The sequence below is a fragment of the Pedobacter gandavensis genome (genome assembly GCF_032677645.1).
Classification (GTDB): Bacteria; Bacteroidota; Bacteroidia; order Sphingobacteriales; family Sphingobacteriaceae; genus Pedobacter; species Pedobacter gandavensis_A.
This window is the reverse complement of sequence record NZ_JAVTSB010000013.1, coordinates 115,344-173,014: the sequence shown is the minus strand read 5'-3', so window position 1 is coordinate 173,014 and position 57,671 is coordinate 115,344. Positions and strand designations below refer to the sequence as shown.

Genomic DNA, 57,671 nt, shown 5'->3' with positions numbered 1-57,671 from the left:
GGTCTAATGGTTTTCCGTTGATCATCACCTCAGTTGGCTTATCGTCTACGATTTTCATCCTTAAACCAGCAACTGGTTGTCCACCGGTTTTGGCAATGTACTCCAACAAATTTTGCACATCTGCCGGACTCAGCACGTAAACCATCATTTCATTCTCAAAAGGCATCACTTCAAAAACATTAGACAGCTTAATATCGCCTTTAGGAAGGGCAACGCGAATCCCACCATTGGTAGAAGGCATGGCAAAATCTATTGTCGGGTCGTATTTTAGCGCTTCATGGAACAAAGCATCAGAGAAGAAATTTCTCAGCAGGTTTTCAGCAACAGGCTTATCGTCTTTTTTGTCCAGCTTTTCCATCAGTACGTCGGCATGGCCGATTACCGTGTTCATCTCCTGATCCATTTTAACTTTATAAGGCAGATAAGTTTTGATCAGCGTACTATCTACCGGCTGAGTGCTGTTCATATTATATTCCGTCCGGTTACTTTTCACCAGCGTATAATGTGAGCTACAGGAAAGCATCAGGGGTATGGCACCTAAAATCAGGTATTTTTTGATTGAATGAATGTCTTTCATATGGATTTGAAAGCACAAAGGTAAAATAAAAAAAACACTTACAATTGTTCCTGATTTTTTGCTTATTTGTAAAATATGAAACGCTTCAACTCTCTTTTAGGCGCTGCCAGCCTATTTCTGGCCCTCTGTACATTAACGCCTGTTTCCGCTTTTAGTCAGGAAAACCAATTGAACAGAATAAAATTAACCTGGGATTCTTATGCGGAGGTGAAGGACTCAAAACGACCCTATATTGCCTATACGGCCCATCAAACCACCCATAAATACCGGGCTACGCAGAAAGGAACTCAACTCTCCCTGAAATTCATGGTGGGCGTTGCCTTAGACAGGAAGCAATCAGTGGTAGACTTCAGCAGGTTATCGGCCCTTGATGAGGAAGCTAAAAAGAACTTGTTAAATCATGAGCAAGGCCATTCAGACCTTGCAGTGCTCTATGGTCGCATACTGTATAAGAATTTATCGAAACGCCTGTATAGCATCAAAAACTATCAACAGGAAGTCAAAAAGGTTTATGACGACACGATGAAAGAGCTCGGAGAAATCCATTTCCGATATGATATGGAAACCGCTCATGGAGAAGAAAAGGAATTGCAGGACAAATGGGATTTGTATTTTAAAAAGGAGTTAAAAGGGTAACATTTTTAGGAAACAACTGGCTTTTAGCTTGGCGATAACGGTCAAAACTTGTTAGAATCGTAATAATTTGGTATTCTTGAGGCTACACAACACCACAAAAGAAACCCAATCATTTCATTCAACCGAAACCTTTTAAATGAACGCTAAAACGTTAAGTCCAGAATTATTAAAAACCAAAGAACACTTTCACATCCTTGATGGTCTACGGGGAGTAGCCGCAGTAGCCATTGTCATTTTCCATTTCATGGAAGTAGTCTTTCTTCCTGCAAAGAATTTCATCGGTCATGGCTTCCTGGCCGTCGACTTTTTCTTTTGCTTATCAGGATTTGTCATTGGCTATGCTTATGACGACCGGATCGGCAAAATGGGCATTTTAGCCTTTTTAAAAGCAAGACTGATCAGACTCCACCCTCTGGTGGTTTTAGGATCGGTTTTAGGCCTGCTCGCTTTTCTATTTGACCCCTTCGGTATGCATCCTGAAATCTATAGTGCCGGTAGAATTGCAGTCATCTTTTTAAGCTCTGTTTTATTGATTCCTTTTCCGGTAGTCTCAGAAAGGTATTTCAATTTATTCGCCTTTAATGCGCCTGCCTGGTCTTTATTCTGGGAATATGTAGCCAACATTGTTTATGCATTAGCCCTGTACAGAGCGACACGTAACGTGTTATTGATCTTAACCCTTGTGGCAGCTGCTGCTATTTGTTACATCGGCTATACCAGCGGAAACCTGCTTGGCGGCTGGAGTGGCGAAACCTTCTGGCATGGTTCTGCGCGTATCTCCTACTCGTTTTTAGCCGGATTACTGATCTTCCGTTCTAAATGGATCATCAAATCAAACCTGGGTTTTGTAGGCTTAAGCGTATTACTTTTACTGGCTTTCCTGATGCCGGACAGCAAATGGAACTGGATCACTGAACCAATGATTGTATTGCTATATTTCCCATTATTGATCTCTTTGGGTGCCGGAGCTAAACTACAGGAAGGCGTTAAAAAACTATGTATTTTCTCAGGAAACATCTCCTATCCATTATACATGACGCATTATATGGTGCTTTGGCTTTTTGCCGACTATTACTTTAGTCATAAGCCAGATACCACTCAATTGTTTTTTATCATTACTGCAGGCACCGCTTTACTAGTTGGTTTCGCCTATGTAGTGATGAAGGTTTACGATATTCCGGTTAGAAGGTATTTCCTTGCCAAATTGAAAAAAGCATAGGACCCTGTCGTTATCCACCTGGCTGATCGTAGGAAAGCCATAAAGCAAGTCCTACAGGAAAACGTCCTTAATCGCTTATTTAGCGGAAGGACGTTTTTTTGTGGCCGTTAAATCCTCCATATTTATAACTTAGCCGAAAATTTAGTTATGCCTGAACCTATTGAACCACAATACTGGCAATCATTTAAAGCCGGAAATGCTGATGCTTTCGAGTACCTATACCGCACTTATTCTGCGGGTTTATACAACTATGGTTCAAAATTCAGTAAAGACAAAGACTTGATTAAAGAGTGTATTCAGGATCTTTTTGTAGGCATCTGGACCAGAAGGTCTACGCTTGGAAACCCTGATCACCTCAAAAACTATCTTTATAAATCATTTCGTCATTTACTTTTCAAAAAGGCTTTTCAGTTGCAGAATTTTGAGGTTTATGATGAAGAAACTGATAATTACTCATTCCAGGTCAGCTTAAATGTAGAAGAAGCTATTATTGATGGCGAGCATCGCAGCAAAGTAACCGAACAGCTCAATCTGGCCATGTCTAAACTTACTGCCCGACAAAGGGAAGCGGTATTTCTAAGATTTTATGAACAGTTGAGTTACGAAGAAATTGCAGAGGTGATGGACATTTCAGTGAAAGCGAGCTATAAAATCATGGCCAGAGCATTAGGCTTCCTGAAAGACAACCTGTCGAAAGACGATTTAATGCTATTGTCTTTACTACTTCATTTGAGATTATTAAACTAACCGGTTAAACCTATTCATCTGATCTATTGAAATTATTCATCTGAATGAATAAAATTATCGAACTGATTATCAGATTAATAACTAATATTTTGAATTTTTATTTATTCTGGTGGGGTAATCTGCTTCATTCTCAGCTAATAGGATCAAAAGCAGTAATATGAAGAAACAAATTAGCGCGTACGAGACCTATACCTTAGCAGAGCTGATCAATGATCAGGACTTCCTGTTATGGGTCCTGCATCCCGATGAAAAGTCAGACCTCCATTGGCAAAGCATTGAAAACACCTACCCCAAGCTCCAGCGCTCTATTTCTGAGGCAAGAGCAATCGTTCAATCCATGCGTTTCGAAAAGGACGTTTTAGCAAAAAAAGAACAGGATGAACTCTGGAATACCATCCAGTCGAAAACGACTTTACTTAAAACACCAGTCCGCAAACTTTGGTATCGTTATGCTGTTGCGGCAGTCTTAGCCGGAGCTTTACTAGGTATCGGCATCCTTTACCAGGTGAACCAACCTATCGCCATCAATACGCCTTATGGTCAATTGAAAACGATCACTTTGCCTGACGGCTCTTTGGTGACCTTAAACGCCAATTCTACGATAAAGTATGATAAAGACTGGAGTAAAAATGAGATCAGAGAAGTCTGGATCGAAGGTGAAGCCTTTTTAAAGGTAAAGCATTTACATACTTCAGGGAAAATAGCAGAACGCGAACGTTTTGTGGTACATACCGGCGATGTCAATGTTGAAGTACTAGGCACTTCCTTTAACGTGAACGACAGACGCGGACGTACGGAAGTGGCTTTGTTGGAAGGTAAAATCAGCCTGGGCTTAAATGGCGCTACTGCTAAACCGCTCATCCTTGCTCCCGGTGATATCGCAGAATTTGAACATGGTAAACTGATTAAAAAACCGATCAATGTAGCGGAATATGCTTCCTGGAAGGATGGAAGGTTGTATTTCAAAGATGTTCCTTTAGCTAAAATCTTCAATGATATAGAAGATATTTATGGGTATAAAGTAGTGGTCGACAATCCGGAGATTCTGAAGAAAACAATTTCAGGATCATTGAGCACTCAAAATGAGCAGGTTTTATTTAAGGCCCTCGGGATGACTTTAAACCTCAACATTACCCCAAATCAAGATACTAAGGAACTAATGATTACGACTAAATAACGCAAAACAATGAGCAACCTAAAAACCGGCCTGATCAGCTTAACCTGCGTCATGATGTTACATCAGTTCGCAATAGCAAGAGAATCCCAAACCACAGGGAAAGAAATATTGACCAAAACCACAGCAAAACAAGAAATTACTAAAACAGCAAAACAAGCACCCTTAGAAAAACAACTACTAACCAAAGTTCTAACCGAATTAACCGCTCAATATAAAATCAACTTCTTATATGAGGAAGTCAACCTGAAACAAAAAACAGTCAATTATAATGCGGCTGAGTATAAGGGAAAATCAATTTCTGAGATTCTCAACAGCTTATTATTGCCCTTAAACTTATCCTGGTATAAAGTAGATGCCCGAAACTATTCCATATTTATCACACCAAAAAAGACAGAGGCCTCCGGTAAAGGCAAGGGAATGGGCGCTAATCTTCCGGATTCCCTGAAACTGGAAAAGGTTACAGGTTCCGTATTGGATGAAAACGGCAAACCTTTGGAATATACCACCGTTACTTTATTGGTAGCACTGGATTCTGCTTTCGTGATCAATTCCCTGACCGATTTAGCCGGTGTTTTTACTTTTCCGACCGTTAAAACGGGAACGTATAAAATCAAAGTTTCTTCGATGGGTCACCAGGCCTATATCAGTAACGCTTTTAAAGTGGGCGGCGGTGCGCCAGCGGTTGCTATAGCGCCTATAGCGATGAAGGTTTCCGATAAAACCTTAAAAGAAGTACAGGTTACCGCGAGTAAACCAATTGTAGAAACTAAAAGTGACCGCTTTATTTTCAATGTAGAAAACAGTGCGATGGCAGTAGGTAACTCCCTTCAAGTATTAAAATCCGCTCCTTTTGTACGTGTTTCTGCCGATAATGTATTGAGCCTTCAAGGTAAGAAAACCATGGTTTTGATCGATAATAAGCCAGTTCCTGATGCAGCACTAGAGAATATCTTATTGACCATGCCCGCCGGAAACATCCTTAAAGTGGAACTGATCACACAACCTTCCGCAAGGTACGACGCTTCTTATGGGGCAGTAATCAATATCATTACCAAAAAAACTCAGGTGGAAGGCATCACCGGAAACTTGCGCCTGGATGGTTCTTCCGGGAATTATGCCACCGGTAGCGTCAATGCAGGGGCGACTTACAAAAATAAAAACCTCACCATTTATGCCAACGGTGGTGTAAATAAAGGCGACAATTATTTCAGTATTGAATCAGAAAGGTTTCAGGATCCAACTGATCCCTCCTATTTTTTAACCAATAACTGGACCCGTTTATCTCACAATCTGATGTACACGTTTCAGACCAATATGGAGTTAGAGCTGGATAAAAACCAAACTGTAGGGCTGTTTGTAGACATAAGTGATGTGCAATTTAAAGGTCCATGGACCACCAACAACAGTTTTGGCCGCAAAAACGGGAAGCTTGATTCCGTGCTGTTCACCGATGGCGCTTTCAATCAGAAAGGGCAATCACAGACTTATAACCTGAATTACCACTTACTTTCCGATTCCGGGAAAAATGAACTGACCGTTCTTGGTACTTATACCCCATGGCAGCGGAATCTTTTACAGTCCTTCCCTTCCACCTTGTATAATGGGGAGGGAGAGATTATTAAAAACCTTCCGCTTTACCAGACCCGTAATCAAGGTAATATTGATGTTTACATTGCACAGCTCGACTATACCCATCTGTTTAAAAAGGATTGGTCGCTGGAAACCGGACTGAAACATCAGCAAACCAACTCTAAAACATTGGTAGTCTATGAAGATTATAAAACAGGCGAATTACAGATAGACCCAAACTTTTCAAATGACAATAACTTGAAGGAATCAATCTCCGGGATGTATGGGATTTTAACGAAGGACTGGGAAAATGATAAGCTTCAGGTAGGATTACGCGCTGAAATATCCAGTGTAAATTTTGTGGACAATTTCAAACAGGATAAGGTTAATTTTTTCCCAACCTTGTTGTATCAACATACCATCAATAAGGACCTGAATTTTTCAGGGTCCTATAAGAAAATCATCAACAGACCGCGCTATACGGAAATGGTTCCTTACTCGGTGTTTCTCAATAGATATAATATTGAACAGGGAAATCCGGAATTGAAACCACAATTCGACAATGTCTATACCTTCACCGCAAACATTAAGAAGTTAAATCTATCGCTTAGTTATACGGACACGAAAGGCATGATTGGCTTGTTCCCTTCTAAGCAGGATTACAGTACAAAGGTCACCTATTTCAAACGCCAGAATCTTAAAAAAGCTACCAGTATCGCGCTTAATGTGTTTTTCCCTTACCGGATCAACGAATGGTGGGAAACCATGAATAGCGGCACACCTATCGGACGTAACAGCGCAGAAGGTATTGTACTGGAGAAAAATCACAAGCTTGCCGCTTTCTATTCTGATTTTAGAACGGCTCATATTTTCAAAATCACCAAGGATTTGAAGCTACAGATAGATGGTTATTACTGGACAAAATACACCCAGGATTTAGGCAGCTATCAAGGGAATAAAAATATCGATGCCTCCCTGTTGGTAAACCTGTGGAAAGGAAGCGGACAATTTAGACTGGGCGGCAGCGAACTGGTCTTTAAAAGAAATGACTATTTGCTGGAACGTGATTACGGAACTTTTAAATCGGCAGAACGGATTCACACCGATAGCAGGCGACTGCTGGTTGGCTTTACTTACAAGTTTGGAAAATCACGTATCGCGAAACCTAATTCAAAACTAGGTAACGCAGATGCGATGAAAAGACTGTAGCAGAAGTAATGAAAAGACTACAAAAGCTTTAAAAACGCGATAAGAATCACCGAAATAATAGCGCCTCTCCCTAAAGCCATCAGCATCGTTCTGATGGCTTTTTTGCTTTCTATAGCGATCATGCTTGCCGGTATGATGATCGTTGATCCTGAGCGTCCTTTTTATTGGCCTTTGGCGTCATGCCTACAGTTTTTTGCGCTTGTTTATTTATTCCTGACATAAAATCTCTACGCTTAATTATTATTACAAAAAACGATAGGTATGCTTTGCTGGAAAGTAGCGAAATACAGCAGATTCTCCTTTGTTATGTAGATTTTCAGCACACGAGAACCAAAGCTGTGATTTACGATGAAAAAAATCATTTTAGCAATTATGAAAAGAATACTAATTAAGAGAAATTCAGGCAAACGTTTGCGCAGATAATTATTTCACTATCGATTTCACTTGATTTAACAGGTATTCGCCCAATTCTGTAGCGCCTCTGTCATAATTGGAGAGCACAACAATCACATATTCGCTATCAGGAAAAATATAGGTTACCGCATTCACTCCGGGTGCGCCACCAGCATGTCCCACTACTTGTTTTGCTGCGGAACCTGACAACTGAAAACCATAACCGTAGCTTTTCCCTAGTTCATCTTTAAACATTTTGCTCTTAGAAGAATCGGTCAATAGCTTCTCAGATAACAGAGCGACTCCGAATTTATGGAGATCCTCCACTGTAGAATAACCCCCACCTGCTGGAGAACCTGTGGTGAAGGCAGAGTTTGAAACCACCTCATAGGAACCATCAATTTTAGGGAGATACCCTACCGCCTGTTGCGTCTTGGTTCCTCCATCAGGGTTAGCTAGTCCTGGCTCTTTTCCTCCGAAAGTGCGCAAGGCGGAGGCTTCCATTCCGGCAGGCTTGTAGATATTTTCCTGTACGTAATCGAAGTAGTTTTGCCCCGACACCTTTTCAATGATCGCGCCCAACAGCAGCATTCCAGAATTACTATAAGTCCATGATGTCCCTGGTTCGAACTCTAGTTTGCTCAGTTTTACATAGGGTTTATAGCCATCTAATGCTCGAAACAGAGCAACAGGACTTTCCAGAAACTTCTCCGTAAAGAAGTCGCCAACGCCCGCACTATGGTTCAATAAATGGCTTACTTTGATCTGATCCGCGAGTGTTGCAGGAAGCCAGGTACTATCCAGAAACTTAGACACCGGATCATTCAAATTGATCTTTCCCTGTTCTACCAGCTGCATGATCCCTACTGCGGTAAACATCTTGTTCATCGAGCCCAGATTGAATTTTGTAGTTAAGGTATTCTTGATTCCATCTGCTTTTATGGCAGATCCACTGGCGGATTCATACAAAATACGATCCCCTTTAGCTAAAAGAACCGCGCCGGAGAAAACTCCTTTTTGAGCTAAACGCTTTACAGTCTGGTCTAAATCTGCAACAAGCGCTTCCGCATTGCTTACTTTTTTAATCGGATCCTGGCTATAAACAACTCTGTTGTTAAAGAGCTTTATCTTACCATCCTGATCAAGCTTTAAACTAAACTCAAGCTCATTATTTAAATCTTCACTGGCATACTGATATTCTCCAAAAAAAGCCCTGGCATTAAAATACAGGCGTTTGTGAAATTTAACACCGCCAGTAGCGCGAAAGGCATTTTTAGCACGGAACAGGAATTTATCCTGCGTAGAAGATTTGAGTGCTGCAGAAAAATTAGCATTTACAAAGTTTGTCAAGGTTTCCAGGGAATTGGAGTTAAGGGCCGCCACCAATTGCTCCGCTTTCTGATCTAACATGGTACTCACCTCGGTATTGGTAAGCGCTGGCATCTTCTCCGGAGTATAGTCCGGAACTTTTGTCCAGAGCTCCTGCCCTACTTTTAAAGCGGAAACCTCATGATGGCTGTTTTTTAAAAAGCTGAGGTTATAACCGCCTTTAGGGTCGGAAAAACTAGTATCAGATTGTTGATCCAGCACCAGCTCCTTGCCATCCCATTCTTTTACCTGTGTCAGTTTGTTCGCTGACACCTTCATTTGAAGATATAATTCTTTAACCTGAGGGTGCTGGTAATAACCATCCGCAGTTTTTAGGGGCTTAAAGGAACGTTTTTCCTGTGCAAGAGCAGCAGAGAAGCAGGTAAACGTTAAAGGAAGGAGCATAAAAATAGTGTAGAACGGTTTTTTATAAATCATATCATCATCTATGGAGTTAAACAGCTAACTTCCTTATTTAGATATGAATATAGTAATTAAAACTATTTTAGGTATTGATATTTCTTCAGGAGATCTCTACTTTCGGCTATACCAAGGTTCATCGTTTTAAAGGCGGTGATGATGTAGACCGCAAAAAGCAGTAATATCCATCTTTTCTTCGATTGCCGAAGCCATGTGGTCTATGATTTCCAATTGTACATCCAGGTAAACAAAGCCTTTACGCTGCACAAACTGCTTGATTTCTGTTAATTGTTCCTGACTAAGCTCCATATTTTTAAAAGGATAAAACTTTGATATACGCTTTGTTATGCTAATCCTGTAAATCTCTTCCTGATGTACAATATCCGGGAAATTACAGAAGGATGGTTCAATACTGATTTCTGCGGGTTGCTCTTTGATCCCTTTCCTATCAAAATGAGGGCTTAAGGTTTAATAACAACTGTAGGTTCTGAATGAAGTCTCTGGCTTCCTGCAGTTTATTAACCACCTCCTTCTCCCCTTCCGGCGATAAAGAATAGTATTTACGCAATCTGTTGTCCACTACTTCTGTGCTGGTCTCCAATAAACCTTCTGCTTCCAGTTTATGTAATGCGGGATATAATGCACCTTCTTTTAACAACAACTCACCCTGTGTAATTGACTTGACTTTGTGGGTGATCTCATAGCCATACATCCGTTCGTTCTCCGATAATAGGTTGAGAATAATCGTTTGTAAGGTTCCTTTGAATAATTCGTTATTGACTGCCATACTCAAATATAGTATATTTCTTACACACCTAAGAAACTTAGGTATGTAAATTTTAACGTATAATCCTGATGAAATGGCTATCACTACGAATACCTTCCTTCAATATGTTTTAAAATTTACAATACTTTTCAAACTATAATTCTAAATTGAAGTTTTGTATCAAAGGAATTGACATGAAAACAAAAGTTCAAATTGCTATACTAGACGATTATCAAAATGTTGCACTGACTTACGGAGCCTGGTCAGAAATAGAGGAGCTTGCAGAGATTACCGTTTTTAATGACCACCTCAGTGGAACCGGGGAGCTCGTTGAGCGACTGAAACCTTTCCAGATCATTGCGGTGATGCGGGAACGGACGCCGATGACACGGGAAATCCTTTCTCAACTGACAAACCTGAAACTGATTATTTCCACCGGTCAGCGGAATGCTTCTATAGATATGAAAGCGGCAGAAGAGTTCGGTATTACCGTTTCTCCAACCAGATATATCTCTAATGGCGCACCTGAACTGACCTGGGCCCTGTTAATGGCCTTGTCAAAACACCTGGTCCGGGAGTCTGAGAATGTCCGCACAGGCGGCTGGCAAACGGAGATCGGCGTAGATTTGAAAGGAAAAACCATTGGTATTGTCGGACTGGGGAACATTGGCAGCGCAATTGCCCGTTACGCCAAAGCATTTGAAATGGATGTTATCGCATGGAGCGAAAACCTGACGGAAGAAAAAGCGAGCGCTCAGGGTGCCAGATTAGTGAGCAAGGAAGAGTTGTTTTTTACAGCTGATTTTGTAACGGTACATCTGATCCTGAGTTCAAGAAGCAAAGACATCATTGGCGGAAAAGAACTTGACCTGATGAAGCCATCTGCATTCTTTATCAATACTTCCAGAGGTCCACTGGTAAACGAGAAGGCTTTGATTGAGGTGCTAAAGAAGAAAAAGATCGCTGGTGCAGGTCTGGATGTATATGATCTGGAACCATTGCCAAGTCAACATCCTTTCAGGACCTTACCAAATGTATTAGCCACACCACATATTGGCTATGTTACAGAAAACACTTATGAGGTGTTTTATGAGGATATCAAAAGAAACATAGAAACATGGCTGGGCGGGTAATTATATAGCGCCCTACCCAATTATAGCACACTACCTGCGTCGTCCATGAACGGGAAGGCAGATCGCTATCAGACAAACGATGAGCACAAAACTAAATTCCATTCCGTTTCTTCCCGGGCCTACTACATACCAGCCATCCGGATAATGAACCAGTACAATACCAATTAACAAAACCATGATGAATATCGGAACAACATATTTCAGGAATTTCCCAAACAGGATCAATAGAGAACCCAGGATCTCAAAACCCATCAATGCCCAGGCCAGGTAAACGCCAAAAGGAGCAAAACCGACCTTATTCAGGTAATGCTCTCCAAAGTCGTTTACTGTATGATTGAGAACGCCATGTAAACTATGAGATAAAAAAATCGTTGCAATCGCTATACGAATCAGTAACAAGGGATTGAGGCGGTTAATTGTTTTCATAATTAAATATATAAGTTTCTAAGGAGAGCAACAAATTTATAGCCCATCTTCTTACTCCCGGCTTAACTGATCCTGGAGAATTTCCTTATTTTAGGGCCCCTAAACTTTTAAATACACCATGAAAATAAAAGCAATTATTACCGGAGCAACAGGCATGGTTGGCGAAGGCGTACTGTTAACCTCCCTGGAACATCCGGATGTAGCAGAGGTTTTGGTGATCAATAGAAAACCCGGCGGACTGAGCCATCCGAAACTAAAAGAGATCATTCATAAAGACTTTTTCAATCTGGCAGCATTGGATTCTCAGCTGGAAGGTTACAACGCCTGTTTCTTTTGCCTTGGAATTTCTTCTGTTGGCATCAGTAAGGAAGAATACCAGCACATCACCTACGACCTTACTTTAGCGACAGGCAAACACCTGGCTGGCATCAATCCGGAAATGACCTTTTGCTATGTTTCCGGTGCAAGTACAGACAGTACGGAGCAAGGAAAGGTTGCCTGGGCAAGGGTTAAAGGAGCAACGGAAAACGCCCTGATCAGACTTTTCAAAAACGCTTATATGTTCCGTCCCGGCTTTATGAAAGCAGTACCCGGACAAAAAAACATCAAAAGCATTTATAAATACATAGCCTGGATGTACCCTATCGGCCGTAAGTTTTTCCCTGCCGGATTTTGCACCTTAGAAGAAGTGGGTCTGGCGATGATCAATTCCGTAAAAAAAGGATACCCAAAGCAGGTTTTAGAAGTGAAGGATATTGTGACCTTATCAAAAGCCTGAGTTGCGTAACTAAACAATTTGAGGAGTTTTTTTGTTGGAACAGTAATTGCGCATTGTTTTACGAATCAAATACTAGCTTTGCTGCAATCGGGTAAGGCATTATCAGAAATACCTCAAGGGTTTACATGCATTTATTAATTTAAGTAAATTGAAGATTAAGCAATTCTCCAAAGTAAGCGTAGTATTAGTGGTCCTGACTGCCTCCGGGTTAGCAAAAGGGTATGGACAAACTTCATCGGTTCAGGATTCGTTGAAGAAAGAGCGGGTAAATCTGAACCAGGATAGTATCCAGAACGCATTCGACATCGGTGATTTAATACACCATATCTTCCGTCCGGGCAAGCCTCAAAAGCCTGTTCAGCAAAAATCAGGCATTACGCCTATGCCTAGTATTGCCTACAATCCAAGTATTGGCGCACAGATTGGCCTAAAAGCAGTAGCAGGAAGAGTACTTGGTCATGAGCCAAACACGCTGATGTCTATTGCCGCAACTTCGGCCTCTATTACCACCAAAGGCATCATTTACTTTTACCTGAGTCATAATATATATACGCCGGGAAACCGCTGGAACTTCCAGGGAAGTCTGGTTGCTGCAAAAACGGTAAATCCGGATTTTGGCTTCGGAATCGGTGCTGACGTAACCGGAACACCGGAAGAAATTATCATGGCTAATCCAGATCGGAAAGGCTATGTGATTCATGGCGAGTATTACAATTTCAGGGAAAAGGTGTACAAACAAGTGATGGATCACCTTTTTGTAGGTGCCGGAGTTTCTATTGACATCCGAAGACAACTGGAGGACAGAGATCATCCCGACAACCTCACTCCTTACCATATTTACAGTACTGAACGCGGGTTTAAAACAGATCATTACCTGGCGAATGGCTTTCTATTTAACCTGCAATACACCACTCGTGACCATCAGAACCGCGCTTATAAAGGAATGTATGCCGATGCGGGAGTCCGGGTAAACCAAACCTGGATCGGGAGTACGAAAAATGCAGTACAAATCACCACCGACTTCAGAAAATACTGGAGCTTATCTTCCAGAAATCCGGAGCATGTGATCGCTTTTTGGAACTGGGGATCTTACCTGGTTAGTGGAACATTACCTTACCTGGAATTGCCTGGAACAGGGAAAGACCCGAGTTTCCGGAGTGGCAGAGGATATACCGTAGGCTACTTTAAAGGAACCGATTACTTTTATTCGGAAGTAGAATACCGCTTTCCGATTACCAAAAACAAGTTTTTAAGCGGGGTAACTTTCTTTAACATTCAAACGACGAATGACGATTCTGGAACTAAGATCTTTCAGAAATGGCAGCCTGCCGGTGGCGCAGGTCTGCGGATTCTCTTTAACAAAGCAACAAGGACTAATCTATGTGTCGACTATGCATTCGGTAATTTTGGTGCTAAAGGTCTGTTCCTTGGTTTAAATGAAGCATTTTAAACCGGTTTTTGATTAACACCTAAACGATAAAACAAAAACCGGTAGGTCTGACCTAAATTGTCAGAGCTTGAAAAAGATCTTCTTCCGGTATAAGAAATAGCAAATGCCCCATTCTGCGGCAAAGGTAGTCAGGGCAGCGATCACTAAAAACCAGTTGTGCGATAAACCCAGCAAAGTTTCCATCGGATTGAATACCATGATCACATAACCGTTGAACCAGTTACGTCCTACGATCTCGAAAAACAAGTAAATGAAAATCGAGTTCATACCCACAACCTGAAAAAACAATAATCCTTTCTGGTGCTTTCGGAGGTCTATCCACCAATAGCACAAGGCGACCATCCAGCAGCAAAATCCGAGAGAAACCAATACAAAGGAGCTGCTGGCAATCGGTTTAATAATCAGCGTTATTTCAAAAAAATCAAGCGCATACCCTGTTAATACTAAGGCCAGTCCAGCGGGCAACAGCCAGGTTAAGGGGGTTTTGTACTGCATAAACAACTTCCCTACGATGACACCGGCAAGTGTATGTACTGCGGTAGGCAACCAGTTGATAAAAACATAATGATTTCCTTCCTGTTGAAATAAGAGGTAATCAATATAGCTGCCGATATTCCGGCCATCGCTAAAGCCCTCAACATATCCGGGAATATTCCAGAACCGGTAAAGGAACTCCGTGAATACTAAAATACCAATGGCGGCCAGCAGCTGATATTTGATTTTAAAATCAAATAGTAAAAAAGCAATGATGGTGGTAAAGGCAAGTTGGGTTAAAATATCGGTGACATCCAATGCGTTTAAGGATAACCAGTCGGGGCTGTGTATTCTTTTTATAATCCCCCAGCACAGCAGCAAAGCACTCCGTTTTAAAATCTTCAAAAAGCGATCATTCCAGGGCATCCCCTGCTCCTTTTGCCGGGTTAAGGAATACGTCATGGCGATACCGGCCATAAACATAAAAGCGGGTTGAATCAGATCCCAGAAATGTATTCCGCGCCAGTCGTTATGAAAAAACTGAGCCATCAGCGAAGCGGCGAAACTTCCTTTTTGACATAAATGCAGGAGATAAACATAGAGTTCGGTGCTTTCCAACGCTAATAAGACCATGATCAGGCCCCGCATAAAATCAAGAGATAACAAGCGTTTAGTCGGCGTAATTGTAATGTGGCTCATTTAGTTTAAGAGGTTAAAGGAATTAAATAATTCTAAAAGTTAAAAACTTTTAAAGAAGTTTAAGATTTTATGGAAAAAAAAGCTGGATCACAGATCCAGCTTTTTTTTAAAGTAAATTGAAACTTTTAATACATATTAAGGTTTATTAAAAGCAGTGACCACAATAGTCCAGGTCTTTTTTGACCCGTTAGCGGCAGTCACCTCATATTGCTGTGGAACGGTCAGATTGGTAGGATCTCCCAATTTTGAGCTTCCTGCCACTGGCTTAATCGTTGCGGCAGTAGAGATATCCATATACAGCCATAAGTTATTCTGCAAGACTTTTGCACGTTCTGCGGCATTGAAACTACCACTGGCTGCAGGTACGGTAATGGTCAGTTTAAGCGTTGAATTCGGCTCATCCACAGTTTTTACCACATCCAGTTTTTTAATCACCACGATCGGTTGTCCGCCAAATTGTTCTGGTCCATTATAGCGGTACTCCACATATACGTTATCGATATTGGTACCATCCCATTCAGGATACTCCGGAAGGCCCTTTTTCAAACAGGAAGTCAGCATTGTGCTTACTAATACCAGACACAGCTCTGGAAAATAGCCAGCAATCCTGTTCAATACACAGCACTCTGCTCCAATAAACGTAAGTCCTCCTCCTGCGAAAACAATAAATTATCGCATTTGTTATAGGGGGAAACAAAATCTTACGTTATGAAAAAACTAATTTATCTATGTGCAATTTCTGCAACTGCATTTGCATTTCAGGGGTGTAACAGTAGTACGAAAGATGCCAGACAAACGGCTGATAGTTTAAATATGGTGAAAGACACCACTTCAAATGAAAATCTGACCGGAGGAATCGCAGTGGAACCTACAGATTCTGAGTTTGCCACAAAAGCTGCGGTTGGCGGCATGGCCGAAGTAGAATTTGGGAAACTGGCCCTCAGTAAAACAGAAAATCCACAACTGAAAGAGTTTGCAACCATGATGGTAACCGACCATGGGAAAGCCAATGAAGAATTAATAGCGATTGCAAAGCTTAAAAACATTACGCTGCCGAACGGTTTAGATGAAGCACATCAGAAAAAGATGACGGAGCTGAGTCAGAAAACAGGTAAAGACTTTGATCAGGCTTATACAGCGGCTATGGTGGATGGCCATAAATCTACGCTTGAGCTCATGAAAAATGAAGCAAAGGATGGTATGGATGCAGACCTGAAGTCCTTTGCCACCAAAACAGAAGTGACGGTTCAGAAGCACCTTGACATGATTAATGACATCAATAAGCGAATGAAATAAGCAAATCCAGCAGCTGATTGGCAAGGTGCAATAAGCACCTTGCCTTTAATTCTACACCTTGAAAACTCAGTCCTAAGGCATGACATTGTGTCTGACCTTATTTTCTAAAGTACTAATAATCAAATAAAATACAAATATCAACTAATCTATTACATCAACAGCAAACCTGATCCTTATCAAACTAAGGTCATGTCTTTTTCCCGCCTGCCAGTGTCCCTTAAATCTAAACACCTTTAGCAAATTCCAATCCTAATATTTGAAACTGGAGCTCGTCTTTAAATCCGCTGACTAGACTTCCTGACAATCAATTTCGGCTTGATATTTACCGTTTTCTTGATCACCGCTCCTGAGTTGTCGAGTTCCTGAAAATGAAGATCTCCAATCGTTTTACCCATTTCTATACTGAACTGATCTATTGTTGTGATCGAAGGACTAGTGATTTCTGTAAAAGGCTCATTAGAATACCCACAGATCCCGAGTTCTTCCGGAATGCGGATTCCCTTCGCTGTAGCGGCTTCTAACACCCCTAAAGCGGCAAAATCTGAGGTTGAAGCGAAAATTGCGTCAGGAGGACTGGCCATTTCTAACAGTTTAGCCGTAGCTATTGCCCCCAGTTCTTTAGTCCAGGCATTCGTATACATCAACTCTTCCAATATCGGAAAGCCGTGATCTTTGAGCGCAGCCAGGTAACCTTCCTTCCGTTCCCTGAAAATAGGAAGCTCCTGAGGGCCTTCTAAAAGTGCGATTCTGCGGTATCCTTGTTCAATTAAGTGCTTTACAGCCTCATAAGAGGCCTTATGATTGTCGTTCACCACCTTAAATGTTTCCAGATCCTCGAGTACCCGGTCAAACTGAATCAGTTGTATATTACGGTCTAAGACCTGTTGCAGGTGGTCTGAACTTCCTTGTTCTGCCGCAATGGAGATCACAATCCCGCTCACATTCTGGTTCACTAAAGCATTCACACCGGCTACTTCACGCGCATGTAACTCGTTTGACTGGCAGATGACCAGGTTATACCCTTTCTTAAAAGTGACTTCTTCTAATCCGGCAATGATGTTCGAAAAGAAATACTGATTGATGCGGGGAACGACTACGCCAATTGTCGGATTACTGCCTTTACGCAGGTTTGAAGCCATCGCATTTTGCTGATAGTTCATCTCGGCAGCAGTTTTTAGGATCAATGCTTTCGTTTCCGCATTAATTTTATCGCTATTACTCAATGCTCTGGACACAGAAGATGCCGCTAAATTGAGCTTTTGAGCAATATCGTATATAGTTGTTCTTTTCTGAGACTTCATATCAGGAGTAAAAATACAAAAATACTTTAGGCAATCGATTGCAATTATAAAACTTTCTACTAAATTCGTTTTCTGATAACCAAATATTCATTCCATAAAATCCATTAGCACAACATTATATGTTATTACTGGGAATAGACATTGGCACTTCTTCCATTAAAGTGGCCATCGTAGACGCGCAAACGCAAAAAATCATCGTTACCGCGCAATATCCGGAGGAAGAAGCGACCATTTACGCCCCCCATCCGGGATGGGCGGAACAAGATCCGGAGCTTTGGTGGGCACATACCCAACAGGCTTTTGCCTTATGCAAGCAGAAAGCGAATTTCGACTCCCTTGACATTGCTGCCATTGGTATTGCGTATCAAATGCATGGATTGGTATTGGTAGATAAAGACCAAAAGCTGTTGAGAAACAGTATTATCTGGTGTGATAGCAGAGCGGTAGCCCTTGGAAACGAAGCTTATGATCAGTTAGGCCATGAATATTGCCTGAGCCATTTATTGAATTCTCCGGGTAATTTTACCGCTTCCAAGCTGGCCTGGGTCAAAGAAAATGAACCGGAATGTTATGCTAAAATCGATAAAGTGATGCTTCCAGGTGATTTTATCGCCATGAAACTCTGTTCGAGCATGACCACCAGTATTTCTGCTTTATCAGAAGGTGTTTTCTGGGATTTCCAGTCGGACAGCCTATCAGATGCTTTGATGAATCACTACGGTTTTGACCGGGAATTGATCCCTGAAATCAAGCCTGTATTTTCAGAACACGGTCAGGTAAGCGCTGTTGCTGCACATTTACTGGGCTTAAAACCAGGTATTCCGGTGAGTTACAAATCCGGAGATCAGCCCAATAACGCATTATCCCTGAATGTTTTAGCACCCGGAGAAGTGGCCGCCACTGCAGGTACTTCCGGAGTAATTTATGGCGTAAGCGACCAGCTGGCTTATGATCCTCAATCCAGGGTAAACACCTTTGCCCATGTGAACTATACTGAACACCAAAAAAGATTAGGTATCCTACTCTGTATCAACGGAACAGGCAGTATGAACCGCTGGGCAAAAAGCCTGCTGGCCCCCGCTGCTACGTATCAGGAGATCAATACCGCAGCAAGCAAAATCGCTATTGGCGCAGACGGACTACGGATATTACCCTTTGGAAATGGCGCAGAACGGATGCTAAACAACAAAATTGTTGGCGCTCATTTAGAAAACATAGATTTTAACCTACACAGTACCCCTCATATCTTCCGTGCAGTACAGGAAGGAATTGCTTTTGCCTTTCGCTATGGACTGGATATTATGCGGAGCAATGGCCTTCAACCCAAGGTGATCAGGGCCGGAAAAGCGAACCTTTTCTTAAGCGGGTTGTTCCTCGAAGCCTTCGTAAACAGCACCGGTGTTCCGGTAGAACTGTACGACAATGATGGTAGTGTAGGTGCCGCTTTAGGTGCTGGCATCGGAGCAGGAATCTATACTGACTCCGCAGCTGCTTTTAGCAATATCAAACCGATTCAGTTGGTAGAACCAGACACCAGACTGAACTATGAAACCGTATATCAGGACTGGCTACAGATCCTAAAGTTAAAGATTAACTAAAATAACATATATAGCTATATAACAATAAAATAACATCATCATATTAATTAAGATTAACCTAATAATTACAGAACCACAATGACAACAGTAACGACAGGAGAAAAGGAATTTTTTAAAGGAATCGGGCAAGTAAAGTTCGAAGGATTAAACTCAGATAACCCACTGGCTTTTCGCTGGTACGACGAAAATAGAATCATTGCCGGAAAGACAATGAAAGAACATTTGCGCTTTGCCTGCGCCTACTGGCACTCTTTTGTGGCCACAGGCGGAGATCCATTTGGAGAGCCAACAATCCTACATCCATGGAATGAAAAAGCAGATGCGGTAGAACGCGCAAAAGACAAAATGGATGCGGCTTTTGAATTTATCACTAAAATGAACCTGCCTTATTACTGCTTCCACGACGTGGATCTGGTAGATTACACGAATGATATTCATGAAAATGAAAGACGTTTGCAAGCCATTGTAGACTATGCCAAACAAAAACAAGCCGCCAGTGGCGTAAAATTGCTTTGGGGAACAGCTAACCTGTTTTCTCACCGTCGCTATATGAATGGCGCGGCTACCAATCCTGATTTCCAGGTGTTGGCACATGGTGCTGCCCAGGTAAAATCGGCTTTAGATGCTACAATCGCCCTTGGCGGCGAGAATTACGTGTTCTGGGGTGGTCGCGAAGGTTATATGAGTTTGCTGAACACCAATATGAAACGTGAACAGGAACATATGGCTAAGTTCTTACACGCGGCTAAAGATTACGCCAGAAAACAAGGCTTTAAAGGAACGTTCTTTATTGAACCTAAACCATGTGAACCTTCTAAACATCAATATGATTACGATTCTGCAACGGTGAGTAACTTCCTGAGACAATATGGTTTAATGGATGATTTTAAACTGAATATTGAAGTGAATCATGCTACGCTTGCCGGTCATACTTTCCAACATGAGCTACAAGTGGCTGCCGATGCCGGTTTACTGGGCTCTATGGACGCCAACAGAGGCGATTATCAGAATGGCTGGGATACCGATCAGTTCCCAAACAACATCAATGAGCTCACAGAAGCGATGTTAATCGTTCTGGAAGCCAATGGATTGCAAGGCGGAGGAATCAATTTTGATGCTAAAATCAGAAGAAACTCCACTGACCCTGCGGATCTGTTTTACGCACATATCGGCGGAATGGACACTTTTGCAAGGGCCTTGGTTACTGCGGATCAGGTGCTTCAAAACTCTGATTACCTGAAAATCAGAACAAACCGTTATGCCTCATTTGATGAAGGTGCAGGAAAAGACTTTGAAAACGGAAAACTGAACCTGGAAGATCTACGCAATTATGCGATTGAAAAAGGCGAGCCAAAAACGATAAGCGGTCAGCAGGAACTCTTAGAAAACATCATTAACAGATTCATTTAAAACAAAATAACTAAACTTACATGAACTCATTGAGTACGTACGACTATGTCGTTTTTCTGGTTTATTTTCTGATTGTTTCGATTTACGGATGGACGGTTTATAAGAAGAAAAATGCCCATAAAGAGAATTCTAAAGATTTCTTTCTGGCGAAAGACTCCTTAACCTGGTGGGCAATTGGAGCCTCTCTAATCGCTTCAAATATCTCAGCCGAGCAATTTATCGGAATGAGTGGCTCTGGCTTTACTATGGGCCTTGCAATCGCTACTTACGAATGGATGGCTGCCGCAACCTTAATCATTGTTGCTATATTCTTCATTCCGGTGTATTTGAAAAACAAAATCTATACCATGCCCCAATTTCTTGGGCAACGTTACAACAGTACAGTTGCCATGATTATGGCGGTATTCTGGCTGTTGCTGTACGTGGTGGTTAACTTAACCTCCATCCTCTACCTTGGTGCATTGGCCATCAACAGCATTTCGGGCATCAATACCACGGCCTGTATGTATGTGCTTGCTGTTTTTGCCATCATCATCACCCTTGGTGGGATGAAAGTAATTGGCTACACGGATGTAATCCAGGTTTTCTTTTTAATCTTAGGTGGTCTGGCCACGACTTACCTGGCGCTGGAACTGGTAGCGACTCATTTTGGCAGCTCCGGTGTGTTAAACGGCCTGGCGATGGTGAAAGAAAAGGCATCAGATCATTTTCACATGGTTTTCAAACAGGAAAACCCGCATTACATGGATCTTCCCGGCTTAACAGTTTTGATTGGCGGTATGTGGATTGTGAACCTGAACTACTGGGGTTGTAATCAGTACATCACGCAAAGGGCGCTGGGTGCGGATTTAAAAACCGCCAGATCTGGTTTGCTATTTGCTGCCTTCCTGAAATTACTGATGCCGATTATCGTGGTATTGCCGGGTATTGCCGCTTACGTGCTTTACAAAGAAGGTTATGGTAATTTCCATACCGCCATGATGAAAAACGGTGAACTGAATGCAGATTCCGCCTATCCGGTCTTACTAAACCTGCTTCCTGCCGGACTAAAAGGACTTTCCTTTGCCGCTTTAACCGCAGCAATTGTGGCTTCCTTAGCTGGAAAAGCAAATAGTATTGCCACTATTTTTACCCTGGATATCTACAAAAAAGTGATTCGTAAGGATGCCAACGAACACAAACAAGTAGTGGTGGGTAGAATTACGGTTGTTGTAGCGATGTTACTGGCCATAGTGATTGCCCCACAATTGGGCATTGACAAAAAAGGTGGTTTCCAGTTTATTCAGGAATATACCGGTTTCGTTTCCCCGGGTATTTTTGCGATGTTCTTACTGGGCTTTTTCTGGAAAAGAACCACTTCCAATGCGGCATTGTTCGCTACAATTGGCGGTTTCTTGTTATCAGTAGGGTTTAAAGCCTTGCCTAACTTCTGTAATCTGGAAGGATTGAGCAGCTGGGGATTCGCTAAACTAGCCCAGCAAAAAGATGGCAGTATGCTCTATGAGATTCCTTTTCTGGATCGAATGGGCTTTGTTTTTCTCATTTGCGTGGTCTCGATGGTGATCATCAGCTTATTTGAAAACAGAAAGGGTGTTAACCCTAAAGGATTAGATGTAGACCGTAGTATGTTTAAAACCAATGCTGGTTTTACTGCTGGTGCATTGATCATTATCGGGATTATTATTGCCCTTTACAGTATTTTCTGGTAGCTAATTCCTACACGCTCCTCACCGGGATATTTTCGATAAGGTTTTTCTTATGGAAGTATCCCGGTTTTTTTATGGCTAAACAACAACTGGTACTGTGCGGCTACATCCTGGCTATGGTGGTGCTGGTTGGCGAGGAGTTGAAGAAGGGCTGGCGGGGAGTTGAAGAAGGGTTATCAGGCTTTATCCCTAAGCAATCCCTGAGGAGACCCTCGCCAAGCCTTAATCAACCAGCAGCAGTATATTATGGCTATACGAACGATCTACCTGTTAATTCCGAAAACATTTTAGGGTAAACTGGTGTTAGCTATGGATCCGGATTCTTTGAAAAGAAAATTGAAGTTAGTCTATCTCTTTCGTTTTCTTCTTAAAATTATCCTTATTTTGGAATAAATCTACTGAATGAATCCGCTACCTAACCTGATGCCTTTACCAACCTTAGTTCGCTTATTTTCTGTGAAATGCGCTGTTAAATTTAAACCTGCTCCGCTTGTTTTATTTTTACTCTTATGCTGCAATAGTCCTGTGCTCTTTGCTCAGGATACGGTGTCGGGCCTTGCCCCTAAACCTTCCCTACAAACCCGGTCAACAGAAGAAAAACCGGCAGGTCTGATCATAGAAAAGGGTTTGAAGTTCAATATCCTTACCTTTTCACTGAGCAGCAGGAATGCCCAAAACGACAATAACATTTTTGTCAATTACCTTGATCAAAAGAAATCCAGTTGGTCTGTTCGTGCGGATGGAGGTTACATTATCAAAAAGAACCTCGGTGTTGGTTTGGGCTTATCCTACGGACAATCCAAAGAAAACAACCTGATTAAGAACGGGGATGGTAATTTAACCAGTAATCAAAGCTTTTCGAACAATTACGGCGTTCGTCCCTTCATCAAGAATTTCATCCCCCTGGATAACAAAAACAGGTTTTACATTGTGAACCAGACGGAAATCCAATTGTTATTTGACCGCTCTATCAAAGAAAGCGTGGTAGATGAAATCCTGACCAGAACCTATACTTCAAAAGATACTTATGGTGTTGGATTAAGACCGGGATTGATGGTTTTTATTGTGAAAAACTTCGCATTTGAAACTACTGTAGATATTTTTGGGATCAATACCAGCATAGAACGCGGCCATACGACCGGAAAGCCGGATTCCAGGGTAACTACTACGGATATGAATTTTAAAGTCAATATCCTGAAAATCGGTTTTGGTTTCTCTACTTATTTTTAAAAGACATGTTAAAATATAAATCTCTACTTTTTGTCTTTGCCGGAACGTTATTACTCAGCTCGGGATGCGTAAAGGAAACGTACTTTGGAAAATCTACGTTTAAAAAAATCCTTTATTTGACTGTTTCCAATGAGACAGGAACCACTGCTATCAACCAGGACAGCCTGATCATCCGACTAAATGTGGATGCAAATGCGGATCTGACGAAGTTGTTTGTAGATTCAGTGCAGCTGTCTACCTATGCAGAATTGACCCCGGGAGTTCGTGTTCCACAAGATTTCAGTAAACCTGTTCCTTATACGGTGACCGCAGAAGACGGCAGTAAGGCGGTTTATACGGTTATGGTGACTAAGCAATCTGCAAACCCACAAATCAGCAATTCTAATTTTAACGAATGGTATACGCCAGCCGGGAAGAACTATAAACAACCTGGTTTGAACGCCAGCACCGAATGGGCAACCGGGAATGATGGCGTGGTGAGTCTTTCTACCGCCAATACTACCCCTATTGAAATTGCTGCCGGAGATCTTGCCGCACAGATGGTCACCAAAGATCTGGGTGTTTTAGCGCAGTTAACCGGTCAGCGGATGGGTGCCGGAACCTTGTTTACCGGCACATTTAAGCTGGATCTCGCCAATCCTTTAAATTCTGCAAAATTTGGGATTGCCTATACCTCTAGACCTAAAAGCTTTACGGTTAGCTATAAATATGCCCCGGGCACAGTTTATAAAAACGGAAACGGTCAGACTTTGAATAAACTGGACAGCTGCGATATTTACCTGTTGTTAGAAAACAGGGACGGACAAGTGGTTAAAAGGGCTGCTACCGCCTGGTTTAGGTCTCCGGATAAGGTGGATAACCTGACGAAAATCACGATTCCATTGGTTTATGGCACTTTACCTGTTGGCAGCCCGGGCTACCAGCTTCCGACAAATGGGCTGTTTGCTGAGGCAAATGATCCGGTTACACATATCAGCATTATCTTTTCTTCGAGTGCTTCCGGCGCTAAATATGAAGGCGCGGTGAATAGCACACTGGTGGTCGATAATCTGGTGTTGAATTATTAAGTGCCGGCTTTAACCGCTTTGATCATTAAGAATATCGGTCTTTTGTTTTCAGCTTCCATTTCCGGCCAGGCCGCTATGGCTTCTTTGGAAGGCTTTGGCTCCGATACCTGTTGAATCACAAATCCCGCAGCAATCAAGGCATTGAAGATGTTTTCCAGTGTTCTGTGGTATTTTACCACGGTATGTCCGAGAAAGCTGGTTTGTCTGATCCCTTGCTCCTGATATTGGTCTACCGGCCAATGCAGGATTTCTCCTTTTTCATTTCTTATCCAATCTTGTTCTGCTCTTGCGGTAAAGATGGGATGCTCCTGAGAAAAGACAAGGGTTCCGCCGGGTTTAAGACAGTAGTTGATCTTTTGAAGGATAGATTGAAAATCTTTCACATAATGAAAAGCCAAAGAACTCATGACTACATCAAACTCTTCTTTTGAAAAGTCGATATCTTCAATGGCTTGTTGGAGGTATTTAATCTGGAGACCTTCAGATTTTGCTTTGGCGATATTCAACATCTTCTCCGACAGGTCTACGCCTACCACCAGATCTGCCCCTTGTTCTTTGGCGTAAATACAATGCCAGCCGAAGCCGCAGCCGAGGTCAAGCAGGTTTTTCCCTGTAAAATCAGGCAGCATCTTTTGTAGCACATGCCACTCTCCGGCAGCATTTAATCCACCAACTGAGCGTGGCATTTGTCCGTAATTCTCGAAAAAATCAGGATCATCGTATTTGTTTTCTCTCATAGGTCTTTTTTAGTTTTACCAGCCAATTCCATAATCTTCGCCATGATTGCTGGAACCGCCCCATAGACTGCCATGTTTCCAGTCAAAGTAAATCGCATTAATCGGGCCACTTGTTCTGGCGCCAAAGCTCAATATATAGCCCATTTTTTGCAGCGCTTCAGAGGTTGCAGCCGGGGTACTGTTGTGGAGTAAGATTTGTCCGGGTTTAGGCATCCTATCTTCGGTTTTTGTTCCACCTAAAGATAGCCAAAGTTGGTTGGTATTGATATTTGCCGCTTCGGAGGCTTGTTGTACGTTCATTCCAAACTCCGTTACATTCAGGAAAAACTGCAACAGATTCTGATCCTGGGTATCTCCGCCCTGCACAGCAGAAGCCAGAAAAGGTTTTCCGTCTTTTAGTGCCAGGGAAGGTGATAAAGTAACGCGTGGTCTTTTTCCGGGAGCAACGACATTAAAAGGGTTCAAAGTGCTATCTAACACAAAACTCTGCATCCGCTGGCTCATCCCAATCCCTGTTTCGCCTGCGATACAAGCCGGAAGCCATCCGCCACTTGGCGTAACCGACACTACCCAGCCTTCCTTGTCTGCGGCTTCAATAGAGGTGGTTCCCAACAATAATCTTTCCTGATACACCTCATCCGGACTAGTGTTTAGTTTGCCTAGGTCGTGTTTTGGAGCAAAATTGCGTTTGGTAGTATCCATTTCATAACCTCTTTTCTGAAGAAGATTTAAGTAAGGATTGGTTTTCCCTTCGAAGGGATATGGATTGCCCGGGCCGATGTTTGGATCGTTTTTATCGAATTGAATGAGTTTAGCGCGTTGTTTTGCATAATCCTTGCTAAGTAAACCTTTAATCGGCCCTTTGGGTTTTGTTAAAGGGTCCCCGTAATAGAAATCACGGTCGGCAAAGGAAAGATTCATTGCCTGGTATATCGTATGAATGTATTTCGGACTATTATAACCCATGGCTTTCAGGTCGAAATTCTCCAGGATATTTAGCGCCTGTAGCATCACAGGACCTTGCGTCCATTGTTGCAATTTATAGACGTCGATGCCTTTATAGTTCACTTGTAAAGCCGCTTCTTCCAGTGGTTTCCATTTGGCAAGGTCTTCCATGGTGATCAGTCCGCCTTGCTCCTGTGCGCCACGTACGAACTCTTTCGCGATGTCGCCTTTATAAAAACGGTCGTAAGCCGCCATTAAGGCTTCTTTTCTCGTTTCCCCTTGTTTCAAGGCTTTACTTTCCGCCTCTACCATTTTTGTCAACGTGGCGAGCAGGTCTTTTTGTACAAAGATCTCTCCTGCTTCCGGTGCTTCTCTTTTTTCTCCCGGATGAGTCAGAAATACTTTTTTACTATATGGCCATTTATTGATGTGTTCTTTCCCTTTTTCGATGCTGTTGGCTGCCTGAGCTTCAATTGGGTAACCCGCAGCCATTTCCATGGCCGGTGCCAGCACTTCTTTTAGGCTCAGTTTTCCAAAATTGACCAGCATATAGATTAAGCCACCCGGCGTACCTGGTGTTGTTGCCGCCAATGGTCCGTATTCAGGTGGAAAATTATAGCCTTTACTTTTAAAGAATTCTACGGTAGCTCCCGTTGGCGCTACGCCCATCGCATTAATCGCAATCACTTTTTTCGTCTTCGGGTTGTAGATCAGCGCTTGCGTTTCCCCTCCCCAGCTCAGGGTATCCCACATGGTGCAGGTAGCGGCCAACATCGCGCAAGCGGCATCAACAGCGTTTCCACCTTTTTGAAAAGTCATGGCACCAGCGGTAGCGGCTAAAGGTTTCCCTGTAATCGCCATCCAATTGCGGCCATGCAAGACAGGTTTTTGGGTTTGTTGTGCCGCTACAGGTAAGATAGCGGTCGCAGAAAGACAGAGGACAGAAAATAAGTGTTTCATATCAATAGAATCAGGCTTTAAAACTACTTATTTTCAAAAACTACTCAAAGGACAATATCAATGAGGCTGTCACAATCTGGCTACCTGCTTTCCGCTGCGTTTTCTACAGTGCCGATTGCAGCTTTTCTTTCTTTCGCTTTTTTGAGGAATCGCAAAAGCAATAAGCCAATCGCTAAAGCGATAAATCCCTGGATCATGACGGTATCCGGGGTGCCTATCAATTGAGAAAGACTCCCGATCAGTAAACCTCCTAAAGGCTGCATCCCAAAGAATGCCATCGCATAAAAGCTAATGACCCTTCCGCGCATGGCCGGATCTACGGTAGTCTGGATGAGGGTATTGCTAATGGTAATCTGCGACATCATTCCAAATCCAGAGACCGTGGCAAAAACCAAAGCGATGGGGTAATAGGTGGTATGGGAGAATAAAACCAGTCCGGCGCCAAAAATAAGCGTATTAATGGCCAGGATCTTTCTTAAGTTTCTCCCGGGTTTTAACGAAGCCAGGAAAATAGCGCCACAGAATGCACCCAGTCCGATGACACTGTCGATCACCCCGAAGGTGGAGGCTGTACCTTTAAAAATGTCTTTGGCATACACCGGAATCAGCGTACTGAAGGGTAAGACCAGTAAACTCATCAGCGCCAGCATCATCAGCACAAATGATATGGAAGGTGTTCTTTTGATATACTGGAAACCTTCTTTAAGTTCTCCAAATATATTCTTGGTATGTGGAACGATGTTGAATTTTGGTAACCTCATCATCAATAGAGAACCGATCACGGCAATGAAACTAATCGCATTGAGGCCAAAGCAGACGTCTTCTCCGAATTTTTCCAGCGCGATACCGGCAATCCCCGGACCAATCAGTCTGGAAAGGTTCACCATGGAAGAGTTTAAAGCAAGTGCATTGGGTAAATCTGATTTGTCTTCTACCATTTCGTAGACCAGAGATTGTCTTGCTGGCACATCAAAAGCATTAATTAAGCCCAGCAAAGCACTCAAAGCAATGATCTCCCAAACTGAATAATCCTTAAAGAAGATCAGCATGGTGAGGAGTATCGCCTGGATCATGGAGGCCACTTGCGTGATCAGTAACACTTTGTATCGGTTGTACCTATCGGCTGTGACACCCCCAATAAAAGAAAAGATGAAGGAAGGAAAGAGACTGGCGAAAAGCGTGAGTCCCAGCATAAAATTAGAATGTGTTTTTTCGTAGATCACCCAGCTAACAGCAGTCTTTTGCATCCATGTCCCAATTAAAGAAATAGACTGTCCTGTAAAATACAATCTATAATTACGGCTTTTGAAGGCGTTAAAGGTGCTAATATTCATAATTGTGCAGGAACCGCTGGATCGAAAATGGTCTAATCGGACGAGGTTAAAAACAGGACAGAAATTGAGCCAAAAATCGATCGGCTACCTGATTAAAAAATCAGGGCTAAAAAAAGAAACCCTTTTGATCATCTCAAAAGGGTTTCTTTTATACTATATTTTCTTACTCTATTTCCAGAGGCTCATTGTCTAAGCCGATCACTTTATAAGTGACTTTGTTGTCACTGATTAGTTTTTCATAATAAACGCCATCCGGACTTACATAATAAGTTGCTCCTTTTATCAGTATTTCTCTGGAATCTTCAGGTAGTTGATCTACCAGATCTCCAATCTGAACAGCAGGGTTCACATACACTTCTTTTCCATCGGTATTCAAAACACCATCTTTACCAGCGACTACGAATACTTGTTTTCCGTCTGCATTTTGAGCATTGGAGTAATAAACACCTTTACTTTCGTAATAAGTTTGTCCATTAATCACCACTTCTTTTGCATCAGTTGGCAGTGTAGGAACTTCTGCACCTACCGGTGGCACCACCACTTTATACTCTTTATCGTATTGTTTGTAGAACAATCCATCAGAGAAATAAAAACGGTCAGAACCATAGTAAACAGGATAATATCCAAACGGCAAGACATTAATACTTAAGCCAATATACGGTCTGTAATAGTTGTAATAACTATAGTGAGGTCTGTAATATGGCCTGTAATGCGGTCTGTAGTTTGGACGATAATCAGGCCTGTAGTTAGGTCTGTAATTTGGACGGTAACTACCTCCAGGTCTGTTTGGCCTGTAGCTATTGTTCGGTCTGTTTACAGAAGGTCTGTCATTTATAGATGGCCTGTTACCTACAGAAGGCCTGTTATTTATAGAGGGTCTATCTGAAACAGACGGTCTGTTTCCAGTGGAAGGCCTGTTTCCTGCAGAAGGCGTACTTATAGATGGTCTGTTTCCAGAGGAAGGTCTGTTTATAGAAGGCCTTGCACCGCCAGATGAAGGTCTGCTTACTGATGGTCTGGCTGCACCGCCTCCACCTGATGGCCTCTCGCCTCTTTGGGCAGAAACATCTGTTGCTGTGATTCCGCTTGCTAATAAAACGGCACCTGCAACGACGAACGATTTAAACCATGAACTTTTCATATATTTTCAATTTTTAACAGTTGGACTTACTATTGACAAAAAGGATTATTCTATATACAAAGAAACGAAAAAGCTGACCTACAAATGATAAAACTGCTTTATTTTTAGTATTTTGAATGCATTACAACTTTTTATCATAGACCAACTTAGCCATGCCGATCCTTTGGAAATATTTTAAAGAACAGAAATGGTGGGTACTTTTAGCGCTCTTCCTCGCGGCGATTGCCCAGCTACTCAGTCTTACTGACCCTATTATTTTTGGAAAGATCATCGACGAATATGCCGGCAATCCAGGTAATAAGAGCCAGGATGAACTGGTAAAAGGCGTTTTGTACTGGCTGAGTATCGCGATAGCCGTTGCCATTGCAGCCAGGCTTGCCAAAGCTTTTCAGGAATACTACACCCGACTGGCCGTACAGCAATTTGGCATGCAGATCTTCAATGATGGCATCCGGCAAACCTTGCGCCTCTCCTTTCAGGAATTTGAGGAAAGCCATAGTGGCGAAACCTTATCTATCCTTCAAAAAGTAAAAACTGATACCGAACGTTTTGTCAATTCTTTCATAAATATTCTCTTTTCCTCCTTTGTAGGTATGGGCTTTCTCATTTGGTATTCCATCACCAAGAACTGGATGCTGGTCCCGGTATTTGTGGTCGGGATCCTGGTTTTGGGCTCGCTCACCGGATTATTGAGTAAGAAAATCAAAATGGTACAGCGCTCTATCAATAGAGAAACCAATAAAATGGCGGGTGTGATTACAGAATCGCTTAGAAATATTGAGCTGGTGAAAAGTCTGGGGCTCACCTTTCCGGAAATCCGCCGGTTAAAACTACAGACGCAAAAGATTTACGATCTGGAGATGACGAAAACCAAAAGGGTGCGAACGCTTTCTTTTTTACAGGGAACCACGCTCAATGTGCTCAAGCAATCTATTCTGTTCATTTTGCTCTGGCTGATCTTTAGGAATAAGTTGAGCACTGGCGAGCTGATTACCATGCAGTTTATTTCGACCTCTATCTTTGGTCCCTTACAAGATCTTGGCAGTATCATTCTCAGTTATCGGGAAGTTGAAGCTTCGGTTCATAGCTTTGATCAATTGATGCGTAAACCAGTGGAACGTAAGCCAGATTCTCCGAAACAGACCGGGCCTTTACAAAACCTTTCATTTGATCAAGTGGTTTTTCGCCATAAGACGGCACAGACGAATGCGATTGACGATATTTCTTTTCATGTCAATACCGGAGAAACGATTGCTTTTGTTGGCCCTTCCGGCTCAGGGAAATCGACGCTGGTTAAACTACTGGTGGGTTTATACCGGCCGGTTTCGGGTGCGATACTGTTTAATAATATCCCTTCAACGGAGATCCGTTACAATGAACTCCGCCGACAAATCGGTTTTGTAACACAGGATACTCAACTTTTTGCAGGCACGATTAAAGAGAATCTTTTGTTTGTCAAAGGAGACGCTACGGAAGAAGAATTGCTGTTGGCCCTGGATAAAGCTTCCTGTACCAACCTCCTGGCAAAATCCGAAAAAGGAATGGATACCCTATTGGGAGAAGGTGGATTGAAACTCTCCGGAGGAGAAAAACAAAGAATTTCGATTGCGAGGGCTTTATTGAGAAATCCAAGATTACTCATTTTCGACGAGGCTACTTCCGCTCTGGATTCTTTAACCGAAGAAGAGATTACTTCTACCATACGCGACCTCTCGATGAGCAGGGAGCGGATTACGGTGGTTATTGCGCATCGCTTATCGACGATTATGCATGCCGATGTGATCTATGTTTTAGAGAAAGGAAAGATCTCTGAGTCGGGTTCTCATGCAGAACTGCTGGAGCAGAAAGGATTATATTATGCCATGTGGCGACAACAAGTTGGAGAAAGAAAGTGATATTTTTCTATTTTTGTCCATGATACACGCCAATTTACTGCTGATCCTCGCCTTGTTCTTTGCAATGGCACTCCTCTATTTGTTGAGTCAACGATGGAAAATTTCCTATCCTATTTTCCTGGTTATCGGAGGATTGGGCATCAGTTTTATCCCTGGCATCCCTGCAATAAGCATTGACCCTGATATTGTATTCCTGATATTCTTACCACCCCTACTATTTGAAGCCGCCTGGTACACTTCCTGGAACGAGTTCTGGAAATGGAAAAGATCGATATTATTACTGGGTTTTGGCCTGGTGCTGATTACTTCTATGGCCATCGCTTACTTTTCTGTAAGTATCATTCCGGGCTTTACACTTGCTTTAGGCTTTTTATTAGGTGGGATCATTTCTCCGCCAGATGCGGTAGCAGCCACTTCGGTATTGAAGGGTGTAAATATGCCAAAAAGAGGTTTAACGATGTTGGAGGGCGAAAGTCTGGTCAATGACGCAGCTTCGCTTACTGTTTTCAGATTTGCATTGGCTTCTATCCTGACTGGTCAGTTTGTTTTCCAAAAAGCGGCAACAGACTTTGTGGTACTGGCTGTTATGGGTGTATTTGTTGGCCTGGTCATCGCACACATATTGTATCTGGTATTGAGGTATTGGGCAAAATCATCGAGCATCACCACGCCAATCACTTTAATTGCGCCTTATCTAATGTATATTGTTGCGGAGGAATTCCACTGGTCGGGCGTTTTAGCTGTAGTAAGTGGTGGTTTATTTCTGTCCTTCCGTTCCAACGATTTTCTAAATTACCATACCAGAATACAAACCAAGGAAGTATGGGCAACTGTAGGTTTTCTTTTGAACGGTTTTGTTTTCATCCTGATTGGACTGGAATTACCGGTAATCGTGGCCGCATTAGATGGTTATTCTATTAAGGAGGCCGTTCATTACGGATTAATCATTAGTGGAATTGTGATCGTTGCCCGGATCATTCTGGTTTATGTGGTTACTTTCCTACCTAGATTATTGAGTCCGAAAATCCGTGCCTCGGAGAAAAGCCCGGGATTAAAGCTGCCTTTCATTATTGGTTGGGCAGGAATGCGTGGCGTAGTTTCTTTGGCTTCCGCCTTAGCCATTCCTTTGACTTTAGACAATGGCGAGGCTTTTCCGCATAGAAATCTGATCTTGTTCATCACTTTCATTGTGATTTTGGTAACCTTAGTATTCCAGGGACTTACCCTTCCTATCTTCCTGAGGTTATTAAAAGTAGAAGAAACAGACGACCATGTTCCTTTTGATCTACAAAAAGAAGCGATCAGATTGCAACTTGCCAAAGAATCTGTGACTTTCCTGAACAATAAATACCATCAGGAAATGAAGGAATATGAAACTATTGCGAGAATCAAGGAACAACTGGAACGCAGTATCAATGCAACAGAACAGACTTTGACTGAGCAAAGACAACAGGTCGCTTCTGTAAGAAAGCTATACGGTAAGATTATGCTGGATCTGATCACCATGAGAAGAACCGAGCTGAATAAATTGCGCGCCACAAAACAGTATGATGATGAGGTGATTCGTGACCTGGAAAGCAGTCTGGATTTAGAAGAAGCGCGTTTGTATAAACAGTAAAACTGTCCTGATAGATATTTATTTTAAGGAACTATGCTATTTTTAATAGCTAAATATAGGTGTTTACCATACAAGACGACGATATAGCCGTAAATCAATTTCCGAACTGCGTTTATAAGAAATCTTCTTTTGCAATTACGTTTTTAAGGATGGAGATCAATTCATAAGCTATAAATAATAGATAGGCTTAGATTTTCATAATTATGGATAGCTTTGCAAAATATGATCAAAATACCTGCACTAAGCGTTCTATTGTGCCTTTTTAGCCTATCCACTACTGCTCAAGATTCAAAAATAAGCTTACATCAAAATATAACCAATGCGCTTGCAAAAGAAAAATTAACCGGAGCGGTCTGGTCTACAGTAGATTCCCTTGGCCGCATTTCGACAGATGCCAGCGGTCTTAAAAATGCAGCTACAAAACAAGTATTGTCTATCTCCGACAAGGTTCAGGTCGGTTCCATCAGCAAAACACTGATTGCGACTGGTATTTTCAGGCTGGTTACCATGAATAAATTGAGTCTGGATATGCCTGTAGCGGAAATTTTAACGGATATTCGGTTTAAAAACCCCTGGTCTGCGAGTCGCCCGGTAACCGTTAGACATTTATTAGACCATACTTCCGGACTGGAAAACCAGCGTTTTTGGCAACTGTTTTCCGGAGAAGTGACACCAAACACACCTTTAGCTAATAATTTTAGCAAAGACCTTTCCGTTTTGGAGATCCACAGTCGCCCGGGTTCTCAGTTTGTCTATTCTAACATGGGTTATACCTTGTTAGGGATGGTCATAGAGGCTATTACCAGACAACGCTACGAAGAGTATCTGGATACTTATGTCTTAAAACCGATTGGTATGGCGGAAAGCACTTTCGGCTTTGTAACGCAGGTTGGTAAAAATGCTGATCCGCGCCTGGCCATGGGACATCTTGATCAAATGAAAACTCAGGCAGCAACAGCCATTTACCTCCGACCTGCCGGCCAGTTTACCACTACGGCTTATGATATGGGGATTTTCCTGAAGTTTCTAATGACTAATGGCAATCTCCGCGGGTACTCATTTATTCGCAAAGATCTGTTGGCTGCTATGGGGAATCCTGATTCAGAAACCGAGTCTAAGCAACACGGTTTAGCAGTTGGTTATGCCGAAGGTTTGATGACAAGAGACCGTCACCAGGTAATTGGCCTGGCTCATGCCGGGAATGCGCCTGGCTATCATGCGATGATATACCTCTTCCCTAAAGAAAAGAAAGCTTTCTTTATTGCTCATAATATGGATGCTGAAACTGCAGATTACGAGGTGTTCAATAAGATTTTGCTCCAGTCTTTAAACTTAAAAAAGCAAAAGACCAGCGCTACAGGCCCCATGCCTGTGGATATTCAAAATTGGGCAGGAAATTATGTTGCTGTTAGAGATGCGTTTAAATTGATGGCTTATGTAGATCTGCTTACAGGATTTGTCACTGTTATTCCTAAAAATGATCATTTGGTTTTCAGCCAGCTGCAAAAAGAAACTAAAATATTGAAGCCAACACATTATCATTTATTTAAATCTGATGATAAGATCTGGGATGCTCAGGTGTTCTATACCGATTCTACGCAAAACAGACGCATTACCGATGGCTTTAAAACGTATAAAAAGATCAGTTCCCTGTATTTATGGACCATGTATATGAGTCTGATCTTTGGCTTAATAGGTATAATCTATCTTTTTGTCGCAGGCTTGATCAAATTGTTATCCAATAGAAAGCGCTTTTTACAACAGCCCATTGCAATTCCTTTCCTTTGTATTCTGGCTTTGTTACTTCTTGTACCCCTGTTTCTGATGCAAGATTTTACCTCCTTAGGGGATGTAACTGCTGCGAGTGTTAGTCTGGCGGTGGTCACAGCAATTCTTCCGCTTGGTTTATTATTTGGGTTATGGAGATGTATCAAAAGAAAACATGATGAAACCTGGAATGGTGTTGCAGTTATCGCTTTGATTTTCTCTTTACAGTGGGTGGCAGTGCTGATCTATTGGGGAATGATCCCGATGCTGTTATGGAATTAACCCGACAATAGTTTGGCAGGTATGATGTTACTACCTGTGTTACCTGCCATAAGAGGACTTTTTAAAATAAATAGACCTAAAAACAGGAATTTTAGGCAAACTGAAACAGCAGTTACATTTATGTTGTTTAAAAAAACTGCATCAAATCACACAGTTAATTTTTAGTTTGACAATCAACGATTTATACACAAAGAACCGTTTAAAAGCGACTTTTATTCGTAACATTTCAGCTACTTTATGTTGAGTTTGTTCCGGCAAATAAAGAGTTTGGCATCATTTTTACAGGTTACCAAGTGTAAACAATATTCAAAATTATGAAAAAGATATTTTCAGTAGCGGCATTAGCGATTTTATTATCTGCATGTTCAAATAATGCCAAAGAGGAGGCGATGATCAAACAACAAGCGATTGTTGCTGTAAAAGATAGTCTGAGATTGGATAGTTTCAAAAGAGCTGATGCACTTGAAAAAGAGAAAATTGCACAGGTAAAAGAAGAAGAAATTAAAACTGCACGTTTAAGAGAAGAAAAAAGAACACTTCTTTTAGCCGAGCGTAATGATGCTGCAGAAAGAAGATCTAATTCTTCTTCGTCGTCATCAAATACAGTAGCTGCTCCTGCTAAGAAAAAAGGATGGAGTCAGGCAGCTAAAGGTGCCGCAATTGGTGCTGGTGCCGGAGCTATCGGTGGTATCCTGGTAGACAAAAACAATGCTAGAGGTGCCATTATCGGTGGTGTTGTTGGTGCAGGAACAGGATATGTGATTGGTAGAGGTCAGGATAGAAAATCAGGTAGAGTACAGCCTAAAAACTAGTACTAACCCCATTAGGATATAAAAATTACTAGATTTGTACTTTAGTTAATTTGAAGGAGGAAGGTCGCGAAAGCTTCCTTCCTCTTTTTTTTAAACCATTCTTGTAAAGGAATAAGCGGCAACGTTGGTATAGCTGTAGCTTTATGTAGTTTAGTAACTACTCCACAAATAATACTGCTGGCTTCATCATCTTTACCAGCTAATACCATTTCCTTTAAAGAACCTTGGCCAGTTGCCCTCTCCATCAGTAATGCATCCGGAGCATGCTTCAAAACCCTGACTGCGCCATGCCCGTCCCAATGTACCATCAAAAAGGAGCCCCGACGCTCTTCCTCCGCAATCCCGATTTTCAGCATCGCAGGAATCCCCTCATACAGCACAGGTTGAAGCAGAGCAGAGTTTGTTGAAAAAGCCTCGCCATCCGCCTGTAAGTTCCAGCTTTGCTTTTGCTATGGATAATTCCTTGCTATTGCAAATCATCATGCTTTTTAGCCAGCGACTTGATCACTGCCATTACATCTTCTTCACCAAGGCCTTCTTTTTGTGCCTGCTGGAAACTATTAAACAAAGGATCAATTAATGGCGCCACTAATCCGGCTTCTTTAGCCAGTCTAAGGTCTTTAACCAGATGTTTCAATGCAAAAGCAGCTGGATACTCCTCATTTAGAATCGAGGGTGTTTTGAGTTTTGTGATGCCATTTCCACAAGCCCCTTCATTGATAATCGTCAACATATCACTTTTGCTAACGCCGTTCTTTTCGGCAAACAGTACCGTTTCTGCAAGTCCCTGCAAGTTTAGTCCCAGCAAATAATTGATAGCCAACTTAGCAGAACTGCCTACTCCTGCCCCTCCAACATGGATAGACAACTTTCCTAAAGCTTCAAAAGCAGGTTTTGCTTTTTCGTAGGCAGTAGCAGCTCCACCAACAAGGATAATCAAGGTGCCGTCTTGTGCAGGTTTAACGCTGCCAGATACCGGTGCTTCCAGAAAATCCAGTCCAGCCTTTTCGCAGGCTTCCGATAAATATCTAGAAGTATCCGGTGAAACCGTACTCATATCAATGATCATTTTCCCTTCAGCAGCTTTAGTTATTAAACCATGATCTCCTTCAAAAACGGCTTTCACTGCCTGATCATCCGCCAACATCGTAAATACGATATCACAGGTTTCCAGTAATGATTGCGGATTTGGAGCACTTGTAGCACCATGGGCGATCAATTCTTCTTCTTTTTGTTTCGTACGGTTGAAAACAACCACATCAAACCCAGCCTTTAGTAAGTTCTTTACCATTGGGGTTCCCATATTTCCAAGACCTATCCAGCCTAATTTTAATCTACTCATGAAGTATGTTTGCTCTAATTTAATGGCCTAAATTAAGCAATTTAGCAAGGTTGGCCAATATCATCCAGATTGCTTTGCTCCTATTAAAGAAAAGCAATCTGGATGATGTTAGATGTAAAGTTCATTTACTAAATGCTGATTACTTTTGATGATAATCAAAATTCACCATCCATTGGATGCCAAACTGATCGGTCAGCATGCCAAAATAGGCACCCCAGAAAGCTTTTTCTAAAGGCATCACCACATTTGCCCCGGGAGAAAGCGCAGCAAAAAGACTATCGGCCTCTGCTTCGCTATCCGCACTGATACTGATAGAAAAATTATCACCGATGTTGAGCGTCTGCCCCATCGAAGCAAGTGCGTCAGTGCCCATCAATACGTTTCCATTGCCAATCGGGAAAGCAATGTGCATGATCTTCTCTTTATCTTCTTCAGACATATTATCTCCATAAGGAGTGTCTTTAAAGCGCTGAACCATCATAAACTCTCCGCCAAATACAGATTTATAAAAGTTAAATGCCTCTTCCGTATTTCCCTGGAAGTTTAAGTAAGGATTAATAGTTGCCATGGTTATGTTTTTAGGGTTCGGTAGTACTGGTTAATACTATCTAAATATATTCAGTTAATTCTACAATTCAAATTTAAGCATCTGCAAGCCTGGCATTGATGCTATTTCTCCCCTTACTTCTATTATCAGTAAAATGTAATATCCTGATAAAATCTTCCAATTATTAGGCCCTCAGTTTTAAAGTTGTACTTTTGATGCAACTTTAAAAAACCACTATGCTTAGTACAACAGAAATAGGCTTAATCAAGGCCACAGTCCCAATTTTAAGAGAACATGGTCTATTGTTAACGCAACATTTTTATAAAAGAATGTTCCAACATAACCCGGAATTAAGGAATACCTTCAACATGGGAAATCAGCAAAACGGAACACAGCAAACGGCATTAGCACTTGCTGTTCTTGCGTATGCGGAGAACATTGAAAACCCGGGCGTACTCCTACCTGTACTTCAAAGAATCGGTGATAAACATACCAGTTTACAAATTACCGCAGAACAATACGACATCGTAGGAAAACATTTACTGGCTTCTATCGGAGAAGTTCTTGGCGATGCGGCTAGTCCTGATTTGATTACCGCATGGGCTAAAGCTTATACGCAGCTGGCAGATTTAATGATCAATCTTGAAAAGTCTATATACTTACAGAAAGCATCCGCAAAAGGCGCCTGGACGGGATGGAGAAAATTCATCATTGATAAAAAAGTGCCTGAATCTGATGAAATTACGTCCTTTTACTTACGTCCGGAAGATGGACTTGAAGTAACGGAACACCAACCGGGTCAATATTTAAGCGTTAAAGTGTTTATAACGGCTTTAGGAATTTACCAGCCGCGTCAATATAGCATCTCTTCTGCACCAAATTCTAGCTACTACCGCATTTCAGTAAAAAGAGAACCTGGAAATGAGGAGAAAGAAAGTGGAACCGTATCTAACTACCTACATAATCAAATTGAGGAAGGCGCGGTAATCGAAGCAACCACCCCTGCCGGAGATTTTGTATTAAACACCAACCAAACCACGCCTCTGGTACTTTTAAGCGGCGGTGTAGGCCAAACACCATTCGTTTCAATTCTGGATTTTCTAACCAAATCCGATCAGCAGCGCCAGGTAAAATGGGCACATGCTTGTCGCTCGGAAAGCGTACATGCCTTCCGTGATCAGATTAACACCTGGCAAGCAGCACACGATTGGTTTGAACATATTGTTTTCTATGAAAATATGGAATCTGGATCAAAAGAAAATCAGTTGTCAAATGATAGTCGCGCAGGGCGATTGGATGTTGCTGAAATCAGCGAAATGATCCTGATACCAGAAGCAGAATACTATCTTTGCGGCCCCAAACCATTTATTGAAAAAACAATGAACGACCTGTCGGCTTTAGGCGTAGATCGTAAAAAGTTATTCTTTGAAGAATTTGGCCCACAGACGATTCAAATGAATTAATTGCCATATTATGAAACTGAACCAATTTACCGATTACGGATTGAGAATCCTGATGTATATGAGTTGCAAGCCAGCAAACCTGCCGGCAACAACCATTACTGAGCTGGCAGACCAGTTCGGGATCTCCAGAAATCACCTGGTTAAAGTGGTTCAGTTTCTTTCTAATCAAAACATTATTGATGCCCAAAGAGGCCGGGGCGGCGGTTTACGCCTGTTCGATTCTGCGGAAACGTATCGGATTGGAAAGTTGGTTCGCCTGCTGGAGCAGGATGAAGAACTGATCAATTGCGAAAGCCCGCTATGTATCCTTGCCGGAAACTGCGGACTAAAAGGAATATTGAATGGGGCGCAAAACGCGTTGTACCAATACCTGGATCAATATACCCTGGTTGACATCAGTAAACCTTCAGTCAGCAAAACGCTGCAAACCCTATTCAATAATCCTCCTGATCAAAAGATATAATTTATTTTTTCAACTAGCTTAGTTTCCAGTCAGGACGTTCGAAATGGCAGGTATAGCCATAAGGCAGTTTTTGCAAATAGTCCTGATGGTCTTCTTCTGCATTCCAGAAATCAGTTTCCGGAACAATTTCCGTCACAAATTTACCAGGCCATTTACCAGAAGCCTCCAATTCTGCGATTAAAGCTGTTGCAGTTTCCTGCTGTGCCTCATCCACAAAAAAGATCGCTGAACGGTAAGAAGTACCGATGTCGTTTCCTTGTCTGTTTTTTGTTGTAGGATCGTGAATCTGAAAGAAATATTCCAAAAGACCACGGTATGTTAGTATTGAAGGGTCAAATATAATCTCTATTCCTTCGGCATGCGTTCCATGGTTTTGGTAAGTTGCATTAGGAACATCACCACCGGTATATCCTACAACTGTTGAAATTACACCTGGCTGGTGGCGAAATAATTCTTCTACCCCCCAAAAGCAACCGCCTGCGAGAATGGCTTTTTCAGTATTCATATAGTTTTCGTTTTAATGGGATAAAGGTATTAAATTTTTCAGCTCCCCGATTCGGTCATTGTTAACCTTCTATCATTTTTGAACGATTAGTTGTTAAGCTAATTCTTTCTAAATACATTTATAAGCTTTCCTGAATTTTTAACGCTAATAGCTCTTCACAAGGGGCGACATATTAAGAACTATGCTTAACATTTATACCGCTACAGCAAATGATTTCCAGGTGATCCAGAAGATCGCCAACAAAACATGGCCAGCTACATTTGGCGCCATCTTATCCCCTCAACAAATCAGCTATATGCTGGAAATGATGTACAGTACCGCTGCTTTAACCGAGCAGGTAGCCCAAAAAGGCCATCATTTCTTATTGGTAAAAGATGAAACAGATGATTTAGGATATGCCTCTTATGAATTGAATTATAAAGGTTTACCGACAACAAAAATCCACAAAATCTATTTACTTCCTGAAGCTCAGGGCAAGGGTGTCGGTAAATTACTGATGAAAACCATCTCAGAAATCGCCAAAGACAATAAAAACACCGCCTTGTCTCTGAACGTAAACCGTGACAATTCTGCCTTCCAGTTTTACAAAAACATAGGCTTTGAACAAGTCGGAGAAGAGAATATCGACATTGGCGATGGCTTCTTAATGGAAGATTATATCATGGAAAAACAACTAGCATAACCCACTTTTGGAATATTTCAAAAAACTCTTAGCGCTATTAAAGATTGAACGCGAAGAAGACTTAAGGTCTTACTTAAAATTAACAGAATCTTCTTCCGTAACTACCCGTAGAGCAAACGGATTATCCTGGTACCCGATAGCTATCAGAGGTTCAGAGATGAGCCGCGGTGATTATTTAACTGTAGAGGTTGAACGGACTACACATCAGGAGCTTGCGCATCAGCTACGCTTTGGTGCTTCGGCAGTTTTGTTCTCTAATCATGATCCAAAAGATCGTGTAGAAGGAACCATTACCCATCAAAGTGGCAACCGCTTAAAGATCACTTTAAAGACGGATGAACTACCAGAATGGACTCGTGACGGCAAGCTGGGTATAGATGTGTTGTTCGATAACAACAGCTATGATGAAATGCAAAACGCATTGAAACAGGCTGCTACAGGATTGGAAAAATCAGAAGACAGTCGGTTGATCAAGATACTGACCGGTGAGGCCAGTCCTACTTTTTCTAATCAGGCAGCTCATTATACCATTCCAAAATTAAACACGGTACAACAACAGGCTGTAGATAAAATTCTTGCTGCGCAGGAATTGGCTATTGTCCATGGGCCTCCGGGAACAGGAAAAACGACTACACTTGTACAAGCTATAAAAGCGTTAATCAAGCAAGATCATAAACAGATTCTTGTGGTTGCGCCCAGCAATACTGCGGTAGACTTACTCACAGAAAAACTGGATGAAGAAGGTTTGAATGTATTGCGTATTGGAAATCCGGCCAGAGTATCAGAAAAGCTGTTGTCTTTAACCCTGGATGGAAAGCTGTCGGAACACGACAGTATGAAACAAATCCGTGCCTTAAAGAAACAGGCCAATGAGTATAAAAACATGGCCCATAAATACAAGCGGAATTTTGGGCGTGCGGAAAAAGAACAGCGTAAAGCACTCTTTGATGAAGCATATAAAATCATGAAAGAAGTAGGCAATACCGAGCAATATATGATCGATGATCTGCTCAGTAAAGCACAGGTAGTGACCGCTACGCTGGTTGGCGCCAACCATTATACCATTCGCGGGCTTAAATTCCACACGGTGGTGATTGATGAAGCCGGACAAGCTTTAGAGCCCGCCTGCTGGATTCCGATCCTGAAAGCGCATAAAGTTATATTTGCCGGTGATCATTGTCAGCTTTCACCAACGATAAAGTCCAACGAAGCCGCCAGAGCAGGCCTCAGTACTACTTTGCTAGAAAAAACGACCGCATTACACCCGGAAGCAGTAACGCTTTTAGAAGAGCAATACCGTATGCATGAGACCATCATGAGTTATTCATCTCAGGTATTTTATGAAAACAAATTGAAAGCGCACGATTCAGTAGCGAAACACGTGTTGTTTTCCGAAGAAGCACCATTGGCATTCTTAGATACTGCGGGTTGTGGCTTTGAAGAGAAATCTGAAGGCACCAGTACCACCAATCCAGAAGAAGCGACATTCTTATTTAAACACCTGAGCCAACTCGTTAACACACTTGGCACCCATTATACCGCTGAAAACTTTCCTACCATTGCAGTGATATCGCCTTATAAACAGCAGGTTTTACTGATGAAGGAATTGATGTTACATTCGCCAGAACTGATGGCTTATGCAAATAAAATCACGGTGAATACTATTGATAGTTTCCAGGGACAAGAACGCGATATGGTCTATATCAGTATGACCAGGAGCAATAATGAAGGCAGTATAGGCTTCCTTTCCGATGTCCGGAGGATGAATGTAGCCATGACCCGAGCCAGAAAGAAACTCGTGGTCATTGGTGACAGTGCCACTTTATCCCGCCTTCCTTTTTACGCTGATTTCATCAGCTATGCAGAAGCAGTTAATGCTTACCAAAGCGCCTGGGAGTTTGCAGATCTTTAATCTGCAAACTTCTTCATCATTGTTCCGTTTTCGCGCAGGCGACCATACCAGGAAAATGCCTCTTCTAACAAATGCGGTGTTTGTCCGCCTCGCACACAGGCTCTTTCATAGTAATCCAGCAATTCTGCTTTGTAATCCGGATGGGCACAGTTTTCGATGACCAGTTTAGCGCGTTGTCTGGGCGCCAAACCGCGTAAATCTGCCAATCCCTGTTCCGTTACAATCACATCCACGTCATGCTCCGTATGGTCAACATGGGAAACCATCGGAACAATCCGTGAGATGGTATTAGATTTTGCGGAGGATTGCGTCACAAAGACACTCAGGTAAGCATTACGGGCGAAATCACCGGAGCCCCCTATTCCATTCATCATATCTGTTCCGGCCACATGGGTGGAATTTACGTTGCCATAGATATCGCATTCCAATGCGGTGTTCATGGTAATTACGCCAAGGCGACGAATCACCTCTCCGGCATTGCTAATCTCCTGCGGACGCAGGACTACCTTATCTTTATATTTTTCGAAATCGTTGAATATCTTTTGATAGTATTCTTCTGAAACCGTGATCGAAGATCCGGAAGCAAAAGTCATTTTCCCGGAGTCCAGCAAATCAAATGTACTGTCTTGCAAGACTTCCGAATACATGGTCAGGTTTTCAAAATCCCCATCCATAAAACCATGCAATACTGCATTGGCTACCTTACCTATACCTGCTTGTAATGGAAGTAATGATTTCGACAGATTTCCTTTCGCTACCTCTGCAGAGAAGAAGTTCACCAGGTGTTTAGCGATGGCTTTAGTTGCCTCATCTGGTGGCGCAATTTCTGCCGGACTATCCGTTTTATTGGTGATCACCACCCCCACAATCTTTTTAGGATCTATGTAAATGGAAGTGCGACCGATGCGATCTGCAACCGATACAATCGGGATCTCAGAACGGTTCGGATACTGCCCGGCAGAAAACATATCGTGCAATCCACAAACGGAAAAAGGAACCGCCAGATTAACCTCTATAATGATCTGATCTGCCAATGCAGCAAAAGAAGCCGAATTACCTACAGATGTGGTCGGTATGATACTCCCGTCTGCCTCAATCCGCGTGGCTTCCAATACGGCGATATCGATTTTAGGAAAGTGGTTTGACTTCAAAAGTGACACGGTTTCTCCCAAATGCTGGTCGATAAATAAGACTTCTCCTTTATTAATTGCCTTTCGCAGAATAGGGTCTACCTGGAAAGGAAGACGTAAAGAAAGGGCGTCTGCTTCGGCCAAAGCACCATCGGTACCATGTCCCAGAGAAGCGCCGGTCATTAAGGTGATTTTAAGCGGTTCTGTTTTTGCGCGTTCTGCTAATGCAGCTAATACGGCTTTACTATCGCCGGCTTTGGTGAACCCACTGGAAGCCACCACCATCCTATCCTTAAAGAGCTTTGCGGCTTCTTCTGAGCTCATTATTTTAGAAATAACATCCTCCCTCAGTATTCTATCTGCGTACATACATTTGGTTTAAAACACAAATCTATCCGCAATAATCAGCCAAAAGGTATCCTATCCGGCCAATTGCATATCTTATTATGCCAGCATAGTATCTAAGCCTAAGACCCCTTTCATTTTCACATATTCGGATGGTCTAACGCCCAGTGTTTTATAAAAAGTGGTGCTAAAAGTAGGAATACTATTGTAACCGACCATGGAGGCGACTTCCTTCACAGACATTTTATCCTCCAGCAACAGCTGTACTGCGAGCATCATTCTTTGAATACTAAGATATTGGATAAACGACATACCTACATCACCCTGAAAAAGACGGGAAAGACTTCTTTCACTCAGTCCGAATTTGCTGGCCAATGCAGGGAATACGATGGCCTCTGCCAGGTTTTCAGCCATATATTTGATGACTGAATCCAGTCGTTTGTCCTTCGCATAAGGTAGCGCCAGGGGTAATTTATACAAGCTCACCTCTGGTAAAATCGCCTTTAAGGCCAGTGCAAAGCGATAAGAACTTGTGTCGGTCTGGTCGATATCTCCACTCCAGCGGTTGCTGAATATGATCATTTGCAACAGTAAATCATTGACCGGGTAAATCCCTTTTTGCGCATAAAAGGCGTTTTCATTGGCCTCTACCGGGAAATAGAGGTTCCTCATCGTCACATCTGCAGAACTTGGATGAATGCTGTGTACCACCCCAGGCGGAATCCACATATAATGCCTGGCCGGTAAGAAATACGTCTTTTGCTCCGTACTCACATGCACCACTCCCCCCTCTGTGTACAGAAACTGCCCTTTAAGGTGCTTATGGGCGGAAATATCCTGTTCTCCCATGAGGTCGTGCATACAATAGATGGTTTCCGGAGCCTTATCAACCTCTGTTAAATAGTAATCTTTATGAATATTAGCCATGGCGGAAATGAATAAACATTTGACCAGCAAAGATAATCAAGCCAACTTGAATCATTGCAACTTTGTAATGAAAATTCTACACAATGAAAAAGCTCCCCCTTATTGCAAGGGAATCATTTAATGCCTTGATCTGTCAACAGAGAAGTATCCTCGGCACCTTACTATTAACAGGAACTATCATGATCCCTGTTAAAGCACAACACCTTTTAACGCTACCACAAGCCTTACTCATCGCTGCTGAACACAATAAATCGGTTCATAAATCCAGAGTGCAACAGGAAATTGCGGCAGGAGAAACAAGAGTAAAAGAAGAAATGAAGCTTCCGGATCTGGATTTCCACGCTTCTTATGCCCGAATCACCGACATTACCGAGTATAAGCATGGCTTGAGTGGCAAAATGGTTACTGCCACCATCCCGGAGCAGGCGGACCTGACTTCCTCGGCCAGTATGACAATCTACAATGGCGGACAGCTGAAATACAGCATCAGGAAAGCCAGACAGGAACAGGAAATCAGCGTTCTGAATGTTCAGAAGACCGTAAACGACATACAGATTGAAGTGGTAGCCACTTATCTGGGGGTGTTTAAATTGATGGAATTCCAGCAACTGATTTTAGAAAACATCAAGGAAGAAGAAGATCGTTTAAAGGAAGTCAGGGCCTTTAAAGCACATGGAACGGTAACGGGTAATGAGGTATTAAGGGCCGAATTACAGTTATCCGATATGCAATTACGCTTGCTATCCAACAAAAGAAACATCGCTATTGGCCTTCACAACTTGCAAACGCTACTGGAATTACCTGAAGAAAACAATTTGAAACTGGACACTAGTTCACTAATAAACAACTCATTGATTATTGGTAATTATCATGAATACCTGCAAGCTGGTTTACAAAAAGAAGAAATGGGAATTGCCAAAAAGCAGGAGGCTATTCGGCTGACAGAACATCGGCTGGCGAATAGCAGTTACTTCCCAAAACTCTCTTTATTTGGCTCTTATGGCTATAATTATCCCAATTACTTGTTCTTTCCGGCAAATAACAAAGGCTATACTTTGGGTAAAATCGGGATAGAAGCCAATTTCAGCCTTTCTAATTTGTACAAGAATAAAAGCAAAATGAAGCTGGCAGAGCAAAGAATTGAAGAAGAAAAGACAAATACTGAAATTCTGAGGAATCAGATCAGCGACGCTGTTTTCAGACAATACACCCAATACCAGGAGATTATAGATCAGTTACCGGTTACGGAGAAAGCAAAAAGACTAGCTACTGAAAACTATAGGATCATCAAATTGAAATACCTGAATCAGCTGGCCCTGGTTACCGACATGCTGGATGCAGACAATGCCTTACTCCAGGCAAAATACAATGTTGTATCCACGCGTATTGACGCCCTAATGAAACATTACGAATTGCGTTACGCAGCAGGACAATTATAAATCAGCACCTTACCATGAGTACATCAAAAGCGCCTGCACCGCATGGCCCCTTCCACACCTTATTTACGATTCTTGCCAGTTTAATTGCTGCTGGAGGCCTGATTATGGGCGTGTGGTTTTTCATATTTTACAACAACAATGAGGAAACTAATGACGCACAAATTGATCAGTATGTGACACCTGTAGTGACTCGGATTACCGGCTATGTACAAGAAGTAAAATACGTAGAAAACCAGTTTGTACGTAAGGGCGACACCTTAATTGTCATCGACAACAGAGAATATCAGGCCCATCTGGACATGGCTTTGTCCGAAATTGAAAACGCAAAAGAGAGCGTTAGTGTATTGCAAAGAAACGTAGCGACCACCAGAAGTAATACTGCGGTTCAACAATCTCAGCTGGATGCGGCAAAATCACAGGTCTGGAAAGCGGAAGAAGAATATAAGCGTTATGCTGCTCTTTTAAAAGAAGATGCGGCGACGAAACAACAGCTGGAAACGATGAAGTCAAATTATGACTCCGCCAAAGCTCATTATCAGGAAATTCTGCATAGTTTGCAGTCCACCGCCCTGAGTACTTCAGAAGCTTCTTCCCGCGTACCGGTAGCGAAAACAGTGATCGGTGGCAAGAAGGCAGCGGTAGACAATGCGACCTTGTATCTATCTTACACCATTTTAACCGCCCCTTATGATGGTTGGGTGGGCAAAAAAACCATTCAACCCGGACAGCTAGTCAAAGAAGGACAAACCCTGGTTTCTGTGGTGAGCCAGGAGAAATGGATTACGGCGAATTATAAAGAAACGCAGGTGGGACAGCTGGTAATTGGTCAGCCGGTTACTTTTAAAGCAGATGCCAGCGGCGATCAGGTGTTTAGTGGTGTTGTAGAATCATTCTCTCCGGCAAGTGGAGCAAGGTTTTCTATGCTTCCTCCAGATAATGCAACCGGTAATTTTGTTAAAATTGAACAGCGTATTCCAGTCCGTATAAAACTAACAGCATCCCCAAAGGACACTGAATTTTTACGCGCAGGGATGAACGTAGTTGTGGTTGCTAATCATCAGAAATAACGGAGATGGCTACTGTATTTAAACCCTGGATGCCTGATTGGGCCATAAAAGCCGTGCTCATCTTTTGTATGTTGCATTCCATGGTGTTATTGGGATTGTACACCTCCAATATGACTTATTCTGCCAGCTTCCTGGACGTGGAGGTCGAGGATTTGCAATATGCGATGAGTGTCACTTACGGCACTTTTTTGGCCACCATCCTGATTGAAAGTAGAATATTTAAATTCTTTCCTACCCGGAATTACTTTATAGCGATCTATTTTCTGGCCGCAGTCACCTTTATCATTTCCGCCTATACACATGATTATGTACTATTTATTATGCTGAGAATGATGGAAGGTGTGTTAATGGCCTTGCCCTGGATTCCATTGAGGCTCTTGCTCCTCAGTAGATTCAAATCTAAAAACGCCACCATCGTAGTCTTTTCTCTTACCTATGGCACTTTGCTGATCGCCTCCCCTTTTATCATGAACATTGTGGTCTGGTTGTTAGAAAATTACGACTGGAAATATATGGCTTATGGCTCTGCATTTTTCCAGTTTGTTTGTGTGGCATTGGTACTGATCACTTTCAACGGTCAGCGTTTTCATAAGAAAACACCACTCTATCAAGTGGACTGGGCAAGTTTTGTGTTGGTACATACCGCGATTCTTTGTGGTGCATTTGTATTGGTCTATGGCGAAAAGAAATATTGGTTCCAATCCGCTGAAATCATCCTTGCTACAGCTATAACAGCGGTTAGTTCGGGTTTATTCCTGGTGAGGCAGTTGTTGGTGAAGCGCCCTTGCTTCGATCTGAGGGTTTTCCGCTATGCGAATCTTCGAACTGGTTTAGTTTTATTTGTACTCTTTTATATTTCCAGAGCGAGTTTAAATATTTGTCATAGTACGATGAGTCAGGTCTGGAACTGGGAGCCGGTACGAGTCGCGCATATTCAGTATCTGAATGCGCTGGGTGATCTTATCGGGATATTCATTGCAGCAATCCTGCTTTCACGTGCAGTGGCAACCAGGTATATTTTCATTCTCGGATTTAGCCTGATGGCGATTTATCATTTATGGTTCACTTTTCTCTTTGTCCCCGATGTGTCTTTAAAGGACATTGTATTACCCTATATCCTCCAGGGGGTCGCTGTGGGCGTTTTATTCGTACCCTTGGTGCTTTTTACAGTTTCGGCTGTTCCAGCGCAGCTTGCCCCCTTTTCCGGCACTGTTGGCGTGACTGGCAGATTCTGGGGCAGTACAATTGGTTTTTGCCTGATGCAAAATGCACAGGTATTTCTGGAACAGAAACATTATAGCAAGTTCAGGGAGAACATCGTTCCGGAGCGCCCTGAGATTCAGGAACAGCTGAGTAGCTATGTGCAGAAGTTCCAAAGCAAAGGCTTTAGTCTGGATGAGGCCAGTAAGCTAGCCATGCAGCAGCTTACTGCAAACTTTAAAAAGCAGGGTATTTTACTGTCCAACATGGAGATTTTTACCGCAATTGGCTTGGGGTTGGTTGTTTTGGTGGTGCTGCTGATCTTTAATCGCCATCTGAGACAGTCTTTCGACATCTTCAGAAATAGGATCTGGGGCAGTTAACAGGGTTATTTTTGCGATTTCAACAGATTGGATTGCTTAACAAGGGCTTTATTCCATTGTTTTGTGGATTGCTGCTAAAATAAATATCAAATTAATTACCTTATCGAAAACGACAGAAATATTTGATTATTAAAGCAATACCGATAATTAAACAAAAGGAAACCAGAATCCGCAGAAAATTAACACAACTTTTTTTCAAATTAATTAGCAACTTAATTTTATTTTTCTACCTTTGCACTCCCGAAACAAGGGAACATAAATGATTCCGTAGCTCAGCTGGTAGAGCATTACACTTTTAATGTAGTGGTCCTGGGTTCGAATCCCAGCGGGATCACAGAAAGGCTTAGAGAAATCTAAGCCTTTTTCGTTTTAACCCTGTTTATCCTACGATAAACAGGGTTTTCAATTTTAAAGGGTCGCCAAAACTTACTCGAAATCCAGTAATAATCGGTGAGTAAATTGAAGTTCCCCCGACTCACCGAATAAACTCGTAACTTTATGACATACAGAAAGTTCATTCATTAAACGACTTGACGTCCATTAACTGCAAGGCTACATTTTTTTAACCTTAAATCAGTTGATTATGAAAACGAATTTCAGTATGCTCTTCTACTTGAAAAAGCAAAAAAACTATGCTTGCGGTGATGCCCCTATCTATTTAAGGATTACAGTAGAAAGAAATCGTGTGGAAATTACTACAGGACAAGAATGCAAACCGGAATGCTGGAATCCCAAAACCGGACGATTAACCGGAACTAAAGAAGATATAAAAAGGTCTAATGCCTATCTGGACGGCTTACAGGCAATGGTTTATTGGCCATATAAAGAATTAATTTATGCTTGATTTATTTCCGATCTAGAAATAGGCACAGGTTGGCTACAGGCTAAAATAAAAAATAGTGTAATAAAAACCATTAATGGCGATAAGAGAGTGAGAGGTTTTTTCATTTAAATATTTGATTTTTTCAAATACATATTACTTTATTTAACACAAAAAGTATAATATTGCCTATATTTCATTTTATGAAGCTATTCATATTCATATTCTTTATTTATGCCAATCAGCTTTATGCACAGGATGTTGTACAGGTCAAAGTAGTCGACAGCCTGAGCAGGAAAGGAGTAGATGGCGTAACCCTTAGCATAAACGGAAAGGTAGTGGGCCAAAGTGATAAGAATGGCTCTTTTACTGTAGAGTTAAGTGAAACAAACAAAACAGACATCCTTACTTTTAGTAGCATTCGTTATTTTCCTAAAAAAATAGCTGTTAGAGACCTCCTTAATGGGATGGTAATTTACCTTTCTGAAAATGCAAGACAACTTAGTACTGTAACCATCTCCAAACGAAAATCCAAACCCAAATGGCTTTACGAAAAAAATCGAAATAACAATTCTTTTTCTAATGCTTACTCAATCGGTTTCAGGGAAATTGCCAAGGGCTTTGTGGCAGCCAAAGCAGGACTATGGCTAAAGCGAGTAAAACTGCCTAAATATTATTGTGAAAATGTGGTCATTCGTTACCGATCAAGGTTTATCCTGCATATATATGATGTGGATACCGCCACGGGCGGACCAGGCCGGGAACTGTTCAATAGGGAAATTTACCTGAACCAAGGTGAGTACAGACCTATTATTCCTCGTGAAACTCCCAATTCACGGTACTATGAATATCCTTCTCGGGACGATGTCATAGACTTATCTAAATTTGCTATTGTCACTCCCAACAAAATATTCTTTGTCGGTATTGAAAGATTACGCATTCCCTTTAATGAGGTCCTAATAGATCTAACAGGAGATTGGAACTCATTTGATTCCCGGAGTCTATCACGCAATAAATCGAGCTACTATATGCGTATTAGTTATTTACCTTTCATTTCTGCCAATTTTTTCTCAAAATGGAATCAAGTGGATCCAAAATATGTCATGAACTGGTGCAGGGACACGGAGGGTAAATGGACAAAACAGTATAAATGGACTCATGACTCTATTTCGGGTGAATCGCTTGAGGCAAAAACTGAAATTTTGATAGATGTTGAAATGGTAGACTGAATATAAATGATGAAACGATATTTACATCCCCTCTATTTACTTTTTGTAGTTTGTTACTTGCCCTGTTATGCGCAACAAACCATAAAGGTGATTGACGGGCAAACTAACAGGCCCGTACCCTATGCCACGGTTTCCTTTTTCTTGAAGAACGTTGCCTATGCTACTGATAAAGAAGGCCTGCTACAGGTTCATGCAGACTTGGCGCTGAAGCAAGGTGATAGCCTTTGCATCTCCCGAATGGGTTATCAGGTAAAAAAAACTGTGTTTACTGTTTCAGATGGCACAATTACTCTAAACGTTCAGAAAGCGCTTGCCGAATCGAAGAAAAGCCAGATTGGAGCAAAAGACATTCTCAACGAAGTGGAACCCGATTCTATTGACCGCTTTGCAGGTATGGAAACTGGAATAGATTCTGCTAACTACCTGCAATTGGCACAAAAGTTCTACCTGAAGCAGGCTGGAGCCGTACTGAATGAGGTTACCTTGTACCAGCACATTCTCATTGAGGACTACCCGAAAGCAGTTCCGGCATATGAACGTCCGAAAAAATTGGGGAGGAAATTGCATTTCAGGCTTCGCTTCTATGATGTGGACAGCCTGACCGGGAAGCCTGGCAATGAGCTTAATGACAGGCTTGTGGAAGTTGCTGGCAGTTTTGAAAAAACCATTAGGGTAGATTTAGGCCAGTATAAAATTTTTGTACCCGGGAAATATTTTTTTGTAGCCGTAGAATGGGTTCGCAACAGGGCAAATGGCGTGCTACTTGAGGCAGAGATACAAACGAAACCGTCTGACATTGGATATGGAATAGAGTATTTTCTTAAATATATGCCGTCGGTTGCTATGTCACCAAGACTAAGTATAAATCAGAACATTTGGAAACTAAACCTAAGGAACCAGTGGCAGCCCTATACCTATTTTGCACCAGAGTTTACAGACTTGGCCATAATGGTAAAGCTTAATTATTTGAAATAATATGTAGTTTCATTTTTGGCCTTATAATTTAGTAACTCACTGTTATACTCAAATAAACTATGCAGCTGAATACCAATACATAAGGATGCTCAACAAGAGTCAACTTATTTGTAACTGTTTAGAATGATGAGCAGAAAATTCTAAAAGAAAAACTTTAGAAAAGACAATCAAGTAAAATGACCTGAGAATAAGAATTAAAGAAAATTGAACCTTATCTTTTTTAATAAACGAAATTCTAGTCGTATATTTATAGAATACCAATTGCAGTTAAAACGTATAAAAAAGTGGTGAGTGATTAGGTGAGTCACTTTTAAAAACCACACTAAATACTATTTAAACGCTGATTTCAGGACTAGATTCTGATTCCAGCGGGATCACAGAAAGGCTTAGAGAAATCTAAGCCTTTTTCGTTTTAACCCTATTTATCCTACGATAAACAGGGTTTTTCAATTTTAAAGGGTCGCCAAAACTTACCCGAAATCCAGTAATAATCGGTGAGTTATTCGGTGAGTAAAGTATAGTTCTCCCCGACTCACCGAATAAACAAGTTAACATCCATTAACCGTTCTAATTAACAAGTCCAACCGCAACTAGTTTCGGCTAATCACCACAGAACTTTTCTTTCCACCAATTTGTTAGTATCCCAGATGACTAAGCAACGCCACCCCTCTTACCTGGATTTTGATCTCGAAAGCTACCCCTGGAAAGCAGATATAAATTACCGGGCAAATCCGGAAGCTTACCGCGTCGGCAAAGGAGAACAGGGTGTGCTGATTTGCGAGCCTTATAAAACAGAAATCGGACAACATTGGAGGTTCAGAACACCTGACATTGCGAAAGAAAGCAGCAAAATGATCTTCAGGCTTTTTAAAAAATACCTTCAGCAAAAAGACTTTGTCGGCATGGACCTGGCCAGGAAATACCTGCAAATGGGTTACACCCGTGCCAGGCGTTACGCCAATTATAAAGGCGGCAAAAAATACGACAAACAAAATGGTTTTACTCAGCGGGAACGCGGAACAGGCGATCCTGAAAAAGCAGAGTCAGCCACCATCTTCTATAAAAAATGGAAAGCAGCCGAAGCCAACCCGATATACACAATAGATTTTTGCATCCATTCATAGTTGATTTAAAACAATTTCCAATCTGGCATTGTTCAACAAAATAGATAAAATATCTCCTTCATGGTGAATTTAAAGTCAGACATGAATCAGGAAATATCATCATTAAATTATTACTTAAATACAACACCATTTCCAAGCCGATGCAAGAACTCACTCCTTCCAGAAAGAAGCCTGTTTTTTCGAAACTTTTTCTGATTTTTGGCCTAGCAATTTTATTATGCGCTGAAGGATATTTCGGGTACAAGTTACACCAGCTTTCAGAACAGCAGGAACAGATTAAAGAAGAATACTCCAATATCAATAACATTAGCTCCGGGCTGTTCTCTGTAGAGGAATGGCGGGACAAAGTAGCAGCGATTGTAAGTCACCAGATCCGTGATTTCACACTCAGTCCTGAACAAAAGAAAGACCTTCATAAGGAAGTTGAGCAAATCATCATCGCACTTATTGATAAGGCCGAAGCGCTAATTAATAAGCCAAAAAAAACGATAGACGGAAAGATTAAGAAGTTTTTGGTTAAAAACTTTGTAAACACAGACAACTTCAGAGAAAAGGCTCCTTCTCTAGCCAAGGAAATCATTACCAAAGTTTACAACCCGACAAATAAAAAACAGCTCAGCAAAATGGTAATGTCCAAGTTTGATGCCATTAAAAGGGCGGAATATCTGGACAGTACTTTCGCCGCTACAAAGTCTGCAAATGAAAAAATCTATAAAAAATATCAAGCCTCCTCAAATGAAGAATTAAACAAGAAACTTATTTCCTCACTCTCAACGATCAGAACTGAAACCTACAATTACTCATTTGCAATGCTGGGTTGCATCATCATCGTTTTGTCGTTTTGGTGGATGTTAAGAAAACGGGCTGATCTATATGCCACTTTATTCATCATGTCATTAATGTTCGCATTTATTCTTCTTTTTATAGGACTAACAGCCTCTATGATTGAAGTGGATGCACGCATCAAAGCTGTGGATTTCGTGATCCTGGGCGAACATGTCCGCTTTGAGAATCAAGTATTGTTCTTTCAGAGCAAGAGTATTTTAGACGTGGTCAGGGTATTGATTACACAGCCTGCTGTAGATGCGGTACTGGTGGGGATTTTAATATTGATCTTCAGCATTCTCTTCCCTGTCTTGAAGCTTAGTGCTACCGGTATTCATCTGCTAAGCAAAAAGAAAATCGCCAGGAACAAGATCATCAGATATTTTGCCTTTCAATCAGGTAAATGGAGCATGGCTGATGTCATCGTCATCGCTATACTGATGGTTTACATTGGATTAAACGGACTACTAGACAGCCAATTAAAAAGTCTGAATATAAAAAGTGATGATTTAAATGTTATTACCACCAACAATACTGCGCTCCAGCCAGGATTTATAATATTCATCAGCTTTGTATTATACGGCCTTATTTTGTCGACCATACTAAAATTCATTTCCCCACATGAAAGTCATTAGAAAACCAATCCTGTCTAACGCCTTGCTTATTATTGGCTTGAGTCTACTTCTTTGCGCAGAAGCTTGGTTTGGTTATCATGTAGCTGCCCTTTCCAGCCAGCAACAGGAGGTAAAAACAGACTATAGTGTTGCCAACAACATCACCTTTGGTATATTATCTGTAGACCAGTGGCGAGAGAAAATGGCAGCTGTGGTGGACAAAAAAGTCAATGAATTTAATATGACAGCATCGCATAAAAAAGAGCTTCAGAAGAAGGTTGCAAAACAATTAAACGAGCTTGTAGACAAGGCGGTGGCTGAGGTCAATAAGCCTCAGAAGAGCATTGGTGGCAAACTCAAAAAACTGGCCTTTAACGCTGTGGTTGACCCGGATGAAATCAAGTCTGAGGTACCTGCTTTCGCTGCAACCATAGTGGAGAGAATCAATAAACCGACAAGTAAGAAAAGGCTAAAAAGCATCGTCAGCAGTAAGGTTGACCAATTAGAAAAGGAAACTTACGACAACACCGAACCTGCCAGCGTTATCGTAAAAAGAAACATCTATAAAAAATACCACGTCAATAATACAACAGACTTTGAGAAAACAATCAAATTAAAGCTAAGCACTATCCAAACACTGCTGTATAATTACACCTATGCGATGATAAGCTGTTTATTACTGACCCTGAGTCTATGGTTTTTCCTTAAAAAGCAGGTTCAACTTCATACTGCACTATATATTCTTTCTCTCTTATTTGCCTTTTTGCTCTTGTTAGTAGGTATTACGGCTTCCATCATAGAGGTTGACGCACGCATCCAGTCCTTAAACTTCACATTGCTGAGCGAGAAATTAGCTTTTAACAACCAGGTATTATTTTTTCAGAGTAAGAGTATACTTGGCATAGTTGAGGCATTAGTCATCCAGCCTAAACCTGATTCAGTAATAGTTGGCCTACTCATCTTGCTCTTCGTTATCATTCTACCGGTACTTCGAATGATGGGTAAAGGTATTCTTATATGGGGAAGGGAAAAATACGCCTTTAATAAATTGGTCCGGTTTTTAGCCTTAGACTTAGGCAAATGGGATATGGCCGATGTAATGGTTGTCGGTATTGCGATGACTTATATTGGCTTAAATGGGATCTTACAAAGTCAGCTCTCTGATTTAAATATTCAGGAGGAGTTACTTTCTACGGTCACACAAAACAACACTTCTTTACAACCAGGCTATTATATTTTTGTCGCCTACGTGGTCTATGTATCAGTTTTGTCCCTGATTTTAAAGCGGATAAAGCCGATAGAAAAATAATATGATTGAATAACTAAATCCTGAATTAATAATATGAGCTATAATAACAAATGCTCAACAAACGTCACATATCCAACTACTGAACAGTTATTTACAAAATAAAACTCTTATAAGCATTAAACTGCAAAGCTAATTTTGTTTCCGCCTTAATCACGGAATGATGAAAACCGCTTATCGCATTCTGATTTCGTGTAAAAAAGTAACAAAAAATTAGCTACTTTGCGGGCTTTTTGGACCGAAGCCACAACTAAAAAACAAGAGTTTGAATAAAAAGATAAGAGATATCCTCACCATAGGCTTTGCCCTATTCGCCATGTTCTTTGGAGCAGGCAATTTATTACTACCTCCCTACATTGGTATACAGATTGGAGACCATGTCTGGATCACCATATTGGCATTCGGACTTACTGGCATTTTATTACCCTTCCTCGGCATCCTTTCCGTCGTCATTGCTGGTGACAAATTTGAAGACCTGGCAGCTAAGATTCACCCACTCTTGTCGCCTATTTTAGGAACCGTTATCATGCTTTGCATCGGTCCCCTGATTGCCATTCCGCGCACAGCAGCTACCACTTATGAAGTGGGTATTTTACCATCCTTTCCAGGGTCCAGTCCAATCTGGACTTCTCTGATCTTTTTTATCCTGACCTGGCTTTTAACCATCCGACCTTCACGCGTAGTAGATATTATTGGCAATATACTGACCCCTTTACTCTTAGTTTTACTAATCACATTAATACTGACCGGTATATTCTCACCAGTTGATAGCTATAAAGAATCCGCACTAAGCAGTGCTCAATCGTTCACCTTAGGTTTTATTGAAGGCTATCAAACCTTAGATGTCCTGGCCTCCGTTATCTTCGCCGGGATTATTATTGCGGCTTCCAAAGCAAAAGGTTATCAGAACACCAAGTCAAAAATGCAGGTGGTGATAACCGCTGGTGCACTTTCATCCACTTTCTTATTTATTATCTACGGAGGACTCATCTACCTGGGCGCTACTTCCGGAATATCAGCCACTTCAATCAAGCGATCTGAACTATTGATGCACATCTCCCATTCCATTTTAGGGCCATATGGGAACATTGGTATTGCGATCTCTATTGCACTTGCCTGTTTGACGACTTCGATTGCGCTGGTAGCAGCTTTTGGAACCTTCTTTTCCTCACTCAGCAATGGAAAACTGGGTTATAAACTATTGGTTACCACTTGTTGTATAGCCTCTTTTGT

General features: G+C 41.8%; 50 protein-coding genes, 1 tRNA gene and 1 pseudogene (2 of these 52 cut by a window edge). 34 read left to right on the top strand and 18 right to left on the bottom strand.

Translation table 11 applies throughout. The features are described from left to right. On the bottom strand, positions 1-577 hold the 5' portion of the coding sequence (locus R2Q66_RS20985) for a 5'-nucleotidase C-terminal domain-containing protein (RefSeq protein ID WP_316752892.1). 197 nt of this gene lie to the left of the window's left edge; only the first 577 of its 774 coding nucleotides appear in the window; it begins with the start codon at positions 575-577; its stop codon lies beyond the left edge, outside the window. Between the two features lie 75 nt (positions 578-652). Between R2Q66_RS20985 and R2Q66_RS20980 the strand changes: the two genes are divergently transcribed. From R2Q66_RS20980 to R2Q66_RS20960, 5 genes are all read left to right on the top strand, one after another. Then, positions 653-1,213, top strand: coding sequence for a DUF922 domain-containing protein (locus R2Q66_RS20980; protein ID WP_316752890.1), 561 nt, complete (start codon positions 653-655; stop codon positions 1,211-1,213). A 136-nt stretch (positions 1,214-1,349) separates the two neighbouring features. After that, a complete protein-coding gene (locus R2Q66_RS20975) occupies positions 1,350-2,432 on the top strand; it encodes an acyltransferase (protein ID WP_316752886.1) in 1,083 nt (360 codons plus the stop codon). Positions 2,433-2,579: 147 nt separating this feature from the next. Further along, complete coding sequence (locus tag R2Q66_RS20970; RefSeq protein WP_316752884.1) at positions 2,580-3,179, top strand: sigma-70 family RNA polymerase sigma factor; 600 nt, start codon at positions 2,580-2,582, stop codon at positions 3,177-3,179. Between the two features lie 157 nt (positions 3,180-3,336). After that, positions 3,337-4,356, top strand: coding sequence for a FecR family protein (locus R2Q66_RS20965; protein WP_316752881.1), 1,020 nt, complete (start codon positions 3,337-3,339; stop codon positions 4,354-4,356). A gap of 9 nt (positions 4,357-4,365) precedes the next feature. Next, positions 4,366-7,134: an outer membrane beta-barrel protein gene (locus tag R2Q66_RS20960; protein WP_316752878.1), complete on the top strand. Its 2,769-nt coding sequence runs from the start codon at positions 4,366-4,368 to the stop codon at positions 7,132-7,134. 423 nt (positions 7,135-7,557) lie between these two features. On the opposite strand, the gene R2Q66_RS20955 is transcribed toward R2Q66_RS20960, so the two are convergent. The 3 genes from R2Q66_RS20955 to R2Q66_RS20945 form a co-directional block, all read right to left on the bottom strand. Next, positions 7,558-9,333 (bottom strand): serine hydrolase domain-containing protein, encoded by a 1,776-nt coding sequence (locus tag R2Q66_RS20955; protein WP_316752876.1) that lies wholly within the window; start codon positions 9,331-9,333, stop codon positions 7,558-7,560. 126 nt (positions 9,334-9,459) lie between these two features. Then, positions 9,460-9,624, bottom strand: a complete 165-nt coding sequence (locus R2Q66_RS20950; protein ID WP_316752874.1) for a hypothetical protein — start codon at positions 9,622-9,624, stop codon at positions 9,460-9,462. 139 nt (positions 9,625-9,763) lie between these two features. Next, positions 9,764-10,102, bottom strand: coding sequence for a PadR family transcriptional regulator (locus tag R2Q66_RS20945; protein ID WP_316752871.1), 339 nt, complete (start codon positions 10,100-10,102; stop codon positions 9,764-9,766). 173 nt (positions 10,103-10,275) lie between these two features. Between R2Q66_RS20945 and R2Q66_RS20940 the strand changes: the two genes are divergently transcribed. Next, a complete protein-coding gene (locus R2Q66_RS20940; protein WP_316752868.1) occupies positions 10,276-11,214 on the top strand; it encodes a D-2-hydroxyacid dehydrogenase family protein in 939 nt (312 codons plus the stop codon). Positions 11,215-11,244: 30 nt separating this feature from the next. Here the strand turns inward: R2Q66_RS20940 and R2Q66_RS20935 are convergent, their stop codons facing one another. After that, positions 11,245-11,640, bottom strand: a complete 396-nt coding sequence (locus tag R2Q66_RS20935; RefSeq protein WP_316752864.1) for a DoxX family protein — start codon at positions 11,638-11,640, stop codon at positions 11,245-11,247. Between the two features lie 118 nt (positions 11,641-11,758). On the opposite strand from R2Q66_RS20935, the gene R2Q66_RS20930 reads away from it, so the two are divergent. After that, positions 11,759-12,418 carry an epimerase gene (locus tag R2Q66_RS20930; protein ID WP_316752861.1) on the top strand — a complete coding sequence of 220 codons (660 nt, stop codon included), beginning with the start codon at positions 11,759-11,761 and terminating at the stop codon, positions 12,416-12,418. Positions 12,419-12,566: 148 nt separating this feature from the next. Beyond that, a complete protein-coding gene (locus tag R2Q66_RS20925; RefSeq protein ID WP_316752858.1) occupies positions 12,567-13,868 on the top strand; it encodes a BamA/TamA family outer membrane protein in 1,302 nt (433 codons plus the stop codon). A gap of 60 nt (positions 13,869-13,928) precedes the next feature. Here the strand turns inward: R2Q66_RS20925 and R2Q66_RS20920 are convergent, their stop codons facing one another. Both R2Q66_RS20920 and R2Q66_RS20915 read right to left on the bottom strand, forming a co-directional pair. Further along, entirely contained in the window at positions 13,929-15,041 is a 1,113-nt protein-coding gene (locus R2Q66_RS20920) for a DUF5009 domain-containing protein (RefSeq protein WP_316752855.1), read from the bottom strand. A 135-nt stretch (positions 15,042-15,176) separates the two neighbouring features. Then, entirely contained in the window at positions 15,177-15,656 is a 480-nt protein-coding gene (locus R2Q66_RS20915) for a DUF5018-related domain-containing protein (protein ID WP_316752853.1), read from the bottom strand. A gap of 93 nt (positions 15,657-15,749) precedes the next feature. On the opposite strand from R2Q66_RS20915, the gene R2Q66_RS20910 reads away from it, so the two are divergent. Continuing rightward, positions 15,750-16,337 (top strand): DUF4142 domain-containing protein, encoded by a 588-nt coding sequence (locus R2Q66_RS20910; RefSeq protein ID WP_316752850.1) that lies wholly within the window; start codon positions 15,750-15,752, stop codon positions 16,335-16,337. Positions 16,338-16,612: 275 nt separating this feature from the next. Here R2Q66_RS20910 and R2Q66_RS20905 read toward each other — a convergent pair whose 3' ends face one another. Further along, a complete protein-coding gene (locus R2Q66_RS20905; protein WP_316752848.1) occupies positions 16,613-17,638 on the bottom strand; it encodes a LacI family DNA-binding transcriptional regulator in 1,026 nt (341 codons plus the stop codon). Between the two features lie 119 nt (positions 17,639-17,757). On the opposite strand from R2Q66_RS20905, the gene R2Q66_RS20900 reads away from it, so the two are divergent. From R2Q66_RS20900 to R2Q66_RS20875, 6 genes are all read left to right on the top strand, one after another. Further along, a complete protein-coding gene (locus tag R2Q66_RS20900) occupies positions 17,758-19,236 on the top strand; it encodes a xylulokinase (protein ID WP_316752845.1) in 1,479 nt (492 codons plus the stop codon). 78 nt (positions 19,237-19,314) lie between these two features. Continuing rightward, positions 19,315-20,646 (top strand): xylose isomerase, encoded by a 1,332-nt coding sequence (gene xylA / locus R2Q66_RS20895; protein WP_316752843.1) that lies wholly within the window; start codon positions 19,315-19,317, stop codon positions 20,644-20,646. A gap of 20 nt (positions 20,647-20,666) precedes the next feature. Next, positions 20,667-22,355, top strand: coding sequence for a sodium:solute symporter family transporter (locus tag R2Q66_RS20890; RefSeq protein WP_316752840.1), 1,689 nt, complete (start codon positions 20,667-20,669; stop codon positions 22,353-22,355). Between the two features lie 71 nt (positions 22,356-22,426). Further along, positions 22,427-22,648 carry a hypothetical protein gene (locus R2Q66_RS20885; protein ID WP_316752838.1) on the top strand — a complete coding sequence of 74 codons (222 nt, stop codon included), beginning with the start codon at positions 22,427-22,429 and terminating at the stop codon, positions 22,646-22,648. Between the two features lie 106 nt (positions 22,649-22,754). Continuing rightward, the gene (locus tag R2Q66_RS20880) at positions 22,755-23,582 is read left to right on the top strand and encodes a hypothetical protein (RefSeq protein WP_316752836.1); all 828 of its coding nucleotides are present in this window, start codon (positions 22,755-22,757) and stop codon (positions 23,580-23,582) included. A 5-nt stretch (positions 23,583-23,587) separates the two neighbouring features. Beyond that, positions 23,588-24,649 carry a PCMD domain-containing protein gene (locus tag R2Q66_RS20875; RefSeq protein ID WP_316752834.1) on the top strand — a complete coding sequence of 354 codons (1,062 nt, stop codon included), beginning with the start codon at positions 23,588-23,590 and terminating at the stop codon, positions 24,647-24,649. On the opposite strand, the gene R2Q66_RS20870 is transcribed toward R2Q66_RS20875, so the two are convergent. The 4 genes from R2Q66_RS20870 to R2Q66_RS20855 form a co-directional block, all read right to left on the bottom strand. Next, the gene (locus tag R2Q66_RS20870) at positions 24,646-25,386 is read right to left on the bottom strand and encodes a class I SAM-dependent methyltransferase (protein ID WP_316752831.1); all 741 of its coding nucleotides are present in this window, start codon (positions 25,384-25,386) and stop codon (positions 24,646-24,648) included. The genes R2Q66_RS20875 and R2Q66_RS20870 overlap by 4 nt on opposite strands. Before the next feature lie 15 nt (positions 25,387-25,401). Continuing rightward, the gene (locus R2Q66_RS20865) at positions 25,402-27,291 is read right to left on the bottom strand and encodes a gamma-glutamyltransferase family protein (protein WP_316752829.1); all 1,890 of its coding nucleotides are present in this window, start codon (positions 27,289-27,291) and stop codon (positions 25,402-25,404) included. A gap of 80 nt (positions 27,292-27,371) precedes the next feature. Then, positions 27,372-28,625, bottom strand: a complete 1,254-nt coding sequence (locus R2Q66_RS20860) for an MFS transporter (RefSeq protein ID WP_316752827.1) — start codon at positions 28,623-28,625, stop codon at positions 27,372-27,374. Positions 28,626-28,788: 163 nt separating this feature from the next. Continuing rightward, positions 28,789-29,766: a DUF6515 family protein gene (locus tag R2Q66_RS20855; RefSeq protein ID WP_316752824.1), complete on the bottom strand. Its 978-nt coding sequence runs from the start codon at positions 29,764-29,766 to the stop codon at positions 28,789-28,791. A 152-nt stretch (positions 29,767-29,918) separates the two neighbouring features. On the opposite strand from R2Q66_RS20855, the gene R2Q66_RS20850 reads away from it, so the two are divergent. From R2Q66_RS20850 to R2Q66_RS20835, 4 genes are all read left to right on the top strand, one after another. Next, a complete protein-coding gene (locus R2Q66_RS20850; protein ID WP_316752821.1) occupies positions 29,919-31,661 on the top strand; it encodes an ABC transporter ATP-binding protein in 1,743 nt (580 codons plus the stop codon). Further along, complete coding sequence (locus R2Q66_RS20845; protein ID WP_316752818.1) at positions 31,591-33,279, top strand: Na+/H+ antiporter; 1,689 nt, start codon at positions 31,591-31,593, stop codon at positions 33,277-33,279. The genes R2Q66_RS20850 and R2Q66_RS20845 overlap by 71 nt, the downstream gene beginning before the upstream one ends. Before the next feature lie 222 nt (positions 33,280-33,501). Then, positions 33,502-35,328 (top strand): serine hydrolase domain-containing protein, encoded by a 1,827-nt coding sequence (locus tag R2Q66_RS20840; RefSeq protein WP_316752816.1) that lies wholly within the window; start codon positions 33,502-33,504, stop codon positions 35,326-35,328. Positions 35,329-35,642: 314 nt separating this feature from the next. Then, positions 35,643-36,140, top strand: coding sequence for a YMGG-like glycine zipper-containing protein (locus R2Q66_RS20835; RefSeq protein WP_316752814.1), 498 nt, complete (start codon positions 35,643-35,645; stop codon positions 36,138-36,140). 41 nt (positions 36,141-36,181) lie between these two features. On the opposite strand, the pseudogene R2Q66_RS20830 reads toward R2Q66_RS20835, so the two are convergent. The 3 genes and pseudogenes from R2Q66_RS20830 to R2Q66_RS20820 all read right to left on the bottom strand — a co-directional run. After that, positions 36,182-36,565, bottom strand: a pseudogene (locus R2Q66_RS20830) (aminoglycoside phosphotransferase family protein); the annotation flags it as partial. A gap of 41 nt (positions 36,566-36,606) precedes the next feature. Further along, complete coding sequence (locus R2Q66_RS20825; RefSeq protein ID WP_316752812.1) at positions 36,607-37,482, bottom strand: NAD(P)-dependent oxidoreductase; 876 nt, start codon at positions 37,480-37,482, stop codon at positions 36,607-36,609. 139 nt (positions 37,483-37,621) lie between these two features. Next, a complete protein-coding gene (locus tag R2Q66_RS20820; RefSeq protein WP_316752810.1) occupies positions 37,622-38,050 on the bottom strand; it encodes a VOC family protein in 429 nt (142 codons plus the stop codon). A 215-nt stretch (positions 38,051-38,265) separates the two neighbouring features. Between R2Q66_RS20820 and hmpA the strand changes: the two genes are divergently transcribed. After that, entirely contained in the window at positions 38,266-39,492 is a 1,227-nt protein-coding gene (hmpA, locus tag R2Q66_RS20815) for an NO-inducible flavohemoprotein (protein WP_316752806.1), read from the top strand. Between the two features lie 10 nt (positions 39,493-39,502). Next, a complete protein-coding gene (locus tag R2Q66_RS20810; RefSeq protein WP_316752804.1) occupies positions 39,503-39,955 on the top strand; it encodes an Rrf2 family transcriptional regulator in 453 nt (150 codons plus the stop codon). Positions 39,956-39,968: 13 nt separating this feature from the next. Here the strand turns inward: R2Q66_RS20810 and msrA are convergent, their stop codons facing one another. Beyond that, positions 39,969-40,460, bottom strand: coding sequence for a peptide-methionine (S)-S-oxide reductase MsrA (gene msrA, locus R2Q66_RS20805; RefSeq protein WP_316752802.1), 492 nt, complete (start codon positions 40,458-40,460; stop codon positions 39,969-39,971). Between the two features lie 181 nt (positions 40,461-40,641). Between msrA and R2Q66_RS20800 the strand changes: the two genes are divergently transcribed. Further along, positions 40,642-41,142 carry a GNAT family N-acetyltransferase gene (locus R2Q66_RS20800; RefSeq protein ID WP_316752799.1) on the top strand — a complete coding sequence of 167 codons (501 nt, stop codon included), beginning with the start codon at positions 40,642-40,644 and terminating at the stop codon, positions 41,140-41,142. A gap of 7 nt (positions 41,143-41,149) precedes the next feature. Further along, complete coding sequence (locus tag R2Q66_RS20795; protein WP_316752796.1) at positions 41,150-43,054, top strand: AAA domain-containing protein; 1,905 nt, start codon at positions 41,150-41,152, stop codon at positions 43,052-43,054. Here the strand turns inward: R2Q66_RS20795 and R2Q66_RS20790 are convergent. Both R2Q66_RS20790 and R2Q66_RS20785 read right to left on the bottom strand, forming a co-directional pair. Further along, positions 43,051-44,508, bottom strand: coding sequence for an acetyl-CoA hydrolase/transferase family protein (locus R2Q66_RS20790; RefSeq protein ID WP_316752792.1), 1,458 nt, complete (start codon positions 44,506-44,508; stop codon positions 43,051-43,053). The genes R2Q66_RS20795 and R2Q66_RS20790 overlap by 4 nt on opposite strands. A gap of 120 nt (positions 44,509-44,628) precedes the next feature. Next, positions 44,629-45,456 carry a helix-turn-helix transcriptional regulator gene (locus R2Q66_RS20785; protein WP_316752790.1) on the bottom strand — a complete coding sequence of 276 codons (828 nt, stop codon included), beginning with the start codon at positions 45,454-45,456 and terminating at the stop codon, positions 44,629-44,631. Positions 45,457-45,539: 83 nt separating this feature from the next. On the opposite strand from R2Q66_RS20785, the gene R2Q66_RS20780 reads away from it, so the two are divergent. The 11 genes from R2Q66_RS20780 to brnQ form a co-directional block, all read left to right on the top strand. Next, the gene (locus tag R2Q66_RS20780; RefSeq protein WP_316752788.1) at positions 45,540-46,895 is read left to right on the top strand and encodes a TolC family protein; all 1,356 of its coding nucleotides are present in this window, start codon (positions 45,540-45,542) and stop codon (positions 46,893-46,895) included. A gap of 14 nt (positions 46,896-46,909) precedes the next feature. Continuing rightward, positions 46,910-47,962 carry an HlyD family secretion protein gene (locus R2Q66_RS20775; protein WP_316752786.1) on the top strand — a complete coding sequence of 351 codons (1,053 nt, stop codon included), beginning with the start codon at positions 46,910-46,912 and terminating at the stop codon, positions 47,960-47,962. Positions 47,963-47,967: 5 nt separating this feature from the next. Beyond that, entirely contained in the window at positions 47,968-49,545 is a 1,578-nt protein-coding gene (locus tag R2Q66_RS20770; RefSeq protein ID WP_316752784.1) for an MFS transporter, read from the top strand. A 261-nt stretch (positions 49,546-49,806) separates the two neighbouring features. Continuing rightward, positions 49,807-49,879, top strand: a tRNA-Lys gene (locus tag R2Q66_RS20765). A gap of 249 nt (positions 49,880-50,128) precedes the next feature. Further along, positions 50,129-50,389 carry an Arm DNA-binding domain-containing protein gene (locus tag R2Q66_RS20760; protein WP_316752782.1) on the top strand — a complete coding sequence of 87 codons (261 nt, stop codon included), beginning with the start codon at positions 50,129-50,131 and terminating at the stop codon, positions 50,387-50,389. A gap of 179 nt (positions 50,390-50,568) precedes the next feature. Next, positions 50,569-51,594, top strand: coding sequence for a hypothetical protein (locus R2Q66_RS20755; RefSeq protein WP_316752780.1), 1,026 nt, complete (start codon positions 50,569-50,571; stop codon positions 51,592-51,594). Positions 51,595-51,600: 6 nt separating this feature from the next. Next, on the top strand, positions 51,601-52,569 hold the full coding sequence (locus tag R2Q66_RS20750) for a hypothetical protein (protein ID WP_316752778.1): 969 nt from the start codon (positions 51,601-51,603) through the stop codon (positions 52,567-52,569). A gap of 647 nt (positions 52,570-53,216) precedes the next feature. Then, positions 53,217-53,693: a DUF4385 domain-containing protein gene (locus tag R2Q66_RS20745; RefSeq protein WP_316752776.1), complete on the top strand. Its 477-nt coding sequence runs from the start codon at positions 53,217-53,219 to the stop codon at positions 53,691-53,693. A gap of 140 nt (positions 53,694-53,833) precedes the next feature. Further along, positions 53,834-55,153, top strand: a complete 1,320-nt coding sequence (locus tag R2Q66_RS20740) for a paraquat-inducible protein A (protein WP_316752773.1) — start codon at positions 53,834-53,836, stop codon at positions 55,151-55,153. Beyond that, entirely contained in the window at positions 55,140-56,441 is a 1,302-nt protein-coding gene (locus R2Q66_RS20735; protein ID WP_316752771.1) for a paraquat-inducible protein A, read from the top strand. The genes R2Q66_RS20740 and R2Q66_RS20735 overlap by 14 nt, the downstream gene beginning before the upstream one ends. A 262-nt stretch (positions 56,442-56,703) precedes the next feature. Further along, positions 56,704-57,671 carry the 5' portion of a branched-chain amino acid transport system II carrier protein gene (gene brnQ / locus R2Q66_RS20730; protein ID WP_316752768.1) on the top strand. Its footprint extends 331 nt past the window's final position, so the window shows 968 of its 1,299 coding nt (coding positions 1-968); it begins with the start codon at positions 56,704-56,706; its stop codon lies beyond the right edge, outside the window.

Excerpts from the sequence above, each read along its gene's own strand:
- hmpA (WP_316752806.1), top strand. The coding sequence starts at position 38,266 with ATGCTTAGTACAACAGAAATAGGCTTAATCAAGGCCACAGTCCCAATT.
- R2Q66_RS20920 (WP_316752855.1), bottom strand. The coding sequence starts at position 15,041 with ATGAGCCACATTACAATTACGCCGACTAAACGCTTGTTATCTCTTGAT.
- R2Q66_RS20755 (WP_316752780.1), top strand. The coding sequence starts at position 50,569 with ATGAAGCTATTCATATTCATATTCTTTATTTATGCCAATCAGCTTTAT.
- R2Q66_RS20760 (WP_316752782.1), top strand. The coding sequence starts at position 50,129 with ATGAAAACGAATTTCAGTATGCTCTTCTACTTGAAAAAGCAAAAAAAC.
- R2Q66_RS20980 (WP_316752890.1), top strand. The coding sequence starts at position 653 with ATGAAACGCTTCAACTCTCTTTTAGGCGCTGCCAGCCTATTTCTGGCC.
- R2Q66_RS20735 (WP_316752771.1), top strand. The coding sequence starts at position 55,140 with ATGAAAGTCATTAGAAAACCAATCCTGTCTAACGCCTTGCTTATTATT.
- R2Q66_RS20810 (WP_316752804.1), top strand. The coding sequence starts at position 39,503 with ATGAAACTGAACCAATTTACCGATTACGGATTGAGAATCCTGATGTAT.
- R2Q66_RS20740 (WP_316752773.1), top strand. The coding sequence starts at position 53,834 with ATGCAAGAACTCACTCCTTCCAGAAAGAAGCCTGTTTTTTCGAAACTT.
- R2Q66_RS20785 (WP_316752790.1), bottom strand. The coding sequence starts at position 45,456 with ATGGCTAATATTCATAAAGATTACTATTTAACAGAGGTTGATAAGGCT.
- R2Q66_RS20790 (WP_316752792.1), bottom strand. The coding sequence starts at position 44,508 with ATGAGCTCAGAAGAAGCCGCAAAGCTCTTTAAGGATAGGATGGTGGTG.
- R2Q66_RS20800 (WP_316752799.1), top strand. The coding sequence starts at position 40,642 with ATGCTTAACATTTATACCGCTACAGCAAATGATTTCCAGGTGATCCAG.
- R2Q66_RS20835 (WP_316752814.1), top strand. The coding sequence starts at position 35,643 with ATGAAAAAGATATTTTCAGTAGCGGCATTAGCGATTTTATTATCTGCA.
- R2Q66_RS20950 (WP_316752874.1), bottom strand. The coding sequence starts at position 9,624 with ATGGAGCTTAGTCAGGAACAATTAACAGAAATCAAGCAGTTTGTGCAG.
- xylA (WP_316752843.1), top strand. The coding sequence starts at position 19,315 with ATGACAACAGTAACGACAGGAGAAAAGGAATTTTTTAAAGGAATCGGG.
- R2Q66_RS20945 (WP_316752871.1), bottom strand. The coding sequence starts at position 10,102 with ATGGCAGTCAATAACGAATTATTCAAAGGAACCTTACAAACGATTATT.
- R2Q66_RS20905 (WP_316752848.1), bottom strand. The coding sequence starts at position 17,638 with ATGAAGTCTCAGAAAAGAACAACTATATACGATATTGCTCAAAAGCTC.
- R2Q66_RS20775 (WP_316752786.1), top strand. The coding sequence starts at position 46,910 with ATGAGTACATCAAAAGCGCCTGCACCGCATGGCCCCTTCCACACCTTA.
- R2Q66_RS20840 (WP_316752816.1), top strand. The coding sequence starts at position 33,502 with ATGATCAAAATACCTGCACTAAGCGTTCTATTGTGCCTTTTTAGCCTA.
- R2Q66_RS20955 (WP_316752876.1), bottom strand. The coding sequence starts at position 9,333 with ATGATTTATAAAAAACCGTTCTACACTATTTTTATGCTCCTTCCTTTA.
- R2Q66_RS20885 (WP_316752838.1), top strand. The coding sequence starts at position 22,427 with ATGGCTAAACAACAACTGGTACTGTGCGGCTACATCCTGGCTATGGTG.
- R2Q66_RS20965 (WP_316752881.1), top strand. The coding sequence starts at position 3,337 with ATGAAGAAACAAATTAGCGCGTACGAGACCTATACCTTAGCAGAGCTG.
- R2Q66_RS20880 (WP_316752836.1), top strand. The coding sequence starts at position 22,755 with ATGAATCCGCTACCTAACCTGATGCCTTTACCAACCTTAGTTCGCTTA.
- R2Q66_RS20875 (WP_316752834.1), top strand. The coding sequence starts at position 23,588 with ATGTTAAAATATAAATCTCTACTTTTTGTCTTTGCCGGAACGTTATTA.
- R2Q66_RS20975 (WP_316752886.1), top strand. The coding sequence starts at position 1,350 with ATGAACGCTAAAACGTTAAGTCCAGAATTATTAAAAACCAAAGAACAC.
- R2Q66_RS20960 (WP_316752878.1), top strand. The coding sequence starts at position 4,366 with ATGAGCAACCTAAAAACCGGCCTGATCAGCTTAACCTGCGTCATGATG.
- R2Q66_RS20970 (WP_316752884.1), top strand. The coding sequence starts at position 2,580 with ATGCCTGAACCTATTGAACCACAATACTGGCAATCATTTAAAGCCGGA.
- R2Q66_RS20935 (WP_316752864.1), bottom strand. The coding sequence starts at position 11,640 with ATGAAAACAATTAACCGCCTCAATCCCTTGTTACTGATTCGTATAGCG.
- R2Q66_RS20930 (WP_316752861.1), top strand. The coding sequence starts at position 11,759 with ATGAAAATAAAAGCAATTATTACCGGAGCAACAGGCATGGTTGGCGAA.
- R2Q66_RS20820 (WP_316752810.1), bottom strand. The coding sequence starts at position 38,050 with ATGGCAACTATTAATCCTTACTTAAACTTCCAGGGAAATACGGAAGAG.
- R2Q66_RS20750 (WP_316752778.1), top strand. The coding sequence starts at position 51,601 with ATGATGAAACGATATTTACATCCCCTCTATTTACTTTTTGTAGTTTGT.
- R2Q66_RS20870 (WP_316752831.1), bottom strand. The coding sequence starts at position 25,386 with ATGAGAGAAAACAAATACGATGATCCTGATTTTTTCGAGAATTACGGA.
- R2Q66_RS20865 (WP_316752829.1), bottom strand. The coding sequence starts at position 27,291 with ATGAAACACTTATTTTCTGTCCTCTGTCTTTCTGCGACCGCTATCTTA.
- R2Q66_RS20770 (WP_316752784.1), top strand. The coding sequence starts at position 47,968 with ATGGCTACTGTATTTAAACCCTGGATGCCTGATTGGGCCATAAAAGCC.
- R2Q66_RS20825 (WP_316752812.1), bottom strand. The coding sequence starts at position 37,482 with ATGAGTAGATTAAAATTAGGCTGGATAGGTCTTGGAAATATGGGAACC.
- R2Q66_RS20940 (WP_316752868.1), top strand. The coding sequence starts at position 10,276 with ATGAAAACAAAAGTTCAAATTGCTATACTAGACGATTATCAAAATGTT.
- R2Q66_RS20850 (WP_316752821.1), top strand. The coding sequence starts at position 29,919 with ATGCCGATCCTTTGGAAATATTTTAAAGAACAGAAATGGTGGGTACTT.
- msrA (WP_316752802.1), bottom strand. The coding sequence starts at position 40,460 with ATGAATACTGAAAAAGCCATTCTCGCAGGCGGTTGCTTTTGGGGGGTA.
- R2Q66_RS20745 (WP_316752776.1), top strand. The coding sequence starts at position 53,217 with ATGACTAAGCAACGCCACCCCTCTTACCTGGATTTTGATCTCGAAAGC.
- R2Q66_RS20855 (WP_316752824.1), bottom strand. The coding sequence starts at position 29,766 with ATGAAAAGTTCATGGTTTAAATCGTTCGTCGTTGCAGGTGCCGTTTTA.
- R2Q66_RS20845 (WP_316752818.1), top strand. The coding sequence starts at position 31,591 with ATGCAGAACTGCTGGAGCAGAAAGGATTATATTATGCCATGTGGCGAC.
- R2Q66_RS20900 (WP_316752845.1), top strand. The coding sequence starts at position 17,758 with ATGTTATTACTGGGAATAGACATTGGCACTTCTTCCATTAAAGTGGCC.
- R2Q66_RS20910 (WP_316752850.1), top strand. The coding sequence starts at position 15,750 with ATGAAAAAACTAATTTATCTATGTGCAATTTCTGCAACTGCATTTGCA.
- R2Q66_RS20890 (WP_316752840.1), top strand. The coding sequence starts at position 20,667 with ATGAACTCATTGAGTACGTACGACTATGTCGTTTTTCTGGTTTATTTT.
- R2Q66_RS20860 (WP_316752827.1), bottom strand. The coding sequence starts at position 28,625 with ATGAATATTAGCACCTTTAACGCCTTCAAAAGCCGTAATTATAGATTG.
- R2Q66_RS20780 (WP_316752788.1), top strand. The coding sequence starts at position 45,540 with ATGAAAAAGCTCCCCCTTATTGCAAGGGAATCATTTAATGCCTTGATC.